General features: G+C 68.6%; 53 protein-coding genes and 1 other RNA gene (1 of these 54 running past the window's edge). 23 read left to right on the top strand and 31 right to left on the bottom strand.

Translation table 11 applies throughout. From position 1 onward, the window contains the following. Positions 1–844: the 5' portion of an aldo/keto reductase gene (locus tag ACIBG5_RS00270; protein WP_396389245.1), read on the bottom strand. The gene continues 158 nt to the left of window position 1, outside the view; 844 of the gene's 1,002 nt are visible here — the first part of the coding sequence; it begins with the start codon at positions 842–844; its stop codon lies beyond the left edge, outside the window. 162 nt (positions 845–1,006) lie between these two features. Between ACIBG5_RS00270 and ACIBG5_RS00265 the strand changes: the two genes are divergently transcribed. Continuing rightward, a complete protein-coding gene (locus ACIBG5_RS00265) occupies positions 1,007–2,068 on the top strand; it encodes an LLM class flavin-dependent oxidoreductase (RefSeq protein ID WP_396389244.1) in 1,062 nt (353 codons plus the stop codon). A gap of 185 nt (positions 2,069–2,253) precedes the next feature. Beyond that, a complete protein-coding gene (locus tag ACIBG5_RS00260; RefSeq protein ID WP_396389243.1) occupies positions 2,254–3,072 on the top strand; it encodes a peptidoglycan recognition family protein in 819 nt (272 codons plus the stop codon). A gap of 21 nt (positions 3,073–3,093) precedes the next feature. Here the strand turns inward: ACIBG5_RS00260 and ACIBG5_RS00255 are convergent, their stop codons facing one another. After that, positions 3,094–4,011 (bottom strand): hypothetical protein, encoded by a 918-nt coding sequence (locus ACIBG5_RS00255; protein WP_396389242.1) that lies wholly within the window; start codon positions 4,009–4,011, stop codon positions 3,094–3,096. 68 nt (positions 4,012–4,079) lie between these two features. On the opposite strand from ACIBG5_RS00255, the gene ACIBG5_RS00250 reads away from it, so the two are divergent. Then, on the top strand, positions 4,080–4,385 hold the full coding sequence (locus tag ACIBG5_RS00250) for a pyrophosphatase (RefSeq protein WP_360447771.1): 306 nt from the start codon (positions 4,080–4,082) through the stop codon (positions 4,383–4,385). A gap of 2 nt (positions 4,386–4,387) precedes the next feature. Here ACIBG5_RS00250 and ACIBG5_RS00245 read toward each other — a convergent pair whose 3' ends face one another. Genes ACIBG5_RS00245 through ACIBG5_RS00235 form a run of 3 tightly spaced genes read right to left on the bottom strand, consistent with a single transcriptional unit; the run spans position 4,388 to position 7,231 of the window. After that, complete coding sequence (locus ACIBG5_RS00245; RefSeq protein WP_396389241.1) at positions 4,388–5,944, bottom strand: DUF6297 family protein; 1,557 nt, start codon at positions 5,942–5,944, stop codon at positions 4,388–4,390. Further along, on the bottom strand, positions 5,941–6,582 hold the full coding sequence (locus tag ACIBG5_RS00240) for an ATP-binding cassette domain-containing protein (protein ID WP_396389240.1): 642 nt from the start codon (positions 6,580–6,582) through the stop codon (positions 5,941–5,943). Before ACIBG5_RS00240 ends, ACIBG5_RS00245 begins: the two co-directional genes overlap by 4 nt. Positions 6,583–6,589: 7 nt before the next feature. After that, positions 6,590–7,231 (bottom strand): O-methyltransferase, encoded by a 642-nt coding sequence (locus ACIBG5_RS00235; protein WP_396389239.1) that lies wholly within the window; start codon positions 7,229–7,231, stop codon positions 6,590–6,592. A gap of 94 nt (positions 7,232–7,325) precedes the next feature. Between ACIBG5_RS00235 and ACIBG5_RS00230 the strand changes: the two genes are divergently transcribed. Next, a complete protein-coding gene (locus ACIBG5_RS00230; RefSeq protein WP_396389238.1) occupies positions 7,326–8,306 on the top strand; it encodes a carbohydrate kinase family protein in 981 nt (326 codons plus the stop codon). Between the two features lie 168 nt (positions 8,307–8,474). Here ACIBG5_RS00230 and ACIBG5_RS00225 read toward each other — a convergent pair whose 3' ends face one another. Genes ACIBG5_RS00225 through ACIBG5_RS00215 form a run of 3 tightly spaced genes read right to left on the bottom strand, consistent with a single transcriptional unit; the run spans position 8,475 to position 13,767 of the window. After that, positions 8,475–9,761: an alpha/beta fold hydrolase gene (locus ACIBG5_RS00225; protein ID WP_396389237.1), complete on the bottom strand. Its 1,287-nt coding sequence runs from the start codon at positions 9,759–9,761 to the stop codon at positions 8,475–8,477. Then, positions 9,758–12,283 (bottom strand): polynucleotide kinase-phosphatase, encoded by a 2,526-nt coding sequence (locus ACIBG5_RS00220; RefSeq protein WP_396389236.1) that lies wholly within the window; start codon positions 12,281–12,283, stop codon positions 9,758–9,760. The genes ACIBG5_RS00225 and ACIBG5_RS00220 overlap by 4 nt, the downstream gene beginning before the upstream one ends. Beyond that, on the bottom strand, positions 12,283–13,767 hold the full coding sequence (locus tag ACIBG5_RS00215; protein ID WP_396389235.1) for a 3' terminal RNA ribose 2'-O-methyltransferase Hen1: 1,485 nt from the start codon (positions 13,765–13,767) through the stop codon (positions 12,283–12,285). Before ACIBG5_RS00215 ends, ACIBG5_RS00220 begins: the two co-directional genes overlap by 1 nt. A 285-nt stretch (positions 13,768–14,052) precedes the next feature. On the opposite strand from ACIBG5_RS00215, the gene ACIBG5_RS00210 reads away from it, so the two are divergent. Next, the gene (locus ACIBG5_RS00210) at positions 14,053–14,376 is read left to right on the top strand and encodes a hypothetical protein (protein WP_393383261.1); all 324 of its coding nucleotides are present in this window, start codon (positions 14,053–14,055) and stop codon (positions 14,374–14,376) included. Between the two features lie 7 nt (positions 14,377–14,383). On the opposite strand, the gene folE is transcribed toward ACIBG5_RS00210, so the two are convergent. Continuing rightward, positions 14,384–14,995 carry a GTP cyclohydrolase I FolE gene (gene folE / locus ACIBG5_RS00205; RefSeq protein WP_360447787.1) on the bottom strand — a complete coding sequence of 204 codons (612 nt, stop codon included), beginning with the start codon at positions 14,993–14,995 and terminating at the stop codon, positions 14,384–14,386. An 84-nt stretch (positions 14,996–15,079) separates the two neighbouring features. On the opposite strand from folE, the gene ACIBG5_RS00200 reads away from it, so the two are divergent. Continuing rightward, complete coding sequence (locus tag ACIBG5_RS00200) at positions 15,080–15,748, top strand: helix-turn-helix domain-containing protein (protein WP_360447892.1); 669 nt, start codon at positions 15,080–15,082, stop codon at positions 15,746–15,748. After that, complete coding sequence (gene ybaK / locus ACIBG5_RS00195) at positions 15,735–16,223, top strand: Cys-tRNA(Pro) deacylase (protein WP_396389234.1); 489 nt, start codon at positions 15,735–15,737, stop codon at positions 16,221–16,223. Before ACIBG5_RS00200 ends, ybaK begins: the two co-directional genes overlap by 14 nt. Here ybaK and ACIBG5_RS00190 read toward each other — a convergent pair. Further along, a complete protein-coding gene (locus ACIBG5_RS00190) occupies positions 16,213–18,288 on the bottom strand; it encodes a phosphocholine-specific phospholipase C (protein ID WP_396389233.1) in 2,076 nt (691 codons plus the stop codon). The two genes, ybaK and ACIBG5_RS00190, sit on opposite strands and share 11 nt — an antisense overlap. A 53-nt stretch (positions 18,289–18,341) precedes the next feature. Beyond that, on the bottom strand, positions 18,342–19,421 hold the full coding sequence (locus ACIBG5_RS00185; protein ID WP_396389232.1) for a 3-deoxy-7-phosphoheptulonate synthase: 1,080 nt from the start codon (positions 19,419–19,421) through the stop codon (positions 18,342–18,344). Between the two features lie 253 nt (positions 19,422–19,674). On the opposite strand from ACIBG5_RS00185, the gene ACIBG5_RS00180 reads away from it, so the two are divergent. The 4 genes from ACIBG5_RS00180 (at position 19,675) to ACIBG5_RS00165 (ending at position 21,677) form a co-directional block, all read left to right on the top strand. Next, positions 19,675–20,190: a GNAT family N-acetyltransferase gene (locus ACIBG5_RS00180; protein WP_396389231.1), complete on the top strand. Its 516-nt coding sequence runs from the start codon at positions 19,675–19,677 to the stop codon at positions 20,188–20,190. A gap of 64 nt (positions 20,191–20,254) precedes the next feature. Further along, entirely contained in the window at positions 20,255–20,614 is a 360-nt protein-coding gene (locus ACIBG5_RS00175; protein WP_396389230.1) for a hypothetical protein, read from the top strand. Between the two features lie 9 nt (positions 20,615–20,623). After that, positions 20,624–21,172, top strand: a complete 549-nt coding sequence (locus ACIBG5_RS00170) for a histidine phosphatase family protein (RefSeq protein ID WP_396389229.1) — start codon at positions 20,624–20,626, stop codon at positions 21,170–21,172. Between the two features lie 211 nt (positions 21,173–21,383). Then, positions 21,384–21,677, top strand: coding sequence for a WhiB family transcriptional regulator (locus ACIBG5_RS00165; RefSeq protein WP_131350551.1), 294 nt, complete (start codon positions 21,384–21,386; stop codon positions 21,675–21,677). Positions 21,678–21,736: 59 nt separating this feature from the next. On the opposite strand, the gene ACIBG5_RS00160 is transcribed toward ACIBG5_RS00165, so the two are convergent. The 5 genes from ACIBG5_RS00160 to ACIBG5_RS00140 are packed head-to-tail and all read right to left on the bottom strand — an operon-like array spanning position 21,737 to position 25,954. After that, the gene (locus ACIBG5_RS00160) at positions 21,737–22,219 is read right to left on the bottom strand and encodes a PLD nuclease N-terminal domain-containing protein (RefSeq protein ID WP_396389228.1); all 483 of its coding nucleotides are present in this window, start codon (positions 22,217–22,219) and stop codon (positions 21,737–21,739) included. Positions 22,220–22,236: 17 nt separating this feature from the next. Then, positions 22,237–23,115, bottom strand: coding sequence for an ABC transporter permease (locus ACIBG5_RS00155; protein ID WP_396389227.1), 879 nt, complete (start codon positions 23,113–23,115; stop codon positions 22,237–22,239). Then, positions 23,102–23,896, bottom strand: coding sequence for an ABC transporter ATP-binding protein (locus ACIBG5_RS00150; RefSeq protein ID WP_396389226.1), 795 nt, complete (start codon positions 23,894–23,896; stop codon positions 23,102–23,104). The genes ACIBG5_RS00155 and ACIBG5_RS00150 overlap by 14 nt, the downstream gene beginning before the upstream one ends. A 17-nt stretch (positions 23,897–23,913) precedes the next feature. After that, positions 23,914–24,981, bottom strand: a complete 1,068-nt coding sequence (locus tag ACIBG5_RS00145) for an ABC transporter substrate-binding protein (RefSeq protein ID WP_396389225.1) — start codon at positions 24,979–24,981, stop codon at positions 23,914–23,916. Between the two features lie 58 nt (positions 24,982–25,039). After that, the gene (locus ACIBG5_RS00140) at positions 25,040–25,954 is read right to left on the bottom strand and encodes a sulfite exporter TauE/SafE family protein (RefSeq protein ID WP_396389224.1); all 915 of its coding nucleotides are present in this window, start codon (positions 25,952–25,954) and stop codon (positions 25,040–25,042) included. Positions 25,955–26,269: 315 nt separating this feature from the next. Between ACIBG5_RS00140 and ACIBG5_RS00135 the strand changes: the two genes are divergently transcribed. Further along, complete coding sequence (locus tag ACIBG5_RS00135; RefSeq protein WP_396389223.1) at positions 26,270–28,903, top strand: family 78 glycoside hydrolase catalytic domain; 2,634 nt, start codon at positions 26,270–26,272, stop codon at positions 28,901–28,903. On the opposite strand, the gene trmB is transcribed toward ACIBG5_RS00135, so the two are convergent. From trmB to ACIBG5_RS00115, 4 genes are all read right to left on the bottom strand, one after another. Beyond that, entirely contained in the window at positions 28,884–29,594 is a 711-nt protein-coding gene (trmB, locus tag ACIBG5_RS00130) for a tRNA (guanosine(46)-N7)-methyltransferase TrmB (protein ID WP_396389222.1), read from the bottom strand. The genes ACIBG5_RS00135 and trmB overlap by 20 nt on opposite strands. A 24-nt stretch (positions 29,595–29,618) precedes the next feature. Further along, positions 29,619–30,062 (bottom strand): SRPBCC family protein, encoded by a 444-nt coding sequence (locus ACIBG5_RS00125; protein WP_396389221.1) that lies wholly within the window; start codon positions 30,060–30,062, stop codon positions 29,619–29,621. Continuing rightward, positions 30,059–30,373 (bottom strand): ArsR/SmtB family transcription factor, encoded by a 315-nt coding sequence (locus ACIBG5_RS00120; protein WP_396389220.1) that lies wholly within the window; start codon positions 30,371–30,373, stop codon positions 30,059–30,061. Before ACIBG5_RS00120 ends, ACIBG5_RS00125 begins: the two co-directional genes overlap by 4 nt. A 73-nt stretch (positions 30,374–30,446) precedes the next feature. Continuing rightward, positions 30,447–33,353, bottom strand: coding sequence for a bifunctional [glutamine synthetase] adenylyltransferase/[glutamine synthetase]-adenylyl-L-tyrosine phosphorylase (locus ACIBG5_RS00115; protein ID WP_396390749.1), 2,907 nt, complete (start codon positions 33,351–33,353; stop codon positions 30,447–30,449). A gap of 202 nt (positions 33,354–33,555) precedes the next feature. Between ACIBG5_RS00115 and ACIBG5_RS00110 the strand changes: the two genes are divergently transcribed. Beyond that, positions 33,556–34,065, top strand: coding sequence for a hypothetical protein (locus ACIBG5_RS00110; protein ID WP_396389219.1), 510 nt, complete (start codon positions 33,556–33,558; stop codon positions 34,063–34,065). Positions 34,066–34,096: 31 nt separating this feature from the next. On the opposite strand, the gene ACIBG5_RS00105 is transcribed toward ACIBG5_RS00110, so the two are convergent. Beyond that, a complete protein-coding gene (locus tag ACIBG5_RS00105; RefSeq protein WP_396389218.1) occupies positions 34,097–34,228 on the bottom strand; it encodes a hypothetical protein in 132 nt (43 codons plus the stop codon). A 19-nt stretch (positions 34,229–34,247) separates the two neighbouring features. After that, entirely contained in the window at positions 34,248–37,919 is a 3,672-nt protein-coding gene (locus ACIBG5_RS00100; RefSeq protein ID WP_396389217.1) for a PQQ-binding-like beta-propeller repeat protein, read from the bottom strand. A 76-nt stretch (positions 37,920–37,995) separates the two neighbouring features. Here ACIBG5_RS00100 and ACIBG5_RS00095 point away from each other — a divergent pair, with 76 nt between their 5' ends. Continuing rightward, positions 37,996–39,189 (top strand): RNA-guided endonuclease InsQ/TnpB family protein, encoded by a 1,194-nt coding sequence (locus ACIBG5_RS00095; protein WP_396389216.1) that lies wholly within the window; start codon positions 37,996–37,998, stop codon positions 39,187–39,189. A 38-nt stretch (positions 39,190–39,227) separates the two neighbouring features. Here the strand turns inward: ACIBG5_RS00095 and ACIBG5_RS00090 are convergent, their stop codons facing one another. After that, positions 39,228–40,307, bottom strand: a complete 1,080-nt coding sequence (locus tag ACIBG5_RS00090; RefSeq protein ID WP_396389215.1) for a HupE/UreJ family protein — start codon at positions 40,305–40,307, stop codon at positions 39,228–39,230. A 303-nt stretch (positions 40,308–40,610) separates the two neighbouring features. Beyond that, positions 40,611–41,951 (bottom strand): type I glutamate--ammonia ligase, encoded by a 1,341-nt coding sequence (gene glnA, locus ACIBG5_RS00085; protein WP_360447825.1) that lies wholly within the window; start codon positions 41,949–41,951, stop codon positions 40,611–40,613. A 113-nt stretch (positions 41,952–42,064) separates the two neighbouring features. On the opposite strand from glnA, the gene ACIBG5_RS00080 reads away from it, so the two are divergent. Beyond that, on the top strand, positions 42,065–42,484 hold the full coding sequence (locus ACIBG5_RS00080) for a hypothetical protein (RefSeq protein ID WP_396389214.1): 420 nt from the start codon (positions 42,065–42,067) through the stop codon (positions 42,482–42,484). Here ACIBG5_RS00080 and ACIBG5_RS00075 read toward each other — a convergent pair. Together ACIBG5_RS00075 and ACIBG5_RS00070 are read right to left on the bottom strand one after the other, a co-directional pair. Further along, positions 42,410–43,342, bottom strand: a complete 933-nt coding sequence (locus ACIBG5_RS00075; RefSeq protein ID WP_396389213.1) for a hypothetical protein — start codon at positions 43,340–43,342, stop codon at positions 42,410–42,412. The genes ACIBG5_RS00080 and ACIBG5_RS00075 overlap by 75 nt on opposite strands. Next, positions 43,339–43,821, bottom strand: a complete 483-nt coding sequence (locus tag ACIBG5_RS00070; protein WP_396389212.1) for a hypothetical protein — start codon at positions 43,819–43,821, stop codon at positions 43,339–43,341. Before ACIBG5_RS00070 ends, ACIBG5_RS00075 begins: the two co-directional genes overlap by 4 nt. Positions 43,822–43,902: 81 nt before the next feature. On the opposite strand from ACIBG5_RS00070, the gene ACIBG5_RS00065 reads away from it, so the two are divergent. Continuing rightward, the gene (locus tag ACIBG5_RS00065; protein WP_396389211.1) at positions 43,903–44,541 is read left to right on the top strand and encodes a peptidoglycan recognition family protein; all 639 of its coding nucleotides are present in this window, start codon (positions 43,903–43,905) and stop codon (positions 44,539–44,541) included. On the opposite strand, the gene ACIBG5_RS00060 is transcribed toward ACIBG5_RS00065, so the two are convergent. Then, positions 44,487–45,674: a DUF418 domain-containing protein gene (locus ACIBG5_RS00060; RefSeq protein WP_396389210.1), complete on the bottom strand. Its 1,188-nt coding sequence runs from the start codon at positions 45,672–45,674 to the stop codon at positions 44,487–44,489. The genes ACIBG5_RS00065 and ACIBG5_RS00060 overlap by 55 nt on opposite strands. Positions 45,675–45,761: 87 nt before the next feature. On the opposite strand from ACIBG5_RS00060, the gene ACIBG5_RS00055 reads away from it, so the two are divergent. The 4 genes from ACIBG5_RS00055 to panB all read left to right on the top strand — a co-directional run bounded on the left by ACIBG5_RS00055 (position 45,762) and on the right by panB (position 50,887). Further along, complete coding sequence (locus tag ACIBG5_RS00055; protein ID WP_396389209.1) at positions 45,762–46,406, top strand: GNAT family N-acetyltransferase; 645 nt, start codon at positions 45,762–45,764, stop codon at positions 46,404–46,406. Then, entirely contained in the window at positions 46,403–46,936 is a 534-nt protein-coding gene (locus ACIBG5_RS00050) for an AAA family ATPase (protein ID WP_396389208.1), read from the top strand. Before ACIBG5_RS00055 ends, ACIBG5_RS00050 begins: the two co-directional genes overlap by 4 nt. A gap of 16 nt (positions 46,937–46,952) precedes the next feature. Then, entirely contained in the window at positions 46,953–48,725 is a 1,773-nt protein-coding gene (locus tag ACIBG5_RS00045) for an NAD+ synthase (RefSeq protein WP_396389207.1), read from the top strand. Positions 48,726–48,877: 152 nt separating this feature from the next. Next, the gene (gene panB, locus ACIBG5_RS00040; RefSeq protein WP_396389206.1) at positions 48,878–50,887 is read left to right on the top strand and encodes a 3-methyl-2-oxobutanoate hydroxymethyltransferase; all 2,010 of its coding nucleotides are present in this window, start codon (positions 48,878–48,880) and stop codon (positions 50,885–50,887) included. A 179-nt stretch (positions 50,888–51,066) separates the two neighbouring features. On the opposite strand, the gene rnpB is transcribed toward panB, so the two are convergent. Together rnpB and ACIBG5_RS00030 are read right to left on the bottom strand one after the other, a co-directional pair. Next, an RNA gene (gene rnpB / locus ACIBG5_RS00035) (RNase P RNA component class A) lies at positions 51,067–51,467 on the bottom strand. A gap of 9 nt (positions 51,468–51,476) precedes the next feature. Next, positions 51,477–51,845, bottom strand: a complete 369-nt coding sequence (locus ACIBG5_RS00030; RefSeq protein ID WP_396389205.1) for a DUF952 domain-containing protein — start codon at positions 51,843–51,845, stop codon at positions 51,477–51,479. 106 nt (positions 51,846–51,951) lie between these two features. Here ACIBG5_RS00030 and ACIBG5_RS00025 point away from each other — a divergent pair, with 106 nt between their 5' ends. Further along, positions 51,952–53,439, top strand: a complete 1,488-nt coding sequence (locus ACIBG5_RS00025) for a S10 family peptidase (protein ID WP_396389204.1) — start codon at positions 51,952–51,954, stop codon at positions 53,437–53,439. An 8-nt stretch (positions 53,440–53,447) separates the two neighbouring features. Further along, positions 53,448–53,906, top strand: a complete 459-nt coding sequence (locus ACIBG5_RS00020) for a GNAT family N-acetyltransferase (protein ID WP_396389203.1) — start codon at positions 53,448–53,450, stop codon at positions 53,904–53,906. 129 nt (positions 53,907–54,035) lie between these two features. On the opposite strand, the gene map is transcribed toward ACIBG5_RS00020, so the two are convergent. Further along, on the bottom strand, positions 54,036–54,884 hold the full coding sequence (map, locus tag ACIBG5_RS00015; RefSeq protein WP_396389202.1) for a type I methionyl aminopeptidase: 849 nt from the start codon (positions 54,882–54,884) through the stop codon (positions 54,036–54,038). Positions 54,885–54,937: 53 nt separating this feature from the next. On the opposite strand from map, the gene ACIBG5_RS00010 reads away from it, so the two are divergent. Beyond that, on the top strand, positions 54,938–55,126 hold the full coding sequence (locus ACIBG5_RS00010; protein WP_360447853.1) for a hypothetical protein: 189 nt from the start codon (positions 54,938–54,940) through the stop codon (positions 55,124–55,126). Positions 55,127–55,265: 139 nt separating this feature from the next. On the opposite strand, the gene ACIBG5_RS00005 is transcribed toward ACIBG5_RS00010, so the two are convergent. After that, the gene (locus ACIBG5_RS00005; RefSeq protein ID WP_360447855.1) at positions 55,266–55,835 is read right to left on the bottom strand and encodes a histone H1-like repetitive region-containing protein; all 570 of its coding nucleotides are present in this window, start codon (positions 55,833–55,835) and stop codon (positions 55,266–55,268) included. Positions 55,836–56,225: the final 390 nt, after the last annotated feature.

Below are 56,225 nucleotides of genomic sequence, written 5' to 3'. Positions count from 1 at the left end.
CCAGGGTGCGGCCGTCCGACGTCAGGATGTCGCGGACGGCGTCGAGGCGGCGGAGGGACTCGGCCTGGTCGCCGGTGCGGAAGTCCCAACCGTGGCGTACGTCGTCCGCCGGGAGGGTGCTGTTCTCGTCGAACTTCCCGGTCAGCAGACCCATGCCGAGTGGACCGCGGACGATGCTCGCCAGGCCGTGCTGCTCGCACAGCTCCAGCACCTCGGCATTGCCGCCGAACACGTTGAAGTGCTGCTGGATCGCCTGGCAGTGCTCGCTCTTCGCGAAGACCGCGGCCCGCTCCGGGCTGTCCGTACTCCAGCCGATCGCCCGAACCTTGCCTGCAGCGACCAGTTCCTCGAAGACCGCGAGGACGTCGTCCGCCTTCGCCAGGTCGTAGCCACCCAGGTGGAACTGGTACAGGTCGAGGTGGTCCGTCCCGAGCCGCCGCAGTGACTCGTCACAGGCCCAGCGGATGTAGTCCGGGTCGCCGTTCTCCCCCGGTGCCTCGCGGGTCTCCTCGACGTACGTGTAGCCGGCCTTCGATGCGATCACGATGTCGTCGCGGACGTCGCCGAGCGCGGCCGCGATCAGCTTCTCGCTGTGGCCGCAGCCGTAGACGTCGGCGGTGTCGAAGAACGTGACTCCGAGATCGTACGCGCGCCGCAGCGCCCGCTTCGACTCGTCGTCGTCGATCACCCCCCAACCAACCGGACTCCCCTGCCGTGCGTGTGGCCCGCCGATCGCCCAGCACCCCATCCCGAGCGCACTGACCTCCGGTCCACCGTCGCCGAGCGAACGCTGTGCTGCCTTCGTCATCCGGTCCTCCGAACCGTTGGGGAACGTCTCCAGCATCCTGTTCACGATCCCGGCGCACAGTCCAACAGGGAATTCTGCTGGCCCCGACAACTCGCAGTACTGAGTCAGAGACCGGTGTGGGCCTCCCGGTCGGGGGGCTTGACCAGACCGCGAGACGGTCTGAAAGTCTACTAATACGATGGACATAAACTCCTTTGTATGACTTTCCTCTGGTATCTCCCGAATCAGGTCGATCCCGGGCATCGCGGGGACGACGCTGTCGCGGGTCACAACAGTCTGGAGCGGTTGACCGAGCTCGCCCGGCTCGCCGAGGATCACGGCTGGGGCGGCGCGTTGATCGGGACCGGGTGGGGCCGGCCGGACACGTTCACGGTGGCGACCGCACTGGCGGCGCGGACGACGACCTTCCAGCCGCTGGTGGCGATCCGGCCCGGGTACTGGCAGCCCGCGCACTTCGCCTCGGCGGCGGGGACGCTGGATCAGCTGACCGGCGGACGGCTGCTGGTCAACATCGTTTCCGGCCAGGACAATCTCGCCGCGTACGGCGACTCCGAGGGCGACCAGGCGCAGCGGTACGCCCGGACGCGCGAGTTCCTCCAGCTGGTACGACGATTGTGGACCGAGGAGGACGTGTCGTACGCCGGTGAGTACTTCTCGGTCACCGGATCCACGGTCGCCACGCGTCCCGTCGTACGGCAAGGGCGGCCGCATCCGCGGTTGTACTTCGGGGGCGCGTCCGACGCGGCACAGCGGGTGGCGGCGACGGATGCCGATGTGCAGCTGTTCTGGGGTGAGCCGCTGGATGGGATCGCGGAGCGGATCAGCAGACTGCGTTCGCTCGAGTCCGAGCTGGGGCGGGAGCATCCGCCGCTCGAGTTCGGGCTGCGGATCACCACGCTCGTCCGCGACACCACCGAGCAGGCGTGGACCGACGCCGAGGCGAAGGTCGCGACGATGGCGGAGGCCGCGGGCTTTCGCGATCGCCGGTGGTTCAAGGCGGTCGGGCAGCAACGGTTGCTCGAACTGGCGGAGCGTGGCGACGTACTCGACGACAATCTGTACACCGCGCCGGGCAAGTACGGCGGAGGCGGCGCGGGTACGACGTGGCTGGTCGGATCACCCGACGACGTCGCGAAGTCCCTGCGCAAGTACCAGGACCTCGGCGTCACCCATTTCATCCTCTCCGACACGCCGTACCGCGAGGAAACAGTCCGCGTGGGCGACCAACTACTGCCACTGCTCCAGGAGACCGCACCGTGATCGGTTGACCGCGGCGCTGCTGGCCTCCTGGTGTCGTACGGTCCTGCGTGGACCGGGTCACTGATTGGGTAAGGACCGACAGGACGTCCGTTCAGCCTTGACGACTGCGTGCCGAGTGTGATCGGTTGATTACCGAGTGCCAGCAGCGGGTATGCGGTGCTCGTGAGGCACGTGAGGAGCACTTGATGGTGACATATCTGCCGCGGTCCGCCTGGAGGGCGCGGCCGCCGAACGACGGGCCGGGGAACCTGACCGTCTCCCGAGTCCAGGGCACGGTGATCCATTGGCCCGGGACCGGATCGACCAGTGTCATCCACAGCCAGGCGGCGGTCGCGTCGGCCTTGCGTGGGTGGCAGAACTACCACATGGACGACCGGGGCTGGTCGGACATCGCGTACCAGGTCGCCGTCGACCAGGCCGGCCGGGCCTGGACGCTGCGCGGGCTGCGAACCCAGTCCGGCGCGAACGGCAACGCTGATCTCAACGAACGGTACGGCGCGATCCTGCTGGTGCTGGTCACCGGTGAGCAGCCGACCGCCGCGCTGAAGGCGACCACCCGTGCGGTGATCGCCGACTTCCGCACGATCTTTCCCCGCGGTACGGCGATCCGGCCGCACTCCGCGGTCCGGCCGGGCGGTACCGACTGTCCCGGCCCCGCAGCCCGGGCGGCGCTCGCCCGCGGCGAGTTCACCCCAGGTCACGTGGAGGACGATTTGCCGTACACACAAGCTCAGCTCAGGGCCATGATGCAGGCTGAGATCGAGGAGTACATGAGGCGGTTCTGGGCCGCGCCGACCGGCACCGGGACCGCTATCCGCAAACAGCTCAACCGGATCGAGGCCTCGGTCGCCCGCGCGGCGATCAGCGAGGACAACGGCCTTGACCAGCCGCTCGTCCCGGCTCCGGAACCGCAGCCCGACGGGGAGTTGCCGGCTGACGACGCCGAGGTGCCCGAGTCCGGCAAGGACCCAGAGCCTCTCCCGGCGTCCGACGCACAGAAGTAGTGACCGCTCGCCGTACGTTGCTCAAGGCAACGTACGGCGTCCGGCGGCGGTGAGCACCCGCAGCGCGTTGAGGGTGATCATCTCGTTCGGACCGCTGCGTCCCCAGTCGACGATCTCAGGCGTCCGCGTGCCACCGAGTGGGCCCCACCACGGCGTACCGGCGTTCCACCGGCCGTCCGGTCGTCGCTGCTGCTCCAGCTCGTCCAGTGCATCGGCGGCGCGTTCGTCCCGGGCGAGTCCGAGCCGCGACAACACGAGCAGGGCCTGCAGGATGTCGTAGTGCCAGTACGGCGGATAGGCCGGCCGCAACCACCGCTTGTTGATGACTGCGCCGGTCGACAGGCTCCGGAACACCCTGTGCTCGAGAAACAACTCCCCTGCCCGCAAGGCCGCGTCCCGGGCGATTGTCTCTCCGGTGGCCCGGTAGTACTCATGCAGACCCCACGCCGCGGCATGCGTCTCATGGAACGACGAGCGCCGGCCGGACGCCTTCCGGTCGCAGTTCCAGCCGCCGTCGGGCCACTGCCACTCGATCAGCCCCTCCGCGAGTTGCTGGACGCGCGGATCTGCCGCCAGACCCAGCCGGGCACACGCTCCGAGCGTGTTCCCCTCGATCGAGCCACACCGCCGTACCAGTCCGTCGACGACACTCACGCCGTACTTGAATGACCGCGTCACCTCAGCCAGGTCGTACTCCGCCGCCTCGACTGCCCGCGGCTCCCCGGCCGGCACCTCCAACTCCACCAGCGAAACGATCCGCCAGTGCGCCCCGGTCCACTTCTTGTACGCGCGCTTGTCCGCACAGGCATCAGTCAGCAACGTCTCCACGATCGCCCCACCGAGCACGTCCTCCCCGTGCTCCTCGCCCAGCAGATCCCGCCGAGCCATCCCCCGAACCGCCGGCTCCCCCGACCCCACCAACCACGCCACCACATCCATCCCCCCAGTCTGTGCCCCTCCACCGACAGGTGCGCAGGACTGTCGGTGGGCCCTGGTTGGGTACGGGCGTGGATCTTGCGGAGCTTTCGGGGCGGTTGGAGAAGTTGTCGGTTCGGTACGGCGAGGTGCTCGGGTTCGAGCGGGATCCGGACTGGTTCTTGCTGAAGCTGCAGGAGGAGGTCGGCGAGCTGACGCAGGCTTACCTGCAGCACACCGGGCGGGCGCGGGAGAAGGGACTGGGGGCGGAGGAGATCCGGGCCGGGTTTCATCAGGAGTTCGCTGACGTGTTCTGTCAGTTGATCCTGTTCGCGCGGCAGCACGACGTGGACCTGGAGCGCGAGATCGAGCGGAAGTGGCTCGTGCACGAGGTCTAGCGTCAGTCCTGCTTCGGGCGGATGGCGAACATGATCGCGAGGACGAAACCGGGGATGACCACGACCCAGGTGGAGCTCAGGTTCAGCAGGACCGGGGCCAGGCAGAGGATGAGGAGGTCGAAGCCTCGCATCGGCTGCGAGAACAGGCCGGGCGGGATCGCGCCCATCGGTGAGGCGACAAGCGGTCCGGAGTACGACGGCGGCCGCGCGGAGGCTTGGCGGACAGCGCCCGACAGCATCCCGGCGGCGACCGCGAAGGCAGCGGCTCCGCTTCCGATGGCTGGGAACGCCAGCGCCGCCCACACCGCCGCGAACAACGCCGGGACGACCGCCATGATCGCCCGCAGTTCGCGCAGATCCATCCCGAGCGCACGGACCAGGCCGGTGGAGCGGCAGACCGATCGCAGCCCGTCCATCAGCGGCCGTACGGCGACGAAGCCCGCGAACCCGGCAGCGATCGGCACCAGTACGTCGAACCCGGTCCCGGCGACGGCATACGGTACGACGAGCAGCGCGAAGCCGATCACGAGCCGTCGGGGCCAGCGCAGGATCCGCAGGAACTCCCGCTGCACCAAAGCCGCACCCCCGGACCCACGACCGCGCCGCGTCCGCACGCGACCCTTCATCCGCCAGTGCCGGCCCGAGACGACGTCAGCCAGCATGCTGATGTCCAAACTGCTCGCCGCCCCGGCCAGGCCGGCCAGCAGCTCACCACCGGCGATCACAGTGGTTCGAGTCAACTTGTCGAGCGTCTGAGCGGTGACGATCACCAGCGCAACCACCACGATCAGGCAGACCACCCCGACCACCAGGAAGTGCGTCTGGGCCGACGTCAGCAGGGCCGGCTCCGACGAGGACTGGCTGATGGCAGAGAGCCCAGACCCGGTGATCGACTGATCCGACGCCGGCTCACCGCGGACCGCCAGCCACACCGCCGGAATCGCGGCCGCGATCAGCAGCAGGTCGGCCACGCGGAGCGTCCACCTGCTCCGCCCCGCCGACTGCTGCACCCACACCGTCAGACAAGCGGCGCAGACCAGCAGGGACGCCGTCAGCACCGACGCTTCCCCGATCGACCGCAGTTGCGCACCGAGCAGCGCCCAGGCGATCACCGACGCCACAGCGCCACCAACCGCCACAACGACGATCACAAGCCAGTACGCCGGCCGCAGCAAAGCCGTCCGATTCACCGGAGTGGCCAGCAGCCAGAACCCGGCCGCCCGCGACGCCGACACCGGCCCGACACTCAGCAGCACTCGCAGCGTTGTTGCCACGAGCAACGGCACGAGCATCCACGGCAGGTAGTGCGCCAGGTCCAGGCAGGCCGCCGTCGTACAGCGGGACGCGTCCGCGTTCAGCTGCCGCAGGACGTTGCCGCCGGTCGCCGCGGCCATCGCGAGCGTGAACAGGACCAGGTAGACGTCCTCGAAGATCTGCCAGAACGAGCGGTCCGCCCGTCGCCGCCGGGTCGTGCGCATCCACTGGCGCAGCGCCCGCGACGTCGGGATGGCGCCGAAGTCCGACGGGTCGAAGACGACCGGACCGTCCGCAGAGCTCATGGCAGCGGGGTCAGGGTGACGATGGAGTCCGCGACCGACTCGACCAGGGCCGGGTCGTGGCTGGCGAACAGGATTGACGTACCGAACCGCTTCTCCTCGCTCAGACGGTGGGACAACCACTGGACGCCGTCGACGTCGAGACGGGCTTCCGGCTCGTCGAGGACGAGGAGTTTTCGCGGCCGGACCAGGGCCGTGGCCAGGGCGAGGCGGCGGCGCTGACCGGACGACAGCGAACCGGGCAGCTGGTCCGCGGCCGGCAGCAGGCCGATGTCGTCGAGCAGGGTGTCGACCAGGTCCTCCGGCTCCGGGTTGCCGTGGGCGCGGGCGAGCAGGTCGAGGTGCTCGGCCGCGGTCAGGTCCGGGAAGAAGTCGAGGTCGTCGAGCAGGGTGGCGACGTCGCGCCGTACCGCTTCGGCACGTTCGTCGATCGGCAGGCCGTCCAGCAGGATCTTGCCGGCCGCGGGCTCGGCCGAGCCGACGATGCACTTGAGCACCGTCGTCTTGCCGGCACCGTTCGGACCGACCAGCGCGATCGCCTTCCCCGGTGCGAGGTTGAACGTCAGGCCCTCGATCACCGGGCGATCGCCGTACTTGTGCTGCAGCCCCGACACGGCGAGGCGCGCCGCCACCTTGCTCACGCGCGGCTCACTTCTTGCGGACCAGGGTGAGCCCGTCGCCGATGCCGAGCATGACCACGTCGACCCGGGCGTCCTTGGCGATGTGCGCGTTGAACTCCTTGCGGTCGACCGGCTCCTCGTCGTGAACGCCGACCACGCGCCCACCGGCGAGGGTGTTGTCGAACAACATCAGCCCGTTCGGCCGGATCAGCGGCAGCACTGCCTCGAAGTACTGGATGTACCAGTCCTTGTCGGCGTCCACGAAGGCCAGGTCGAACTCGCCGTCCAGCTCGGTCACCGACTGGTGCGCGTCACCGATCCGCAGGTCGATCTTGTCCGCCACGCCGGCCCGCTCCCAGTACTTGCGGCCGATCGAGGTCCACTCGTCGTCCACGTCGAGGCAGATCAGCCGCCCGTCGGCCGGCAGCCCGCGCGAGATCGCCAGCGCCGAGAAGCCGGTGAAGGTGCCGATCTCGACCGCCCGGCGGGCGGAGATCAGCCGGGTCAGCGTGGTCAGCAGCGCGGCCTGGTCCGGGGTGGTGAGCATGACCGAGGCCCGTCCGAGCCCCTGGGTCTCGGCGACCAGTTCGGTGGCGATCTCGTCCAGTGGCATGCCGTGCGCGACCATGTAGTCGTGCAACTGGTCGGTCACCTGCACCTGATTTCCCATCGAATCCCGCCTTCCGTGTATTAGATCGATCGCCTGTAGTCTCTATGGGTTGCCTGAACCACGATCAACCACCCCACCCGAGGGAGCACCCCGTATGCGCATCGCCGTCGCCGGATCGATCGCGACCGACATCCTGATGACGTTCCCCGGACGGTTCAAGGACCAGTTCCTGGAAGAACAGATGCACAAGGTTTCGCTGTCCTTCCTGGTCGACGAGCTGGTGGTCCACCGCGGCGGCGTAGGGGCGAACATCTGCTACGGCATGGCCCAGCTCGGTCAGCCCTCGCTGCTGGTCGGTTCGGTCGGTGCCGACTTCGCCGAGTACGGCGCCGCGCTCACCGAGGCCGGTGTGGACGTGTCACACGTGCGGGTCTGTGAGAACGTACACACCGCCCGGTTCACGTGTACGACCGACCTGGACGCGAACCAGATCGCCTCGTTCTACACCGGTGCGATGGCCGAGGCTCGCGAGCTCGACCTGGCGGCGATCCACGCCGAGACCGGCGGGATCGACCTGGTGCTGGTCGGCGCCGACGACCCCGAGGGCATGCTCAAGCACACCGACCTGGCGAAGGCGCACGGGATCGCCGTGGCCGCGGACCCGTCCCAGCAGCTGGCCCGGATGGAGGGTGCGGAGATCCGGCGGCTCGTCGACGGGGCGACGTACCTGTTCAGCAACGAGTACGAGGCCGGCCTGATGGCGCAGAAGACCGGCTGGAGCCACGGGGAGATCCTGGAGCGGGTCGGCGTCCGCGTCACCACCCATGGCGGCGACGGTGTGGTGATCGAGAACGCCGGCGGCATCCTGGCCAAGGTCGCGGCCGTCCCGGCTCCGGGACTGGTCGACCCGACCGGCGGCGGTGATGCTTTCCGGGCCGGCTACCTCACCGGCCGCGCCGCGGACCTCGACCACGAGGCCGCCGCCCAGATCGGCTGCACCCTGGCCACCACGGTCCTCGAGACGGTCGGCACCCAGGAGTACACCCTGGACCGCGCCGCGTTCCTCGATCGCCTGGAGTCGGCGTACGGCTCGGACGCCGCCGCCACGGCGGACGGCGCGCTCAAGTCGGCCTGACTCCTCAGAGAATGTCCACCGTGAAGGTGGCCTGCTTGCTGTTGGCGACGCTGACCCGGATCCGGTAGCCGGCCAGCGTCGCCGACTTGTGCGATCCGAGCGTCTACCGCTTCGAGCCGTCGTAGAACCGCAGCGCGGACTGCAGGCGCTCCAGCCTGAAGCTGCCAGTCAGCCCGCGCGGACGCCGCCACCGACCGAGTGCACGAGCTCGGCCAGGCGGTTGAACACCCGCTCGGTGCTGAGGCCGTCGTGCTCGTACTCGTTCGTGACCCACGCCTGCACGTTGCCGACCCGCCGGGCCGTGTCCAGTTGCAGCCCGGAGTCGACGTACATGTCGTCGTAGTACACCGCGGCCGCCACCGGTACGTCGTTCGCCGCGAGCCGCTCGAGGTCGTACAGCTCAGACCACCGCGGCCGGGCCGCCAGGACCTCGACGGCTGCCCGGAAGGGACGCAGACCCCGGATCTCCTCGAACATCCAGGGGTACATCATCTCGCCGGTGAACAGCAGCGGCCGCGCGTCCTCGGCGAACTCCGGCCGCAGCGCCCGCTCGGCCTCGGCCGCCCACGCAGTCGCACCCTCGCCGGACCCGTAGATGCTCTCCTGCAGCGCGGCGAAGAGCGGCTCGGCCCTGTACGACGACTCCCCCATCACCTGGCTCAGGAACGTGTCCGACAACGCATCCCCGTCAAACGCCTCGTCGATCAGCCAATGCATCCGCTCGTACCCGGGCTTCATCCCGAAGGCGATCCCGAGCGACTGGAACCGCCGTACCGTCAGCCGGTCACCGTCCGGCAGCCGTACGTCGTCCGCCGCGAGCCGGTCCGCGATCGCGGCGACCCGGTCCACGTTGTGCGGATAGCGGCGGTAGAACTCGCGGTTCTTCGCCTCGACGCGCGGATAGGTACGCCGGTACACCTCGGCGGCATCCGGATCGATCGAGGCGAGACCGCCCGTCACGTAGCACGCGGTCAGCGCCTCGGGTGCCTTCGAGAGATAGGTCAGCGTCAGGAATCCGCCGTAGCTCTGCCCGAGTGTCGACCACTTGACCCCGCCGAACACGGTCGTCCGCAGATGCTCGGCGTCCGCGATGATCGAGTCCGCGCGGAAGCACGCCAGGTAGTCCGCACCGGCCTCGGCGCTCTCGAACGACTCCATCCACCGCGCGCTGATCGGCGTACTGCGACCAGTCCCGCGTTGGTCGAGCAGGATCACCCGGTAGGTCTTCAGCGCCGTCCCGATCCACCCGGACGGCTCGACCGGGCGCGGCGCCCGCCCGCCGGGACCGCCCTGCAGGTAGAGCAGGCAGGGTAGGTCCTCGTCCTTGCGCATCGGGTCGACGACCTCGCGGGCGAACACGTTGATGCGGTCCGGACCGTCCGGAGTGGACCAGTCCAGCGGCACCGAGACGATGTGTTCGCGGACGTGCATTCCAGGGATCGTGTAGCTGGTCATAGACGTGGGTCCACCGGTTCCGACTCGAGGGCTAGGACGGAGAACACGCATTCGTGGATGCGCCAGAGCGGCTCACCGCGGGCGGCTCGCTCCAGGGCTTCCAGGCCGAGGGCGTACTCGCGGAGAGCGAGTGAGCGCTTGTGACCGAGGTTGCGGTCGCGGAGACGCTCGAAATTCGCGGGCTCGGTGTAGTCGGGGCCGTAGATCAGCCGCAGGTACTCCTGCCCGCGCACCTTCAGCCCCGGCTGCGCGAGCCCCTTCGCGGTCCGGGTCAGGTTGGCGGCCGGCTTCACGACCATGCCTTCACCACCCGCGTCGGTGAGCTCCTGCCACCACGCGATCCCGGCATCCCATCCCGACGCATCGACGTACAGGCGCCGCGTCGGCGTGATCAGGTCCGGGCCCGCGGCAACCATCCGGTCCGCGATGCCCAGGTGCCAGGCGTGCGGTCGGTCCTGGTACGTCGCTGCTTCCGACACGAGGACCTGAAACGGCGCGACCCGGACTCCGTCGAGCCCGTCCGTCGGCCAGCAGTAGCGCCGGTACGCCGCGGTGAATCGCTCGACGTTCGCAGTACGACGCCCTGTTGCGGTGAGCAACCGGTCGACGTCAAGTCCCGCCGCAGCGGCGGATTCGAGCGCTGCGGTTGCCGCTGGCAATGAGTTGCGAGCGGCCGCACCGACAGCGGCGTACTGGTGACGGAGCAGGTCCTCGGCCTTGGCGCTCCACGGTAGAAGCTCGGCGTCGAGGAGCAGCCAGGACGTGTCGAGCTCGTCGAACACGCCCGCCGTCTCGACGACCGCTCTCAGCCTGAGCAGGAGCTCGTCGGTCAGTGGAGCTTCGAAGAAGGACCGTCCGGTGCGGGTGTGGACCGCGCCACGACCGGCGAGACCGAAACGCTTCTCGGCGACATCGTCATCCCGGGTCAGCAGAACCACGGCGCGGGAGCCCATGTGCTTCTCCTCGCACACCAACTCGGTGACACCTTGGCCCTTGAACGTCTCGAACGCCTGCAGCGGGTGCTCCAGCAGCCCGGGTTCGCTCGAGGTGGAGACCGGGCTCATCGTCGGCGGCAGGTACAGCAGGAAGCGCGGGTCGATCGCGAACCGGCTCATCACCTCCAGCGCGGCACCGGCCTGCTCGGCCCGGATGCTCAGCCGGCCGTGGGTCGACGTCTCGATCACCCGGCGGCCGGTGACGTCAGTGAGCTCGAGCACGTCAGGCTCGCGTGCGGGCGCGGTTGCCACATGCAATGGTTTCGCCGGAGCGTAGTACTCCTCGGCCGCCCGGATCGAGACCAACTCGCGCTCGGGGTAGCGCAGCGCGGTGAGCGCGCCGCCGAAGACGCAGCCGGTGTCGAGGCAGATCGTGTTGTTGATCCACTCCGGCTCCGGGGTCGGCGTGTGGCCGTAGACGACCATCGCGCGACCGCGGTACTCGTGGGCCCACGGGTAGCGGACCGGTAGGCCGAACTCGTCGGTCTCGCCGGTCGTCTCGCCGTACAGGCAGAAGGAACGGACCCGGCCGGATGCGCGGCCGTGCATGCGCTCGACCAGGCCGGCGTGCGAGACGACCAGCTTGCCTTCGTCGAAGACGTAGTGCGAGATCAGGCCGTCGATGAACTGCTCGACCGCGTCGCGGAACTCGGCCGGCTCCTCGGCCAGCTGCTCGAGCGTGGTCTCGAGACCGTGGCTGATCTTGACGTTCCGGCCTCTGAGTGCCTTGAGCAACTTGTCCTCGTGGTTGCCGGGAACGCAGTACGCGTGGCCGGCGGCAACCATTCCCATCACCAGCCGCAGTACGCCCGGCGTATCCGGGCCGCGGTCGACGAGGTCGCCGACGAAGATCGCGCGGCGCCCCGGGTGGACCGCGTCGATCGGGCGGCCGTTGGCGTCGCGGGTGAGGGTGTAGCCGAGTTCGGTCAGCAACTGCTCCAGCTCGGCACGGCAACCGTGGATGTCGCCGATGATGTCGAACGGGCCGGTCTGGTCGGTCAGGTCGTTGAAGAGCCGGGTGCGCTCGATGCTGACGGCATCGATCTCCTCGACGCTGTCGAGGACGTGAACAGTGCGGAAGCCTTCGCGCTTCAGGCTGCGCAGACCGCGCCTCAGCTGCGAACGCTGCCGGGCGACGACCTTCCCGCCGAACTGGCGATCCGGGCGTTGTGCGTTGCGCTCCACGCAGACACGCTCCGGCGGATCGAGGACGATGGCGATCGGCAGTACGTCGTGCTCCCGCGCCAGAGCAACCAGTTCCTTGCGCGCCTCGGGCTGCACGTTGGTCGCGTCGATCACCGTCAAGCGGCCGGCAGCGAGGCGCTTGGCCGCGATGAAGTTGAGCACCTCGAACGCGTCCTTGCTGGCCGCCTGGTCGTTCTCGTCGTCAGACACCAGCCCACGGCAGAAGTCACTCGAGATCACCTCGGTAGCCCTGAAATGCGTCCGGGCGAACGTCGACTTGCCGGAACCGCTGGCCCCCACCAGAACCACAAGGCACAGGTTGGGGATGTGAAGTGCGCCCATCAGCTCATGACCTCCCCGGCATCCCGCCGGTCGCGCGGCTGCGCTGCGCGACCGGCGGGAGTTGACGCGGCAGCAGAGGCCACGCCCTCGGGGGCGACGCGGGTGAAGAGCGCTAGTTGCGTCGGCGGGCCCACCTCCGGGTCCTCCGGACCTACCGGACGGAACTCCACGGCGTAGCCGTTGTCGTGGGCAACCGCGGTGGCCCAGGACTGGAATTCGGTGCGGGTCCATTCGAAGCGGTGGTCGGGGTGGCGGAAACGGCCGGCGGGCAAGGACGCGAAGCGGACGTTGTAGTCGCTGTTGGGGGTGGTGACGATGACCGCGGCGGGGCGGGCGGCCTGGAAGACGGACTTGGCCAGGGCGGGCAGGCGTGGTGGGTCGACGTGCTCGATCACCTCCATCAGGACCGCAGCGTCCAGGCCTGCCAGGCGGTGGTCGGCGTACGTCACCGACGACTGCAGGAAGCGCAGCCGCTCCCGCTGACGGTCGGGCAGGTCGTTGTAGTGCAGCCGCCGCTTGGCGCCGATCAGGGCCCGCGCGGACACGTCGGTCGCGATCAGCTCGCCGACCATCGGGTCCTTCAGCAGCTCACCGACCAGCGCGCCCTCACCACAGCCGAGGTCCGCGATCCGCCGCGCCCCGAGCTCCCGCAGTACGCCGGCAACCGTCTGGCGACGTTCGACCGCCAGGGAGACCAAGCCTTCCTCCGATGGCTCCTCCACGAGCTCCACGCCGTCGGCCTCGGCGAGGCGCTCGAGGGCGGTGTCGGCGAGGTACCGGCGGTGGGCCAGGTAGCGGTGGGAGATCAGGTCCTTCTCCGGGTGCGTGCCGAGCCAGCCCTCGCCGGCCCGGACCAGCTTGTCGACCTCGTCCGAGCCGACCCAGTAGTGCTTGGCGTCGTCCAGCACCGGGAGCAGGACATAGAGGTGATTGAGCGCGTCGGCCAGCCGGAGTACGCCGGTCAGCCGCAGATCGACGTACCGGGAGTCACCCCACGCGGGGATCTCCGGATCGAGCGGCACCGGCCGAGCGTCGACGATCCAGCCGAGCGGGCCGAACATGCGGGCGGCCAGCTCGGCGCCGCCGTTGCATGGCAGCGCGGGGACGTGGATCTCCAGCGGGATCGGCCGGGCGGCCAGGTCGGGGCGGGCGTCGCAGCGGCCGTTCATCGCGGTCCGGAAGAGCTTGCCGAGCGCGACGGCGAGCAGGCTGGAGGCGGCGTACGGCCGGTCGTTCACGTACTGCCCGAGGGTGAACCCCTCCTGCGCCTTCCCCCGCCCGGAGCGGACGAGCGCGATCGGGTCGATCTCGAGCAGGACGGCCGCCGTACAGCGCTCGTCGGTGGCGTCGGGGTAGAACACATGCGCTGTGCCGCCGGTCACCTCGATCCCCTGCGGTCGCGCCGGGTTCTTGTGCAACAGGAACCCGAAATCGCTCGCGGGTGCGTCAACTCCGGCAAGGTCGGTGGCTAGCGTCAGGAACACTTCCGTATTCGATCACGGGACGCGACCGGACCGGGACCGAAATACCGCGGGGCGGATCGAGGATCGAGACACGCGGGGAGATCTCTGGCGTGTCGGCCGGTTTGGTTCTAACTTGATTTGAGAAGATCTGTCGCTACAGACCGTACTTCCCCGCTGACAGTCCGTATTGTCCCCGGTTTGTGGCGAGCGCCCCTCCACGCCGACCACCGGGGAAAGGACCATGGCACCCTCAGGCCAATCCAGTTCGGGCTACGGCGGTTCCACGCATTCCGGCGAGGTCCGCCGGTGAAACCGCAGACCTTCGAACTCGTCCGTTACACCGATATCAGCGGAGTCTCCGGCACCGGCATCGTGGCCGAAGGCTGTGTCTTCACCGACGGCTCGGTCGCGCTCCGCTGGCACGGCCCGAACCCGTCCACGGCGATCTGGCCGGACCTCGACTCCATCCTCGCCGTCCACGGCCACTGCGGCGCCACCGTAGTGCGCTGGATCGACGTCTCCGAGATGGAACCGGTCCCCGGCACCGATCTGCTTCCAGGCGAGGTCGCCCACATCCTCGCCACCGGACGGAACACCCACCACCGCCCACCGGCGGTGGCCACGGCCTGACCGCCGGCTACGGCGTCAGACCCGTGAGTGCGAAGAACTCCTGGCGTGAGCTGGGGTTCTCGCGCAGCGTGCCGTGCAGGGACGACGTGACCGTCCGGGAGCCGGTGGCGCGAACACCGCGCAGCGACATGCACTGGTGCTCGGCCTCGATCACCACGCCGACGCCCTTCGGCGCCAGATGGTCCTGGAGCCAGTCGGCGACCTGCTTGGTCAGCCGTTCCTGGACCTGGAAGTCGCGGGCGAACAGCTCGACCACGCGGGCGAGTTTGGACAGCCCGAGAATCCGCTCCCCTGGCAGGTAGCCGACGTGCGCGACGCCGGTGAACGGCAGCAGGTGGTGCTCGCACAGGGACTGGACCGGAATGTCCTTGGCCAGCACGAGTTCGTCGTACCCCTCGTCGTTCGGGAACGTGGTCAGCTCGAACTCGCGTGGGGTGAGCATCTCGGCGTACGCGTCGGCCACTCGCCTGGGGGTGTCGGCGAGGTGAGCGCTGTGCGGGTCCCGGCCGAGCGCGGTCAGCAGATCCGCGACGGCCCGCTGGGCGGCGGGGAGATCGATCTCCGCACGGCCGGGGACGATATGGAGGGGGACGGATTCGAGATCGGCCGAAATCGCCATCTGCACACTCCCTGAGGGGTCAACGGACCTAAGTCACTATACATTTTCATCAACGGATCTTGTCGATAGAATCATCCCGTGGACATGTCCTGGGACGCGAGCGTGCAGGCCGTCGCCGTGCTCGAGGAGCCGACGCGACGCCGGCTGTACGAGTACGTCGTCGCCCAGCCGGCGCCGGTGAGTCGCGAGGAAGCGGCCGCCGCGCTCGGCATCCCGCGGACCACCGCCGCGTTCCACCTGGACCGGCTGACCGAGGAGGGCCTGCTCGCGACCGGCTTCGAGCGCCGGACCGGCCGCACCGGCCCCGGCGCCGGACGGCCTGCGAAGCTCTACCACCGGTCCGACCGGGAGATCGAGATCACCCTCCCCGAGCGCCAGTACGCCGTGGCCGGCCGGCTGCTCGCGGCCGCGGTCGAGGACGCCGAGACGACCGGCAGCTCACCCCGCGACGCGGTCAACCGCAAGGCCGAGGAGTACGGCGAGGCCCTCGGGAGGACCGGATCGGGCCTCTCGCTGACCGAGATCCTGGAGCGGCACGGCTTCGAGCCACGCACCGCCGAGGACGGCATCGCGCTCGGCAACTGCCCCTTCCGCCGCCTCGCCGCCGAACACCCCCGGCTGGTCTGCGGCATGAACCTGCACCTGGTGACCGGCCTCCTCAACACCGTCGACGAGCCCCTCGAGGCTCGCCTCGACCCGCAAGCAGGCCACTGCTGTGTGCGTCTCGTAAGCTCGGCTGGTGGCGAAGAGTAGGCAGAGCCAGGGAACGCCCGCGACGGTTGCGCTGACGAAGGCGAAGGTGGAGTTCAGCACGCACACCTACGACCACGATCCGGCAGCGAAGTCGTTCGGGCTGGAGGCGGCCGAGGCGCTGGGGCTGGCGGCCGAGCAGGTGTTCAAGACGCTGCTGGTCGAGGTCGACGGCAAGCTCACGGTCGGCGTCGTACCGGTCGACAAGCAACTCGACCTGAAGGCGATCGCGGCCGCGGCAGGCGGGAAGAAGGCGGTGATGGCCGACCCGGCCGCCGCCGAACGCACCACCGGGTACGTCGTCGGCGGCATCAGCCCGATCGGCCAGAAACGCGCTCTGCCCACGGTGGTCGACAGCACGGCCACCGAACACGCCAAGGTCTACGTGTCCGGTGGCCGCCGCGGTCTCGACATCGGCCTGTCCCCCGCCGACCTGATCACCGTGACCAGGGCGCGGACGGCAGCGATCAGCCGGTGATGCTGGGCTTGCCGATCTCCAGGTGACCGGTCAGACGACGCCGGTACGACATATCGTCCGGGCTGGTGACCTCGACGTCGTACCAGCCGTGGTCGGTCGGCCAGGACAGGGACCGGTTCTGCTTGCCCCGCAGTTCGATGGTGACGGTCTTGCTGCCGTAACCGCGAGCCTTCAGCTTGACGGTCAGCGACTTGCGCGAGGTGTTGACGAGCTCCAGTTCGAGCTCGTTGCCGTGCCGTTCGGTGCGCACGTCCAGCCCCGCGGCGGGTCCGTCGACGGAACCGGCCAGCTCGGCCCAGAACCGGTTCGGACCCTGGACCGCCAGCTCGAACGGGCCGTCCACCGCGATCGTCTCGACGTGCGAGCGCCGTACGTCGAGATGTGCCGGCAGCGGCAGCTCACCGCCGTACGGGTAGATGGCGAAGTGCGCAGCCTGGTCTCCGTCGTTGCCGAGGGCCAACATCAACTTGCCGTCAGCAACGAACCCGGAGACCGACGGCTGGTAAGGCAGAGCGCGCGCCGGACGACGGCCGTGCTCCTGTTGCGGCACTGCCTGGTCGGCCGGCGGCGTCGGCTTCCAGCGCGCGATCGGCGCCGGCACCGGACCGGGTGCGTCGACCGACGGCTGCCGGTACGCGCGATCGAAGTCGAACGCCGAGGTGAGGTCGCCGCACGCGGTGCGGCGCCAGGTGCTGATGTTCGGTTCCTTCACACCGGTCCAGCGTTCGAGGAACTGGATCACCGACGTGTGGTCGAACACCTGCGAGCTGACGTGTCCGCCGACGGTCCACGGCGACACCACGGTCATCGGCACCCGCGGCCCGAGTCCGATCGGCCGACCGGCGTACCAGTCGTCACCCTCACCCGAAGCGGGCCGCGGCGCGACCGGCGGCGGGACGTGGTCGAAGTAGCCGTCGTTCTCGTCGAAGTTGATCAGCAGCACGGTCTTGGACCACGTCTCCGGGTCCGACGCGATCGCGTCGAGCAGGTCGTAGACCAGGTTCGCGCTGCCCACCGGCGTGGACGAACCGGGGTGCTCGGAGTCGACCGCGGACGGTACCAGCCAGCTCACCTGCGGCAGCTTCCCGGCCTTGATGTCGGCGCGGACCCGCGGGATCAGCGACTCCGGCTCGGACCGGTACATCGCCTTGCGGAACAGCTTCTGGTCCTTGACCGGCAGTTGGTCGACCGCCGCGTCCAGCTGCTTCAGCGCATCGGTCCGCTCGGCCGGCGTCTTCGCGAAGAGCTTGTCGTAGAACTCCTCGGTGGTCCGGTAGCCGCCGGGCACTGACGCCAGGATCCGGTGACCCAACTCCTTGAAGGTCTTGAAGTACTCGACCGCGTTGTCGGTGAAGTTGTCCCACTCCTGGTAGATCTGCCACGACACCCCGGCCCGCTCCAGCCGTTCCGGGTACGCCGTCCAGTCGTAGCCCAGGTGGTTGTAGTCGTACGCCGCGTTCGTGACCGCGCGCTGCGTCGTACCGGGCTCGTAGCCGGTCGTGCCGGACCACAGGTAGTTGCGGTTCGGGTTGGTGGAGCCGTTGACGGAGCAGTGGTAGGCGTCGCAGATCGTGAAGGTCTCGGCGAGCTCGTACTGCAACGGAATGTCGCGGCGCTCGTAGTGGGTCATGGTGGCGGACGTCTTGGCCTGGACCCAGTCGTCGTGCCAGCCGTTGCTCCAGGCCTGGGTCGCGTCGCTGTAGCCGTGGGCCAGCGCACCGAGGTACTGGATGTCGTCGGGCTGCCGGCCGGCCGCGGCCGCCGCCTCGCGGACCGAGAACGGCAGCACCTCGCCACCGCCGGTCTGGGGCTGGTGGAACACGCTCTTGCCGTTGCGCAGCCGCAACGGCTGCCGGTCACCGAACCCGCGGACGCCGCGCAGGGTTCCGTAGTAGTGGTCGAACGAACGGTTCTCCTGCATGAGCACGATCACGTGCTCGATCGCTCGCAAGCCACCTCGCCGCACAGGTTGCGCCATCGCGGTGTGCAGCGAGGGTGGGAGCAGCGACAACGCTGCCCCACCCGCCGCCGAACCGAGCACCAGGCGCCGGGAGATCTCAGTCATGCCCCGGACAGTAAGCAAAGCCTGTGGCCGCCGCGCAGCCGCAAGATGAACAGCTATCCGCGCCGTGCGACCGCCGCGTCACGCAGCTCCTCGAGCACTGTTTCGGTGGTTTCCCAACCCATGCAGGCGTCGGTGATCGACTGCCCGTAGGTCAGCTCTCTCGTGGGGTCGAGTTCTTGGCGGCCCTCGGCCAGGAACGACTCCAGCATCACGCCGACGATCGCCCGGTTGCCCGCGGCGACCTGTGCACCGATCTCGCCGGCCACCACCGGCTGCCGGCGGTGGTCCTTGCGGCTGTTGCCGTGGCTCGCGTCGACGACGACCCGCTCCGCCAGACCCGCCTTTCGCAGCAGTTCCTGGGCTCCCGCGACCGACTCTTCATCGTAGTTGGGTCCGCCGTCGGAGCCGCGCAGGACCAGGTGGCAGTCCGGGTTGCCGCGGGTGTGCAGGATGGCCGGCGCTCCGTCGTGGTCGATCCCGGTGAACACGTGCGGTACGGCGGCCGCCTTGATCGCGTCGACCGCCGTACCGATCGAACCGTCGGGACGGTTCTTCATTCCGATCGGCATCGACAGGCCGGACGACAGCTGACGGTGGACCTGGCTCTCAACGGTCCGGGCGCCGATCGCGCCCCATCCGACGAGATCGGCGATGTACTGCGGCGTGATCGGGTCGAGGAACTCGCAGCCGACCGGAAGGCCGAGCTCGAGCACCTGCAGCAGCAACTGCCGGGCGGTCCGCAGGCCGCGGTTCACGTCACCGGAGCCGTCCAGGCCGGGGTCGTTGATCAGACCCTTCCAGCCGAGCGTAGAGCGCGGCTTCTCGAAGTACACGCGCATCACCACGAGAAGACCGTCGGACAGGCGCTCGGCGACCGGGCGGAGGCGTTCGGCGTACTCGAGGGCCGCCTTCGCGTCGTGCACCGAGCACGGGCCGACGACGACCAGCAGGCGGTCGTCGACGCCGTTCAGTACGTCGGCGACCGCCTGGCGGCCGTCGACAACGGTCCGAGCCAGGGAGTCACTCAGCGGCAGCTCGTCGTGCAGCGCGAGCGGAGTGATCAACGGGACGGTCTTCTCGATCCGTCGATCGACGACGGCCGCCTGACTGGCCTGGTGCGGGATGGTGTTCATGACTGGGGACCTTTCCGCCGGACACCGCGGAAGGTCGCAGGCAGCCGGCTGGGAACGAGAAAAGGCAAGGACGGATGTCCTTGCCTTCGGGCCGGCTCTGGTGTCTTCGGTGGGCGTCAGCGATCGGCTGAGTCGCCCGGCACCAAGGCCGGCCACTCAAAAAATCGCCAATAGCTGCGCGTCACGGGACCGAGAGTACCACCGGCGCGGAAAGTCCGTGGCATCCGCGCCTCGATCATGGTTGTCTCAGGGGGTGAGCATCCGTACCGCGCGCCAGGACGAGCTGGAGCTCCTGCGCGAGCTCGAGGTCGCCGCCGGCGTCCTCTTCCGCGACATCGGCATGACCGACATCGCCGAGCATCCAGCGCCGCCGCTCGAGCTGTTCGAGCAGAGTCGCCAGGCCGGCCGGCTCTGGGTCACGACCGACGCCGACGACCGTCCGACCGGCTTCGTCCTGGTCACGCTGGTCGACGACGCGGCGCACATCGAGCAGGTGAGTGTCCATCCCGACCAGCAGGGTCAGGGCCTCGGCCGCCTGCTGATCGAGCACGTCGACTCGTGGGCGGCTGAGCAGGGTCTGCCCGCACTCACCCTCAGCACCTTCCGCAGCGTGCCCTGGAACGGCCCCTACTACGCCCGCCTCGGCTTCGTGGAGTTGCGGCCGGACGAGTGGACTCCCGGTCTGACCGACCTCCTGGCCGCCGAGACGGCGTTCGGACTCGACCCGGCGCAACGCATCTTCATGCGCCGAGCTGTCACTCCTCAGTAACCGCAGGCGGTCCGGCCTCGTTGAGGGCTGCAAGACGGGTCGACACGATGAGGAGTGCAGCACGGTGGTGAGGCCGCGGACCTTCGAGTTGGTTCGTTACCGGGATCCCAGTGGCGTGTCGGGCACGGGAGTGGTCGCTGAGGGCTGCGAGTTCAGCGACGGGTCGGTGGCGCTGCGCTGGCGCGGTGACAATCCCGCGACAGCTGTCTGGCCGAATCTGCACTCGGTGCTCGCGGTGCACGGCCACCACGGCGCGACCGAGGTGCGCTGGATCGAGCCGCAGCCGGGGCCACGCCCGCATCCCGCCGCCGGCATCGACCACGTCTTCGACGAGCTGCACGACATCCGTCCGCCCGCCTCCGTCGCAGATCCGTCCACGAGCAGCCACGCCCGAGGATGGGCAGGCGCCCGCCATCTCCGGTAGAACATGGCCGTGACACAGATTTATCTGGTCCGGCACGGGGAGCCGGACTACGAGCCGATCGACTCCCGGGGCTGGCCAGGTATGGCAGCAGACTCCGCCCCGCTCACCCCGCTCGGGACGAAACAGGCCCAGGAGCTCGCGGACCTGCTCAGCGGGATCGGAGCGACGTACCTGGTCAGCTCCCCGTTCACCCGCGCGCTGCAGAGCGCCGCGATCATCGGCCACCGGCTGGCCCTCGGCGTCCGGGTCGACTACGACCTCCGCGACTGGCTGCCGGACCACACCGGTGCGTGGCGCGGCATCGCCGACGTACGGGCCGCACAGGCCGAGCTCGAGGCGTACGACGGCGAGTGGCCGGAAGGCATCCAACGGCCCTGGGAGCCGCTGTCCCGGGTCCGTGAGCGGGCCCGTGCGGCACTCACCCGGCATTCCGCGAGCACGGACGGCCCGGTGCTGGCCATCACGCACGCGATGGTCATCCGTGCCCTGACCGGCGAGACCGGCACCCCGCACGGAGCGCACGAGTACTACCGGTTCGACCCGGCCGGCGAGGTCTGACCTGTCGGTCACCGGATAAGTGGCGCAAGTCACACCCGGTGATGACGTGAACACACTCTCCGCGTGATCCGGCCCCGATCACGACACACGACGACACCTGCCGATAACGAATGGACCGAAGTTCGAGACAACAAGGGTTGAACTCGCCATGAGTTGAGCATAGTTTTCACCGAGCGCCCGTCCGCGCTTACGGTGAGTCAAGGAGGTTGCCATGTCGAGAGGGATGCCTCGCCTACCCCGCCCGCTCATGGATCTGTGGGACTGGCAGTCGCAGGCCGCGTGCCGCGACGTCAACCCAGAGCTGTTCTTCTCGCCCGAGTCGGAGCGTGGCGTGCGAAAACGTGCCCGCGAGATGGTGGCCAAGTCCCTCTGCGGGACCTGCCCGGTCCAGCCGGAGTGCCGGCAGCACGCACTCTCGGTCGGAGAGCCGTACGGCGTCTGGGGCGGCACCACGGAGTCGGAGCGCGACAACACCCTCCTGCCCGAGCACCGAAAGTCCGCGTGAGCCGCTGCTCGTCCACTCACCACCACACGAGCCCTGATCGGCGGGGCCTGCGCGCGAGCTCAGGCCTTGCCGTCGTCGGGCTCTGAGGTGGTCTCAGCCTCTGGCGTCGTCTCGGAGCCGGAGTCCTTCGCCTTGGGCTTCGTCTCCGGCTCCTCGGGCTGCTCAGGCTTCGGCTCGGGCTTCTGCACAGCGTCCTGCGGTCGATCGTCCGGACGGTCGTGAGGCTCGTCGTCGTGCGGCGGCTTGACCGTGGTCCGCGGGTCGCGGTAGCGATCCAGCGTCTTGAGGAAGTCCGGATCGTCATCGGGCGCGACCGGGCGTGCGGACGGCCGTGGCGGCCGGCCCGTGACTTCCCGACGACTGCCCTGGGTGCGCGACATGAGCAGCCAGACGATCGGCCCGACGAACGGGACGAACACGATCAGGACGATCCACACCAGCTTCGGCAGATGCGGCACTTCCTCGTCGGGCGTCTGGATGCAGGAGAACAGCGCGTACACGCTGAGCGCCAGGCTGATCAGGAACGGCAGGAATCGGACCACGCCCCCACAGTACGGCGTCAGCGCGCTGTGACGGTCAGACCCCGCGCGCGCAGTACCGAGTTCTCCAGCGGCCGGAACACCAGCAGTTCGATTCCGACGCCGACGACGAAGATCAGCAGGATGCCGGCGAACACCATCGAGATGTCCGACAGCGACATCCCGTTGTGCAGGAACTGGCCGAGTCCCTGACCGAGGTCCGGCGACGTCGCGATCAACTCGGCGGCCATCAGCGACCGCCAGGAGAACGCCCAGCCCTGCTTGAGTCCGCCGAGGAATCCGGGCAGTGCGGCCGGCAGCAGGATGTAGCGGATCCCACTCAGTCGTCCCGCTCCGAGCGCCTTCCCGACCCGCGGCAGGATCGGCGGCACCTGATCCAGACCGGACACCAACCCGTTCGCGATCGAGGGCACGGCGCCCAGCAGCACGACCCAGTAGATCGCGCGGTCGTTCAGCCCGAACCACAAGATCGCGGCCGGCACCCACGCCACCGACGGCAGGCTCTGCAATCCCGACACCAACGGCCCGATCCCTCGCCGTACGACCCTGATGTTGGCGATCGCCAGGCCGAGCGGTACGGCGATCAGCAGCGACAGCGCGAAGCCGATCACCGCGCGATGCACCGACACCCAGAACAGTTCGAGGATCTCCCCCGACGTCACCAACTGCCAGATCTGATCCCACACATCGATCGGAGCCGGCAACTTGAACTCGGGCCACAACGCCGCCGCCCACAACGCCTGCCACACAGCCACCAGCAAGGCGACAGCACCGATGGGTGGGAGCACCCCCGCCGCAATCCGCCGGGCCCGTGAGCCTTCCGACCGCTCGACCGGCGTGTCCAGCGCATCCAGGCCGGCCTCGACCGAGCCTTCTTGCTGAAGATCAAGCTGCGGCATGGCTACTGATCACCCTGCGAAGCTCGGTGTTGATCTCGTCAACTGCCTCAGCCTCGGGCAACTGGTCGACGTCCCACTGCCGCACGACCCGACCAGGCCGCGACGACAGCAGTACGACGCGTTGCCCCAGCCGCACGGCCTCGCGGACGTCGTGCGTGACGAACAGGATCGCCGTACCGGTCGCACGCCAGATCCGCAGCAGCTCTCCCTGCAGCACGTCCCGCGTGATCGCGTCCAAGGCAGAGAAGGGCTCGTCCATCAGCAGCAGCGACGGCTTGCCGGCACCGGAGCCGGTGTTGTCCGTCGTCGATGCCAACGCACGGGCCAGTGCGACCCGCTGCCGCATCCCGCCCGACAGTTCGTGCGGACGCTTGTCACCGAGCCCGGCCAGCCGGACGAGCTCCAGCAGCTCAGCAGCCTTCGCACGCCGCCGTGCCTTCGGTACGCCGGCCATCCGCAACGGCAGCTCGACATTCCCGGCAGCCGTCAGCCACGGCATCAGCGCAGCCTCCTGGAACACCACCGCGGGCCGCGACGAGCTCAGCTCGATCCGTCCACTCGTCGGCTGATCCAGACCGGCGACCAGGTTGAGCAGTGTGGTCTTGCCGCAGCCGGACGCGCCGAGCAGGCAGACGAACTCACCCGCGGCCATCTCCAGATCGACACCCTCGAGCGCCACGACCGCCGACCGGCCGCTCCCGAACGCCTTGCCCACTTGGTGAAACCGCACCGGACTCACGCTGTCCACTACGGCTCGATCGGCCTCGACGATCGCGGTCATGGCTGCCTCCCTGGTGACTACTTCGTGTCCAGACCGGCGGCGTCGACAGCCGGCTTGCCTGCCTTGCTCAGTACATCGTTCAACGGACCGAGGTCCGCGAATCCGGCCACCGCCGGTGCTTGTTTCGCGATGCCCGCGGTGACCTGGTCCTTGGCCAGTTGCGGGAACGTCGACGCGATCGGGTCCGCGGTGATCTGGATGTTCTGGAACGCGCGGTCGATGACGGCCGGCTTCAACGCCTTGCCGGTGGCTTCCTTGAGCTGCTTGTTCACCGCGGTCTCCGCGGCCGCCTTGTCCTTGTCCGCGAAGTCGATCGCCGAGACCAGGCCGGTCAGCAGCGCCTTCACGGTCTCGGGGTGCTCCTGCAGGAACTTGGTCCGCACGATCAGCACAGTGGTCGGGAACTTCCCGTCCGGCCACAGCGACGCCTCGTCAAGCAGCACCTTCGCGCCGGCGTCCAGCACCAGCCGCGACGACCAGGGCTCGGGCAGCCAGGCCGCGTCCACCTCGCCCTGCTTGAACGCGTCCAGCGTCTGCGCGTTCTCCAGGTTGGTGACCTTGACCTTCCCGGTGAGCTTGTTCTCGGCGAGCCACTTCTTCAGCGACACGTCCTGGGTGTTGCCGAGCTGTGGGGTGACGACGGTCTTGCCGACCAGGTCGGCCGGCTTGGTGATCGTCGGCTTCACCACGAGCTGCGCACCGCCGGACGTAGTACCGGCGATCAGCCGGACGGCCTCGCCGTTGGACTTCGCGTAGGCGTTGATCGCGGGACCGGAGCCGATGAACGACGCGTCCAGCGAGCCGCCGAGCAGCGCGCCGACGGCCTCCGGGCCGGCGTTGAACTTGGTCGGCACCAGCTTCGTGCTGCCGAGTTCCTTGGTGAACAGGCCTTGGTCGAGACCAACCAGGGCGGCGGCATGGGTGACGTTCGGGAAGTAGCCGAGCCGCAGCTCGGTGGCTGGGCCCTTGTCGGTCGACGCGACCGGAGCCTCGTCGCGGTCGGCTCGCGAGCAGCCAGTGACGGCGGCCGACAGAGCCAGGACGGCGGCAAGCAGGCGGACAGGACGGATGCGGTGGATACTCACAAGCGGACCTTCGGTGGTGCAGGCGGCCGGACGGCCGCGGGCGGAAGGAAAGAGCAGGTCAGGAGGCGGTCTCGACGAGCTCGCGCTCGTCGTCCAGGACACGTTCGGCCTCGGCCACGGCGCGGCGGCCGGCGAACAGCACGCCGTACGCGACGACCGCGGCCCAGCCGAGGACCAGGACGCCGTACGCGAGATAGCGCGGGCCGGCGGCGACGTCGAGGCCATTCATCAGCGTGCGGGCGTTGGTCAGGATCAGCACCAGGCCGACACCGACACCGAGCCAGCGAGTCGCCAGTCGGGACACCAGCCAGGCGGCCAGCGGTGCCGCGAGGACGCCGCCGATGAGCAGCGCGGCGACGATGCCGTACGGCAGGTTCTTCCCGCCGAGTCCGAACAGGAATCCGATGCTGGCGGCGACCGAGACGAGGAACTCCGCGGCGTTCACCGAGCCGACCGAGCGTCGCGGCGCGAGCTTGCCGCTGCTGAGCAGCGCCGAGTTCGCCACCGGGCCCCAACCGCCACCGCCGGTGGCGTCGATGAAGCCGGCGACCAGACCCAGCGGCCCGAGGAACCGGCCCGCCGGCCTGCCCTCGATCACGGCCCGCACCTTGCCGGTGCCGAACCGGGCCAGGATGTAGACGCCGAGCAGAAGCAGCAGGGCCGCAACCCACACCGATGCCGACTCAGTCGACAAGCTGGACAGGAACGTCGCACCGGCGAACGCGCCGACGGCTCCCGGCACACCGATCAGCGCGACCACGCGCCAGTCGACGTTGCCGAAGCGCCAGTGCGAGATACCGGAGGCGAGTGTGGTGCCCACCTCGGCGAGATGGACTGAAGCGGACGCGACGGCCGGGGTGATCCCGGTGATCAGCAGGGCTGTGCTGGCGGTGACGCCGTAGGCCATGCCGAGGGTGCCGTCGACGAGTTGGGCGACGGAGCCCAGCAACGCGATCAGGATGAGACGACGCACGGAACTGCTCCTACGGGTCGGGAGGAGACGGTGACGGAGGGCGGAGTCCTACGCCGAAGGTCGACAACCCGAAGAGTTCACGCGCAGCAGGTCGACGTGCCGGCGCCGCGTGAGCGCGTCGCCGGGAGCGTTTCGAGTGACCTGCATGAGTCCATGAAAGCGGACAAAGTCGAGTGACATGCTCAGGTTTCGGGATGTGAGACGACAAATCGCTGAGCGGACGGACTCATCGGCCGGTTGTGGTCAGAATGTTGAAAGCCTGGCGGCGGGCTGCCTACGGTCCTCGGGGTGCCGATGAGCCTGAGGAGCCGCCTGATGCCTGATCTGCCGGACGGTTGGACGCCTGGGGGTCCACTGAACGCCGGAACGCTGAAGACCGAGTACGCCGTCCGCCCACTGGGCACCGACGTGTCGCGGCCTCGGTTGAGCTGGATCGCCACCGCCCCCGGGTACGGCGCGACCCAGACGGCGTACCGGATCCTGGTCGCGAGCACGCCGGAGCTGCTGACGCCGGAAAGTGCGGATGTCTGGGACTCCGGCACGGTGAGCTCGGCGCGGACCTTCGGCATCGAGTACGACGGCCCGCCGCTGACCGCACGCACGCGCTACCACTGGACCGTCCAGCTGTGGGACGGACTGGACCGCCAAGGCGAGTGGGCTACACCGGAATGGTTCGAGACCGGGCTGCTGGACGAGGGCTTCGGACCCGCCCGGTGGATCGGCGGCCAGGTGGAGAGCGCTCCACTCCTGCGCAAGGCCTTCGCCGTCGACGGCACCGTGCGACGCGCGCGCCTGTACGCGAGCGGTCTCGGGTACGCCGACCTGCGACTCAACGGGCAGGCGGTGAGCGACGCGGTCCTCGACCCCGGCTTCACCGACTACGACCACACCGTGCTCTACGTGACCCACGACGTCACCGAACTCCTCCGCGCCGGCGACAACGTGGTCGGTGCCGAGCTCGGCCGTGGCTTCTTCGGACTCACGTCACCGAACGCCTGGCGCTGGCACGAGGCCCCATGGACCGCCGAGCCGAGGCTGATCGCGCGCCTCGTCGTCGAGTACGACGACGGCCACACGACCGAGGTGGTCTCGGACGAGTCCTGGCGCATCACCGGCGGCCCGACCCTCTCGGACTCCCTCTACACCGGCGAGACGTACGACGCCCGCCGCGCGCTCCCCGGCTGGGACGCGACCGGCTTCGACGACTCCGCCTGGTCCGCAGCCTCGGTGGTCGACGCGCCGAAGGGACAGCTGCAGGGACAGGCGCACGAGCCGATCCGGGTGGTCGAGACCGTCGCGCCCGTCGAGCTCACCGAGGTTCGGCCCGGGGTCTGGATCGCGGACTTCGGCCAGACCACAGCCGGCTGGACCAAGCTCACCGTCACCGCGCCGGCCGGGACAGTCGTTGGCCTGACGCACGGTGAGACGCTTGCTGACGGCAACGTGGTCGCGGTGAACCGGCACGTCGAGGGCGACCGGATCCAGCGCGACGAGTACATCACCGCCGGCAACGGTGTCGAGGAGTGGGAAGCACGCTTCTCCTACAAGGGCTTCCGCTACGTCGAGATCGACGGGCTGACCGAGCGTCCCGACGTACTGATGCGCGTCGCGCACTCCGACGTCGGCACGGTGACCAGGTTCACGTCGGCACAGGCGCCGTACGAGCAGTTCGACCAGGCGATGCGGCGGACGATCCTGAACAACCTGCATGGCATCCCGACCGACACGCCGTTCATGGAGAAGAACGGGTGGACCGGGGACGCGCAGGTCGGCGGTCCGACGATGCTGGCGACGCTGGACATGGCTCGCTTCTTCACCAAGTGGCTGGGCGACATCCGCGACAGCCAGGCCGAGTCCGGGCAGCTGCCGGTGATCGTCCCGTCCAGCGGCTGGGGCTTCACCGACCTCTCCCCCGCAACCGAGTGGCCGACTGTCTACCCGTTCCTGCTGCGCGAGATGCACCGCTCGTACGGCGACGAGCGGCTGCTCCGCGAGCACTGGGACTCGCTGACTCGCTACCTGGCTTGGGAGCTCGACCGGGTCGATGACGGGCTGTCCGTCAGCGTGCTCGGTGACTGGCTGCCACCCGGCTACGGCCGCGGTCCGGCGCCCGAGGACCGCCGGCTCACGGGTACGGCGTACCTCTATCGCGCCGTTCTCGCGGCCGCTGAGGTCGGTGATCTGATCGGCAAGCCGAACGACTACCGGAAGGCGGCGGCCGAGCTGGCCGACGGGCTGAACCGGGCGTTCCTTGATCGCGAGGCCGGGCACTACCGGTCGGCCGACGACCCGGACTACCGGCAGACGTCGAACGCGGTGCCGCTGGCCTTCGGGATCGTGCCGGACGAGCTTGTCCCCCGGGTCGCCGCGAACCTTGCGGCAGACGTGGAGGCGCGTGGCTTCCATCTCAACACCGGCTGCCTCGGCGTCGGCGAACTGCTGCCGGTGCTGACCGCCCACGGGTACGGCGAGGCCGCGACGAAGGTCGCGTTGCAGCGCTCGTATCCGAGCTGGGGGTACTGGTTCGACCTCGGCGCGGACACGATGTGGGAGAAGTGGGAGGAGGACTCGCGGTCGCGGAACCACTACTTCCAGGGCACCGTCGTGCAGTGGATCTACGAGAACGTCGCTGGACTCCGCAACGTCGACGCGGGCTGGGAGCGGATCGTGGTCCGGCCGGACGCACGCGACGAGACGAGTTCGGCCGGCATCCACACCGACACGATCCGGGGGCGGGTCTCCGTGGTGTGGCGGCAGGTCAGCCGGGTGCTGTCCCTCGAGGTGCAGGTGCCGGTCGGTACGACGGCCGAAGTCCACGTACCGTCGGCGGCGTCGTCGGAGGTCACCGTCGTGCCGGGTCAGTTCGCGAGCGAACCGTCGTACCAGGACGGCTACACCGTCTACACGGTGCCGGCCGGACACTGGAGCTTCACAAGCCGGTCGGCGTGACCTTCGTGTAGAGGAGATCGCGCACCGCCCGGCCCTCGGCCTGGGCGCGGGACTCGAACTTGGTGACCGGACGCCACTCCGGGCGCGGGGCCCAGCCGTCGTACGCGTTACGCAGCTGCGGCTCGGCCTCGCACACCTCGAGCATCCGGTCCGCGTAGTCCGCCCAGTCGGTTGCCAGATGCAACGTTCCGCCGGGCTGCAGCCGGGACGCCACCAGCGCGACGAACGGCGGCGTCACCAGCCGGCGCTTGTGGTGCCGCTTCTTCGGCCACGGGTCCGGGAAGTAGATCCGTACGCCGGACAAGGCGCCCAGCGCCACGTGGTCGCGGAGAAAGTCGAGCGCGTCGCCGTCCAGCAGCCGGACGTTGTCAAGGTCGTACTTCTCCACCCACAGCATCAACTGCCCGAGACCGGGCGGGTACACCTCCGCGGCCAGGTGGTTGACCTCCGGCGCGGCGACCGCGAGCTGGGCGGTCGCGTCGCCCATCCCGGATCCGATCTCGAGAACGGTCGGCGCCTCCCGGCCGAACCACTCGTCGAGATCGACATCACCCGGCGGCAGCTCCTCCAGCTTCCGGCCCAGCCCGGACCAGCGCGTCTCCCAGACCCGCTTCTGCCCGACTGTCATCCGGACAGTGCGCCGGACGTGGCTGAACACGCCCGCCTGTCTGACCTGATCCGTCCTTTCCACCACGCCGAGTCTAGGAAACCCGCCTCAGAACTCGATCGCGAGGGTGCGGGAGGTCTCCAGGTAGGTCTTGAGGTTGGCCAGGATCGGGGCCCATCCGGTGCGCCAGCCCTCGACCGTCTCGGCGGCGATCTCGTCGTGCACGACCTGCAGCTTGACCACAGTCGACCCGGCCGGCTCGATCGTGAACGTCACGCGGCCCGGCACCTCGTCGCGCCGGGACTCCAGGAACTCGTTCTTGAAGGTGTAGGCGAGCGTCTTCGGCTCGTCGTACACCAGCACCTCGCCGGAATCGGTCAGGCTGTCGTCGGCACTGTCGTAGAACCGCACCGGCGAGCCGACGGTCCAGTCCGACTCGATCCGCCGGCCGAACCAGTACAGCTGGGTGAACGCTCCCGAAGTGAGCGCCTCCCACAGCTTCTCCGGGGTCGTCTCGATGTAGGTGACGTGAATCATCGCGGGCTTGCTCATCTGTCCTCCTCGAGCGCCGCTTTCAATGCGCTGAGGGCGCGCAGTTTGTCGCGCTCGTAGTTGCTCAGCCATCGTTCGGCGATCTCGTTGATCGGTACCGGATTGAGGTAGTGGAACTTGTGCCGGCCGCGCTTGACGGTGACGACCAGGTTCGCGTCCTCGAGCAGGCGCAGATGCTTGGTCACGCCCTGCCGGGTCAGCTCTGGCAGCAGCTCGCACAGCTCCAGCAGAGTCTGCCCGTTCCGCTCCCGCAACGCGTCCAGCAACCGGCGGCGTCCCTCGTCCGCCAACGCCTTGAACACCAGCTCCACCCCTCGACAATAGGCAACTAAAAGGTTGCCTGTCAACGACGAGTGATCCAGGGCGGGCAGGACTGCCTGCTGCTCAGTCGTCCCAGAACAGGCGCGCGACGGTGTTGTGGGCGCGGCGGGTGATGCGGAGGTAGTCGTCGGAGAAGCGGCTGGACTCGCCGGGCGGGTAGCCGCAGATCTGGGCGACCGAGGAGAGGTCACGGGGATCGCGGGGCAAGGAATCGCCAGGCCGGCCGCGGACCAGCATGATCGCGTTCCGGATCCGGGTCGCCAGCTCCCACGCGTCGCGCAGGGTGGCCGCCTCGGCCGCTTCCACCAGGCCTGCGTCCACCGCGACGCGCAGTGCGCCGAGGGTGCGCGTCGTACGAAGCTCAGGCAGGCGATGCGCCTCGCGAAGCTGCAGCAGCTGCACAGTCCACTCGATGTCGGCCAGGCCGCCGCGGCCGAGCTTGGTGTGTGTGCTCGGGTCGGCACCACGCGGAAGGCGTTCCGCGTCCACGCGAGCCTTGATCCGGCGGATCTCCATCACGTCGCGTTCGCTGACCCCGTCGGCCGGGTAGCGCAGTGGGTCGATCAGCTCGCGGAACGACGCGCACAGCTCGGGATCACCGCACAACGGGTCGGCTCGCAGCAGCGCCTGCGCCTCCCACACCGCCGACCAGCGCGCGTAGTACGAGGCGTACGACGCCAGTGTCCGGACCAACGGCCCTTGGCGGCCCTCGGGACGCAGGTCGGCGTCGATCGCGACGGCGGGATCCGCGCCCGGCAGGGCGAGCAGCCGGCGCAGCTCGGTCGCGGCCTGGGTCGCGAAGTCGGTCGCCGCCCGCTCGTCCGCACCCGGTAGCGGATCGTGGACGAACATGACGTCGGCGTCGCTGCCGTACCCGAGCTCATGGCCCCCGAAGCGACCCATCGCCACGATCGACATCCGCGTCGGCTCAGGTTCGCCCTTTGCCACCGCGCGCTTGGCCACCTCGAGCGCAGCGGTCAGTGTGCCCACCGAGATCGCGGTCAGGCCTTCCCCGACAGCCTCGACCTCGAGCAGACCGGACAGGTCGGCCGCGGCGGTCCGGAAGAGCTCGCGGCGCCGGACCGCACGAATCGCGGCCACCGCCGCCTCGGGTTGCTCCTGGCGGCCGGCAGCTGCGGACATCTCGACCAGCAGTGCCTCTTGAGAGCGCGGGACCAGTTCGCGCTCGTCGGCGAGCATGGCGGTCGCCTCCGGAGCACGCTGCAGCAGGTCCACGGCGTACCGGCCGCTGGCCAGCAGGTGCGCAAGGCGCTCGGCCGAGGCTCCCTCGTCGCGGAGCTGACGCAGGTACCACGGGGTCGACCCGAGGTGGTCCGAGATCGTCCGGAACGCGAGCAAGCCGGCGTCCGGGTCGGGCGATTCCGCGAACCAGCCGAGCATGGCCGGCAGCAGCGCCTTCTGGATCGACGAACGCCGCGACACTCCCTCGGACAGCGCCTCGATGTGCCGCAGCGCCGAAGCGGGATCGGCGTACCCGAGGGCGGTCAGGCGTTGCTTGGCGGCCTCCGGGGTCAGGCGGACCTCGCCGCCGGGGATGCGGGCGACGGCCGCGAGCAGCGGGCGGTAGAACAGCTTCTCGTGCAGCCGCCGGACCTCGAGCGCGTGCTTCTTCCACGCCGCGGTCAGGTCGGTCACCGGGTTCTTGGTGAAGCCGAGCGAACGGCCGAGGCGGCGGAGGTCGGCCTCGTCGTCGGGGACCTGGTGGGTACGGCGCAATCGGTACAGCTGGATGCGGTGCTCCATCGAGCGGAGGAAGCGGTAGGCGTCCGCGAGCACGGCGCCGTCGGTGCGACCGACGTACCCGTTGGCAGTCAACGACTCGAGCGCGACCAGCGTCGTGCCGCTGCGGACCGCTTCGTCGCTGCGGCCGTGCACGAGTTGCAGGAGCTGTACGGCGAACTCGACGTCGCGCAGACCGCCGGGACCGAGCTTCAGTTGGCGGTCGACGTCGGCCGCCGGGATGTGGTCGATGACGCGCCGGCGCATGGCCTGGACGTCGTCGACGAAGCCTTCACGGTCGGCCGCGGACCAGACCAGCTCGGCGGTCTTCTCGGCGTACTGCTCGCCGAGCTTGGCGTCGCCGGCGACCGGGCGCGCCTTGAGCAGGGCCTGGAACTCCCAGGTCTTCGCCCAGCGTTGGTAGTACGCGAGGTGGCTGTCGAGGGTCCGGACCAGCGGGCCGGACTTGCCTTCGGGGCGGAGGGCGGCGTCGACCGGCCAGAGGGTGCCCTCGCCGGTGTGCTCCGAGCAGATTCGCATCGCGGCGGCGGCCAGGTGGGTCGCGGTCTTGAGGGCCGGGACCTCGGGGTCTCCGTCGTGCGGTTCGGCGACGAACAGGACGTCGACGTCGCTGACGTAGTTGAGTTCGCGGCCACCACACTTGCCCATGGCAATGATCGCGAGGCGGCAGTCGGCGGCGCCGGGGTGGGCGGCGAAGTACGCGTTGCGGGCGATGTGGAGCGCGGTCTCCAGGGCTCCCCCGGCGAGGTCGGCCAGCACGGCGGCGACCTCGTCGACCAGCAGGCCTTCGGCGAGGTCGCGTGCGGCGAGGCGGAGCAGGAGGCGGCGGTACTCGATCCGCAGCGCGTCGACCGGGTTGGGTGCGTCGACGGCCGTGGCGAGTCGGGCGCGGACGTCGTCAGGTGTCGGGCGTACGGCGGCCAGCGCGGGGTCGGCCAGGTCGTACCAGTGCCGTGGGTGCACCTCGAGGTGCCGCCCGAAGGCCTCACTCGCGCCGAGCACGAAGACGAGCCGACGGCGGAAGTCGTCGTCCATCTCCAGCGTGCGTGCGAACGCGGCGACGTCGTACCCGTACCGATGCAGCGCCTCCGCGATCCCGCAGAGTCCCTGCAGTGCGAGGTCCGGATCCGCCGACTCCGACAGCGTGTTGATCAATTGCGTGGTGGCGAGCGGGCTGTGCGAGGCCAACGCGTCCAGTTGCTCCAGCATCACCCCGGCCCGCTGCGGATCCCCGAAGCCCAGCCGAACCAGCCGGCCTTCCCAGGAACCCCTCCGAGCCTCAGCCACCCCAGCAGGCTACCCGTGCCCCTGGGAGGGCGAACTGGGCACCTCGGATGGATACCAAGTGTGTTGCAGTGGATACACGGTGTCGTGTAGCGGATTCGGGCTGTAGTCGGCATGATGGCTGTTCATGGTCATGATGACGGGGTCGCTCGCCGTGCGGGGCACTGTGGTCTGGTTGACGCCTCAGCAGGGTGGGCGGGTGTCCGGGCCGCCCGAGCCGGACTACGACTACGACTACACAGCCACCGCGTACCTGCCGCCGCGCAGCGCGGAGGACGGGCAGGCGGGGATCGCACTCCGGCGGTTCGCACCGGGCGCCTGGCGGACGCCGGCGGAGGGGATCCTCGTCCCGTCCAAGGGCAACCGCGCCCAGCAGGTGATCCCGGGATGCATCGTGGTGATCACCGAAGGGATCCGCCCGGTCGGTCTACTCACGGTGGAAGAGGTCCATGTACTCGCACCGGACGGCACCCAGGTGATCTCGTCCACCGAGCCTGCACCGCTCCCGGACCTCACCATGACCGCGCCGGCCTCCCCGACCGATCCGCCGTACCGGCACTCCACCGCCGCGGCCCGCTGGACGACCACCTCGGAGCACGCCTCCGATCAGGCACCGCTCCACGCCGCCGAGCTCTGAATACACTCTGTCGCAATCCGCATACCCAGTGTTACCGCCGGTTCTTCTTCGTCCACGGCACCGACGGCCTGCCGAAGTACTCCACCGTCATCGGCGCCGTGACCGACGGGCTGCCGGTGCTGGACCGGATCGCGGCCTCGCCCCAGCAGCCCGTGCGGATCATCGACGTCCTGATCGGTTGATCAGAACGCGAACTGGTTCAGTACGGCGAACTTGTCCGTCGCACCCTCGTTCGATACCGCCACCACCCGCCGGGTGATCGTGTGCGATCCCCCGGCCGGCAGGTCGAGCTTGAACTTGCTCATCGTCCAGATCGCCTGCGAGTACCCGGTGAAGGCCCCGCTGTCCGCGCCGTACACCAGTCCGTAGGTCTGGTTGTCAGGGCCGGTCCCGGACTGCCCGATCCAGCGCTTCGCGTCCGGCGTCTGCGCGAACGGTCCACCACTGGTGACCGGCGCGCTGCCCGACACCGCGGAGCGCGATCCCGCGCCGTCGTGGTCGAGGGCGTCACCGGCCCACACCGTCAGCGGCGCACCCGTCGCGTTGGTGAAGGTCGTCGCGGCAGTGACGAACTGCTCGTCGGCCGTCGCGGTGTACGTCGTGACCACCTTCAGGTTCGGGTTCTCCGAGGAGGTCCCGGTGGCCTGGACGACCGCCTTCTCGCCGGTGTTCTCGACGATGCGTACGTCGGTCGACCGCACCTGCAACTGCTGCCACGCGCTGCCACCGGTGGGTTCGGTGGTGCTGACGTACGGCAGGTTGATCCAGTCCAGCTGGTCCGGCTGGCCGGTGATCGCCATGTCGACGACCTTGCCCGGGGTGGACGGGCTCATCTGCGAGTCCTGGAACACCTTCGCGATCGCCATCGCCAGGTGCTTGTTCTCGATCACGATGTCACCGACGCCACCCTCGACCAGACCGCTCGGGAGCCGCTTGCCGATACTCGCGTCGACGTTGACCGGCGACACCTCCAGATTTGCCTGATAGGTGCCGCTGTCGCCGGCCTCGACCTCCTTGGCCGCGGTCGCGAAGCCCAGCTGCGCGACCTGGATGGTGTACGTGCCGGCACCCTGCGAGAGCCCGACCTGGTAGTTGCCCTCAGCATCGGTCGTGGTCCGGCCGACTGCCGTACCGTCCTGGACGACCAGCACGGTGCTGTTCGCGGCAGGACCGCCGGTGACCTTGTTGGTCACCTTGCCGGACACGACCGGCCACGGCTCGTCCGTCGTACCACCCGGGGTGAAGGCGTACAGGTTGCCGTCGAACGCGCCGGCGACCACGGTGTTGCCGCTGACCGCCGGACCTGCCGACACCCAGGTGCCGATGTCCTGCGACCACATCGGCTGGCCCGTCCGCGCGTCCAGCGCGTAGAACCCACCACTGTTGGCGCCGACGAACAGCGTGTTCCCCGACAGCGCCGGCGAGGTGAACGAGCCACCCCGGTACTGCGATCCAGGCAGCAACTGATCCCAGATCACGTCACCCGTGGTCGCGTTCAGAGCAGTGATCGCACCACTCGGGAAGGACATGTAGACCGTGTTGCCCTTGATCGCCGCCGCGGACGGGGTCGCGCCGCTGCTCACCAGCGACGGGTGCGAACTGCGGTAGCTCCACAGCACCGCGCCGGTCGCACCGTCGCGCGCCACGATCCCGTTGTTCGAGCCAATGAACACCTTGCCGTCGGCCGCGGACGGGATGCCGTCCTGCCAACCGCCGAGGCTTTCCGTGCCCTGCCATAGCTTCGCACCGGTCTTCAGGTCGTACGCGATCACGCGATCCGCGGTCTCGTTGCCGACGTACACCCGTCCGTCGGACACGGCCGGCGTGCCGTCACTCATCGTGGCGCCGCTCATCGGTGCGGCCCAGACCCGCTGACCCGTCGTGGCGTCGAGGGCCAAGAGCAGGCCGGTGGCCGCCTCGCCGAAGCGAGTCTGGTACGGGAACAACACCTTGCCGTCGGCAACCGTCACACCGTAGTACCCGTAGGTGCGCTGGTTGTTGCCTTCCGGCGCCGGCCCGGGGTCGTTCTTCCACTTCAGTGCGCCGGTCCTGGCGTCCAGCGCGAACAGCGTGCCGCGCAGGGTCGGGACATAGACGAGGCCGTCGGAGACGGCGACGCTGCCGTGCACCGAGGACGGCACGGTGTAGCTCCACAGCTTCTTGCCGGTGGCAAGCGAAACCGCGTGGACCGCGGCATTGCCGTCGCCGTTCTCGTCCCGCGTCCCGGCGTACACGACGCCGTCGACGATCGCGGGCGAACCGGTCAGGAAGGTGCCCTTGGTCCGGTAGGACCAGGCCAGCCGCTGACCGGCAGCGATCGCGTCGGTGGCGACCCCGTTGTGCGAGGCGTCACCGTGGTGCTGCGACCAGTTGGCTCCGGCGACCGGCTTGATCGCCTTCTCGTTCGTGAAGGTGAAGTCCGAGGTCCGGGTCCACGTCGCCCCGGTCTTGTCGGCTGCTTCCACAGTGAGCTGGTGCTTGCCGGCGTTGATGCCGTTCGGGAGGGCGGAGTACCAGGTGAACTCACCGGTCGAGCTGAGCGGCCGCCACGAGCCCTTGTCCAGCTTGAAGCGGACCCGGACCGGCTGGTCGGTGGTGTCGTAGGCATTGACCTGGATCCCGGGGAACCCGTTCAGTGGGACCGCGGTACCGGGCGCCGGCGACACGATCGTGAGGTCCTTCTCCGCGCCGTAGATCCGGAACGGGTTGTCGAAGGCCTTGTTGTCCATGTGCACGAACCGGAACCCGCGCGGCGAGTTGTCGATCGTGTACGAGCTGGACACCGTCTGGATGTGCTTCGCGGTGCCGGCGAAGTCGCTCTTCGGCTCCACGTCGTTGGAGTGCTCGTGGCCGACCAGGATCAGCTCGGCGCCGTACTGCTCCAGCACCTTGCCGTACTCGTCGTACACCGACGGCGAACCGAACGGCACGTTCATCGGCTGGTGGGTGAGCACGACCAGATGCTTGCCCTCCTTCATGTTCCGGGCGAGGTCGGCCTTGACCCACTCGAGCTGCTCGGCGAACGGCGCGGCCCCGTTGTTCTCCAGGACCAGGAAGTGCCGGTCGCTGTAGTCGAACGAGTACCACTCCGGACCGACGTGCTTGCGGTAGTTGTTGATCCGGGCCGCGTACGTCGCTCCCGCGGCGTACTCGTGGTTGCCGACCGCCGGCCACACCGGGACCTTCGAGTTCGCCGTGCTCTTCTTGTAGAACTCGAACTCGGAGTCGGTGGCGCTGTTGGTCAGGTCGCCGCTGACCTGGATGAACGCGAGCTTCTGTTGCGTGGAGTTGATCTCGGTGATCTGCTCGGGCAGCTGCGCGTTGACGTGCGGGTCGGCCACGTTGGCGAAGGTGAACCCGCCGGCCGCGGAGGCCTGGTCCTTGCGGAGGCCGAAGTTGACCTCCTGACCGGCGCCGTCGGCCAGCTGGCCGAGGCTGCGGAAGAACTTCGGGGTCATGTTGTCGTCGGTGCCGACCGAGTACCCGGCCGGCTGGGTGACGAAGACCAGGTCGACGTCACGGCGCTCGACGTCGGTCGTGAACGTGTAGTGACCCTGGGCATCGGTCACGACGCTCTGCTGACCGTCCGACACGCTGACGCCGGCGATGCCGGCCTCACCCGCGTCGATCCGGTTGTCGGCGTCACGGTCCTCGAAGACCGTGCCGGTGATGGTGGCGCTGGGACCGTCGACTGCGTCGGCGACGATCCCGGTCAGCGGTACACCGATCACCATCACGGCCAGCCCTGCGGTGACGCCGTACAGGAGTTTGTGCCACTTCGTTGTTGGTCTGTGATCGCGAGACGAGCGGGTCAGGCGGATCATGCGATACGTCGCGGGCAGTCGCTGTCTCATCGGACAGGATTGAACCGCGACTCCTCCTTTCACAGTGGTCGCCGAACTGTCGGCGGTGGCTGATTGGATACGAGGCATGTCCCGCTTTCGCTTGGTCCCCACCCCAGTGCAGGCAGCTGGGCTGCTCGCACAGTGTGGCCATGCGCGGTACGTGTGGAACCTCGCCTTGGAGCAGTGGTCGATGTGGACGTCTGACAAGGGCTCCAGCCCAGGGTTCGTCGAGCAAGCTCGGCAGTTGACCGAGGCGCGGGCCGCGTTCGGCTGGTTGCGTGATGGGTCGCAGACCGTCCAGCAGCAAGCGCTGCGGGACTTCGACCAAGCACGCCAGAACTTCTTCGCCGGCAGCCACGGCCGCCCGAGGTGGCGGAAGGCCGGAGAACACGAAGGATTTCGTATCGTCGGTGCGCAGGCCGGCCGAGTCGAGCGCGTGAACCGGAAGTGGGGACGGGCCCTGGTGCCTAAGGTCGGCTGGGTGCGGTTTCGGGCAAGCCGCGCAGTACCGCGGGCGAAGTCGTATCGCATAACCCGCGATCGGGCCGGACGGTGGCATATCGGATTCGCCGCCGTACCTGATCCGATCCCGCCACCAGGCACCGGTGACGTCGTCGGAGTTGATCGTGGCGTGGCCGTGTCTGCCGCCTTGTCCACCGGAGAGCTGCTCAATTGCCCAGCTATGTCCGAGTTCGAGCGTCGGCGACTGGTCCACCTTCAACGGCGACTCAGCAGAGCCCAGCGCGGCTCGAACCGCAGGAAGCGGGTGGTGGCCATGATCGCAAAGGTGCATGCCCGCGCTGTGGACCGCCGTAAGGACTGGATCGAGAAGACCTCCACTGATCTGGCGCGTCGATTCGACGTGATCCGAGTCGAGGACCTCAAGATCACGCAGATGACGCGGCGCCCGAAACCGAAACCGAACCGAGTCAAGCCAGGTACGTTCCTGCCGAACCGACGACGCGCCAAGGCCGCGCTGAGTAGCGGCATCCTCAGCAGCGGCTGGGGACTGCTGGTCCAGCGGCTCGAGCACAAAGCTGTGGGCCGCGTCGAGCGAATCTGCCCTGCCTACACGAGTCAGACCTGTTCGCGCTGCGGGCACCGCGAGCCTCGGAATCGCGAGAGTCAAGCGTTCCGATGCCGCTCCTGCGGCCACCGCGACCACGCTGACATCAACGCCGCCATCAACATCGCCGCCGGACGGGCGGTCAGTGCACGCCGAGACACACCCGTTGGTGAGTCGGTGAAGCGTGAACCTCAACTCACTACCTCCGCGTAGATGGGCTGGAATCCTCGTCGTTCAGGGCGGGGAGGACGTCAAGCGATGAGGAACCTTTCTACGAACCAGAAGAGGCCGAAGGCGGCGACGACCCCTGTCGCCGAACGGACCACCGGAACCGAGAGCCGGGTCCGGCGGATCAACAGGACCAGCGGGAACACGGCGAGCAGCAGCAACGCCTGACCCGCCTCGATGCCGACGTTGAAGCTCAGCAGCGAGACGAGCAGTTCCGGACTGACCTGATCGGTGATCCGCAACGACCCGGCGAAACCGAGCCCGTGCAGAAGACCGAAACCGAAGACCACCGGGAGCCGGTGGCGGGTGGAGCCGAGCAGGTTCTCGACCGCGACGAACGCGATCGAGAGCGCGATCAGCGGCTCGACGATGACCGGCGGCACGGACAGGCCGCCGAGCAGGGTGGAGATCAGCGTGACGCTGTGCGCCACGGTGAACATCGAGATCACCTGGACGAGACTGCGCAGGTTCACGGCGCCGAGGATCAGGGCGACGACGAACAGGACGTGGTCGAGCCCGGTCAGGATGTGCTCGACGCCCATCTTGCCGAACTGCAGACTCGACGTGGCCAGCGTGTTGTCGCCGACGGTGAAGTCGTGGTGGGAGCGGTCGAACACGGTCCGGCCGGCGCCGCTGTCGAAGGTGTACTCGACCAGGTTGGTGTGGTCGTCGGCGACCGCCTCGGACATGGCGAAGACGCTGAACTGCAGGCTGAACGCGCCGGAAGAGCCGGGGCACTCGAACACGAGCCCGAGGTCGGCGTACGCCTTGGTGGCGCGCTGGCCGACCGATGTCGTCTCCAGCGACTGCTCACACGCGGCACCGTCGACGGCGACGACCACCCGGTCGTGCAGGTACGCCGCGATGCGGTCCTTGGCCGTGTCCAGGGCTTGCGCGCGCTGACCGTCGTCCGTGGTCGGTGCGCCGAGGTCGACAGCTCGCCCGAGTACGTCGTACTCGAGGCTCAGCAGATACGTGACCCGGCTGCCGTCCTGGTGCACGGTCGAGTACCCGGTCGAAGCGATCACATGAGCCGAGGCCGCCGAGGCTCCCGTGAGGAACAACAGGACGAGCAGTCCGATACCCACCAGCAGTCGCCGCATGAGACCCGATCCCACGCGACCCCGGCGACTACTAGGTGACCACTCAGGAAACTATTTACCGCCACCACGCGGCAAATCGCCACTCAACCGCACTACCCCACCACGTCCACCCGCCGGCCAACCGCATGCGTACCAGCCGCCAGGGGCCCGCCCGTGATCGGCTGGCGGCTTGTTTTCCCGATAGCGCGTTGCAGTGCGCCACTCATCAAGAAACCCGCCAGCGGATGGCCTGCTAGCCGGATTCACCAGCCCGCCGAGTGGCTGTGCACCCGCGAGGCAGCACGCTGGCGAAGATCCGTGGTTCTAGAGGACAGGTAGGAGCTTGTTGAGTTCGAAGGGGGTTACCTGACGGCGGTAGTCGAGCCATTCGGCGCGCTTGTTGCGGAGGAAGAAGTCGAAGACGTGCTCGCCGAGGGTTTCGGCGACCAGTTCGCTGTCTTCCATCGCGCTGATCGCCTCCGCCAGGCTGCTCGGCAGCGGCTTGATGCCGAGCGCCTTGCGCTCACGCGGCGTGAGCGCCCAGATGTCGTCCTCGACCTCGCGCGGCAGCTCGTACCCGTCCTCGATGCCCTTCAGCCCAGCGGCCAGCATCAGCGCGAACGCGAGGTACGGGTTCGCCGCCGAGTCCAGCGACCGGAACTCGACCCGCGAGGACTGCCCCTTGTGCGGCTTGTACATCGGCACCCGGACCAGCGCGGACCGGTTGTTGTGCCCCCAGGAGACGAACGACGGCGCCTCGTCACCGACCGCAAGCCGCTTGTACGAGTTCACCCACTGGTTCGTCACCGCGGTGATCTCGGCCGCGTGGTGCAGCAGCCCGGCGATGAACGCGCGCCCGGTCTTGGACAGCTGGTACTGCGCGCCGCCCTCGAAGAACGCGTTCCGGTCACCCTCGAACAGCGACATGTGGGTGTGCATCCCGGACCCGGGCTGGTCGCTCAGCGGCTTCGGCATGAACGAGGCGTAGATCCCCTGGGTGAGCGCGACCTCCTTCACCACGACGCGGAACGTCATGATGTTGTCGGCGGTCGACAGCGCGTCGGCATACCGCAGGTCGATCTCCTGCTGGCCCGGCCCGCCCTCGTGGTGGCTGAACTCGACCGAGATGCCCATCGACTCCAGCATCGTGATCGCCTCGCGGCGGAAGTCGTTCCCGATCCCCTGCGGGGTGTGGTCGAAGTACCCGGACGAGTCGACCGGCTCCGGATGCGTCCCGGGCGCGCCGGTGAGCGACTTGAACAGGTAGAACTCGATCTCGGGATGGGTGTAGAAGGTGAACCCCAGATCGGCCGCCTTGGACAGCGTCCGCTTGAGCACGTGCCGTGGGTCGGCGAACGACGCGGACCCGTCCGGCATGTTGATGTCGCAGAACATCCGCGCGGTGCCCATCGTCTCGCCGCGCCACGGCAGGATCTGGAACGTCGACGGATCCGGCTTGGCCAGCATGTCCGCCTCGGTCACCCGCGCGAACCCCTCGATCGCGGACCCGTCGAACCCGATTCCCTCGGCGAACGCGCCCTCCAGCTCGGCCGGCGCCACCGCCACCGACTTCAGGAACCCGAGCACGTCGGTGAACCAGAGCCGCACGAAGCGTACGTCGCGCTCCTCCAGCGCGCGCAGCACGAACTCCTGCTGCTTGTCCATCGGTCCACCTCTCACGGCGTCGGTCGGTTCTCACACAGTGTGCCCCGGCTCTGTTAAGCAGACGTTACGTGCTGCTGGGGACATCGGCAGCGCCAGGGCCTACCGTGTCTGTCGTGCAAACGATCTTCGGCGCCGGGTACCACGTGGCGCTGATCGTGGCAGCGGCCCTCTGCGCCAGCGACCTGCTGCTCAGCACAGCGCGATTCGTCCAGACGATCCGGCGGAAGCGCACCGCCGAGCAGGACGTCCTCGGACGGCGCTGGCTGCCCGTCCCGGAGCTCGGATTCGGCATGTTCGCGTTCTGCTGCCCGGGGCTGGTCACGCTCGGGCTGACCCACCACAACGCCGACGACCTGCCGACCAAGGAGATCCTGCTCGCCGCCCTGGTCTTCGGGTACGCCGGAGCGGTGCTGTCCCGGGTCGTGCGGACTCCCGGACCGGGCGGCCGCCGGTTCCGGCTACGCGCCGGCCTGCTCCTTGGCCTCCCGGCCATCTTCGGCCTGGTCTTCGGCCTCTCCGGCGTCGCTGTCTGAGGCCCGCCGCCGCTGGAACCACGGCACGATCCGCTCCATCGGCGCGAACGCCAGCCAGCAGACCACGGTCGGCAGGAAGTGGATCAGCAGGATCGCGGTGTTCGCCGCGTGGAACCCGAGGAAGAACAGGGCCCCGAGCAACTGCCACCGCCCCTTGAGCCACAGGATGACCGGGGACAGGAACTCCGCGGTGATCCCGACCCACTGCATCACGTGCAGCATCCACGGATGGTGCAGCAACCACTCCCCGACCGGATGCGGCCGCCGGACGATCGCCCACGTCAGTACGGCGCTCCCCGGCCAGGTCAGCGCCCATCCGGCACTGCGCAGTTTCGCTATCGCGGAAAGGAAGTACGTCGCGATCACGCAGATCTGCACACACCGGATCACCCAACCGGCCGACTCCGATCGCGTCTGATCGTTGTACGACGCGCGTCCGCCGCGACCGGCCTTCACGGTCGGAAGGACCCACAACGCGATCACGAGCGCAAGGTGATCGTGGTCGACCTTCCCGTCACTCATGCCGATCAGCACCCACCAGGTGAACGCCGGCGCCACGATCCAGCCGGCGATCCGCGGGAAGTAGTTCGACGCGCCGACCAGGCAGGCCGCGATCAGGACGACGTACAAGGCGGTCGTGTTGAAGACCGTGGGCTTGGGGAGATCGAACATGCGGGCCAGGAGCAACGGCTGGTAGAGCCCGGGATGCTCGCCCTTCAGCCGGGTGTCGCGGACGAAGGCGTGCATGTCCACGATGACGAACAGATAGAGGACGGTCCGCAACCACGCCACCCGGGCGAGCGCGATGGCCGGGGTGAACCAGTTCGCGGCGCGGACGGCGGCGGTGCGGGCGCTCACTTGCGCACCTCCCAGGTGGCCAGGACCTCCGGTGCCGGCGGTCCTACGACCCGGCCCTCGACCAGTTGGGTGGTGTCACGGATCAACTCGAGCTTCACGTACTTCGGCTTGTCCGGGTGCTTCTTCGCCCACCCGTCCGCGACCTGCTGCAGCAGCGACGGGTCCTTGACGATGTCCCCGGTCCGGGCCTCGATCTCGGCCCGCGCGACGCCGGCGCCCTCGATGTTCAGCGGTACGTCGACCGTCGTTCCGGCATCGGTCTGCGCGCTGATCCGGGTGTAGGTGATGGAGGCGTCGTCGGGCACTGACATCGCGTACTGCGACATCGGGCCGAACGGCCACGCGTCGTCGGTGGCGCGCACCGACCCGTTGATCAGCAGGCCGATCCCGACCAGGGCGACGGCCACCCGTACGCCCTTGCCGACCTTCCCCAGCCGGGCGTCCCCCGCCCGCTCCTGCCCATCTGTCACGACCGTCATTAGACCAGACCGGTTTCGGCAGCTCGGCGGTAGGGAATTTTCTATACCATGACCGCCCCAGAAAATTTCCAACCTGCCCGGATGTCCCGGCGCACTGTCCTGCGCGGCGCTGCCGCCTCAGGGGTGCTGATCGGCGGCATCGCCGTCTCGACCACGGCAGCGCACGCCGCCCCCGCGCCGCGCTGTTACACGCGCACCGAATGGTCGGCCCGCCCGCCCAAGTCCGCCACCCAGGTGATCGGCGCACCCGACCACATCGTCATCCACCACACCGCCAGCCCGAACGTCACCGACTACTCGCTGGCGGCGGCGTACGCCGTGTCGCACTGGATCCAGGACCTGCACATGGACACCAACGGCTGGATCGACTCCGGCCAGCAGCTCACGATCAGCCGCGGCGGCTATCTGATGGAGGGCCGCAGCAAGTCGCTGTCCTCGATCAGGAACGGGCAGAATGTCCTCGGCGCCCAGACCGCCAACCAGAACAGCCACACGATCGGCATCGAGCACGAAGGCATCTACGTCAGCCAGAACGTGCCGACCGCCCTGTTCGACATGTCCGTGCTGACCTGCGCCTGGCTGTGTACGACGTACGGCCTCGATCCGCATGCCGCGATCGTCGGGCACCGGGACTACAACTCGACCCAGTGCCCGGGTGACGTTTTCTACGCGAGGCTGCCCGAGCTCCGCGACCGGGTGGCCGCGGTCCTCCTCGGCTGATAGGTCACCCTCCGGATCAGGATCTCGAACGGACCGCGGTAGCTCGCGCGCCGCATCCTGTCGGCGATCCATGCGGTCGCCAGCCAGGTCGCGACCGCGAGGAGTGCCGTCGTGGTGGTGGAGAACGTGCGGGACAGATCGAGCAGGTACGGCGTGAAGACCACGGCCCACACGACCGACTGGGACAGATAGCAGGTCAGCGACCGTTGGCCGGCAGCAGCGATCGCCAGGGTGATCCGGTCCTGGCGATCGCGCAGCTTGAGCGCGATCAGAACGCTGAGAGCGGCGTACCCGAAGCCGCCGAGGACACCGGATGCGTCATGCAGCGGACCGAGCCGGGTGAGCGCTTCGCCGCTCGGCTGGTCGATCACGCCGCCGACGACCAGCGACACCGGTAGTGCGCCCACGACTGCCACGGTGAGGCCGACGACTGCCGTCGTACGCAGCAGGGTCAGGTGCTCGGCCGGCCGTTCGAGGATGCGCCGGCGGCCGGCCCACAGACCGACCAGGAACGGCGTGACGAACCCGATCCAGCCGAGCAAGGCGATGAACGGCTGCACGACGATCCGGTCACCGAACTGTCCCAGGAAGTCCGGAGGAAGCATCGAGGGATCGCTGGCGTCGGACGCAGTGGCCAGCGAGTCGTCGCTCGGCAATGCGGTGAGGACAAAGACCAGCGCTGCGACGATCAACAGCCAGCGGTCCTTCCAGCGCAGGGCCCAGACACCAAGGAAGAGGAGTACGCCGTACGCCGCGAGGATGTCACCGATGTACAGCAGCATCGCGTGCACGAAGCCGAGCACGATGAGGACGAGACTCCGGCGCCACAGCAACGTCCGGATCGGCCACCATTCCTTGCCGGATTCCCGTTGCCGCCGGACGATCTGCGCGACGCCGTACCCGAACAGGACCCCGAACATCGGGAACGCGCGGCCGTCGACGAAGGTCGACAGCACCATCCCCACCACGCGGTCGGCACTCGAGCCGTCCATCGGGAAGCCGCCGAACACGCGCGTCCCGTAGACGAAGTAGTGGGAGTTCGCCAGCGCGATGAACAGCAGCATGAAACCCCGCGCAAGATCGGGTCCCAGCGCCCGCTCCCCCAGCCCGGTCGGCCCACCTTGGTTCGCCATACCCCTGAGTGAACCGAGCCGTAGCCGCCTCGCCATCCACCCAAAGTTCCCGGCCTGGTGAACCTTGGTCGCTGTTTGATGAGCCGCATGGACGACGACGTACTCCGTCGATGGCAGCGCGGCTGGTCCGTGGCGCGGGAGTGGACCGACTACACCGAGGTCGACGGAGTCATCGTCGTCCGCGTCGGCGAGCCGGACCGCCGGGTCGAATACCTCGCCACTGAACAGCACGCGACCACAGCCGCCCGGATGGCCCACACCGACGCCAACCCTGCGGGCAGCTCCTGGCTCAAGATCGCCACGACGTCCCGCCAGCGCGTGGCCGCCGTACTCCATCCGCTCGAGCTCATCCGGACCGAGCGATTGTTGACAATCTCCTTGTCGGATCAGCAATCGAGTCAGGTGCCCGCACAGTACGAGCTCGACGTCAGTGCGACGCCCGGCCTGATCGACGTCGAGCTGCGCACCGACGGAAAGACCGCCGCGAGCGGACGGATGGCAGTCCTCGGAGCCGACGCAGTTGCCGACGTGATCTACACCGCGCCGCCGCACCGTCGCCGTGGTCTGGCCCGCGCCGTGATGTCCGCCCTGGCCGACGTCGCTATCGATCAAGGCGCGACCACGGGTCTTCTCTCTGCCTCCCCCGACGGACTCCCGCTCTACCAATCCCTCGATTGGTCGCCGGTCGCCGACTTGGTTGTCGCGCGAACGCGGTTACCGTCGGTGGGATGAAGCAGGTCATCGTGTTCACCGGTCTGCCCGGGACTGGCAAGTCGACGCTGGCCGAAGCACTTGCTGTCGAAGCAGCTACTCCGGTCTTCGCCGGCGACTGGTTGCTCGGGGCGCTCAAACCACACGGCGTACTCGGCGGACTGAGCCGGCCGGCCTTCCTGGCGATGTACTACGACCTGCTGGAGACGTTGGTTCGCCGGCAGCTGATGCTCGAGCAGTCGGCGATTGTCGACTGTCTGGTTGACGACACAGTGGCGGACCGATGGGAGAAACTGGCGACGGAGTACGACGCACGGCTGCGGTTGATCGAGTGCGTTTGTACGGACGAAGGCGAGCACCGGCTCCGGTTGGAGGGCCGGCGGCGTGGGATTCCCGGATGGCACGAGGTCGGGTGGGATCACGTGGAACGGATGCGGGTCGAGTACCCGCGGCTGACCCGCGAGCACCTCACAGTGGACGCGATGAATCCGGTCCAGCGGAACCTCCGGCTGGTCCGGAAGTACAGCGGACTCTCGCAAGAGCCGGGGTAACCAGTAATGTGCTCTCGTGCCTCAGCTTCGGGTAGCGCTCGCTCAACTCAATGTGACCGTCGGTGACGTCGACGGCAACGCGGAGAAGCTCGTTGCCTGGACGCGGAACGCGGCCGAGCGTGGTGCGCATGTCGTGGCGTTCCCGGAGCTCGCGCTGACCGGCTACCCGGTCGAGGACCTGGCCCTGCGAGCGTCGTTCGTAGACGCGTCGCAGGCCCGGATCCAGGACCTGGCGAAGCGGCTGGCCGACGAAGGGCTCGGCGACATCGTGGTGGTCTGTGGCTACCTCGACCGCGCGACCGGTACGGCGATGGGCATCGACCGGCTCGGCCGGCCGAAGGGCTCCCCGACCAACTCCGCGGCCGTGATCCACCAGGGCCGCGTGATCACGAGCGCGGTCAAGCACCACCTCCCGAACTACGGCGTCTTCGACGAGTTCCGGCACTTCGTCCCCGGCAACACGCTGCAGGTGGTCCGGATCCACGGCGTCGACGTCGCTGTGGTGATCTGTGAGGACCTCTGGCAGGACGGCGGCCCGGTCGCCGCCGCCAAGGCCGCTGGTGCGGGGCTCCTGCTCGTCATCAACAGCTCGCCGTACGAGGCCAACAAGGACGACGTTCGCGGCGCACTGGTCCGTCGCCGCGCCCGCGAGGCCGGCTGCCCGCTGGCGTACGTGAATCTCGTCGGCGGCCAGGACGAGCTGGTCTTCGACGGCGACTCGCTGATCGCCGATGCCGAGGGCAAGGTGTTCGCCCGCGCCCCGCAGTTCGAGCAGGGCAGCATGGTGGTCGACCTCGAGCTGGCGGCCCCGACGGGCACGCCGGCCGGCACCCACGAGGGCATCGAGATCGTCCACACGGTCATCCACGACGAGGCCCTGGCGGCGTACGACCCGATCGCGGCCGCGGTCGCGCCGCGGCTGTCCGACGAGGCCGAGATGTACGGCGCGATCGTGACCGGACTGCGCGACTATGTGCAGAAGAACGGGTTCAAATCCGTCCTGCTCGGTCTGTCCGGCGGCATCGACTCGTCGCTGGTGGCCGCGATCGCCTGTGATGCGGTCGGCGCCGAGCATGTGTTCGGCATCTCCAACCCGAGCGTGTACTCCAGCGACCACTCCAAGGACGACGCGGCCGAGCTCGCTGCCCGGACCGGTCTGAACTACCGGGTGGTGCCGATCCAGCCGATGGTGCAGCCGTTCATCGACACGCTCGGCCTGACCGGCCTGGCGGAGGAGAACCTGCAGGCCCGGGTCCGCGCGGTGATCTGGATGGGCCTGTCGAATGCCGACGGCCACCTGGTTCTTGCCTGTGGCAACAAATCGGAGCTGTCCGTCGGCTACTCGACCATCTACGGCGACGCGGTCGGCGGCTACGCCCCGCTCAAGGACGTACCGAAGACCCTCGTCTGGCGGCTGGCGAAGTGGCGCAATGCGGACGCGAAGGCGCGCGGCCAGCAGCCGCCGATCCCGGAGAACGCGATCGCCAAGCCACCGTCGGCCGAGCTGCGGCCGGGGCAGCAGGACACCGACTCGCTGCCGCCGTACGACCTGCTCGACGACATGCTGGACGACTACGTCGAGCTGGACCGCGGCAGCGCCGAGCTGGTCGCGGCAGGATTCGAGACCGAGCTGGTCAGCAAGGTGATCCAGCTCGTCGATCGCGCGGAGTACAAGCGCCGGCAGTACCCACCGGGCCCGAAGATCACCCACAAGGCCTTCGGCCGGGACCGCCGGTTGCCGATCACCAATGCATGGCGTGAGGACGCACGGAAGGCAGCCGAGCACTGAGCGATTCCTGGCGGTACCGCCCATCCAATGACACCCCGTGGGGCGCTCCTGAAGAGCCCACGGGTCGGTCCGGCTCGCCCGGCGACGGTGTGAGCGATCACTCAGGCACAGCCGGTGGCGCTCACCCTCCGCAACGGTGGGACGATGAAGGCATGGTTGACAACTTCCTGTCGGCCGGTACCCAGGGCGAGGACGAGGAGTTGCCGTCGCCGTACGGGACCGGACCGAAGAACCGGACAACCGAGGAGCACCGCCGCTCGGACTACGACAACGACTCGTGGCGGGACCGGGCCAACGGCCTCGGTCTCGACCCGTCGCCGTCGCTGCCGAACGCCCCCAGGTCCTACGAGCGCGGCCCGGTGCCCCAGCAGCCCTACGTACCCAAGCCGCCGTACCTGCCCGCGGTGCCGCCGCCCCCGGCGCAGCAACCCCAGCAGCAGCGGTACGGCGACCAGCCGCAGAGCCGCCAGTACGGCGATCAGCCGCAGCGGCCTGAGCACTACGGGGAGCGCGAGCAGTCCCGCGCCGACGAGCCGTCGTACGGACAGCCGGCGTACCCGGAGCAGAACCCGTTCCGTCCGCAGCAGCCTGCGCAGCCTCAGCAGACTCCTCCGCCGCAGCAGGGCCGCCCGAGCCCGTTCGGCCCGGGGAGCAACGGCGTGCCGCCGAACCGGCAGGCGCAGCCACCGGCGGCCGGTCAGCAGCCGCAACCGCAGCGGCCGCCTGCACCCCCGCAGGCCGGCAACGGGCTGACGCAGCGGCCTCAAGGGCCGCACAGCTCGAACGGGACCAGCAACGCGAACTGGAGCGGCCAGGCGCCTGCGCAAGGCCCTACTCCATCGAACGGTCCGGCTCAGAGCAACGGACTCAGCAATGGGTTGAGCAACGGGATCAGCTCACACCAGCCGTCTGGTCAGACTCCGACGACGCCGCCGCCCCCGGCTCCGCCCGCGCAGCCTCAAGGCCAGCAGCAACAACAACAGAACCGGCCGAGTACGCCTGCCACTCCCCCGGCCAACCACACGGTGGACACCCCGACCATCACGGCGTACATGCCGGAGTCGATCGAGGGTTACCAGCAGGACTCGGGCAGCAAGCAGGACAACAGGTATCTGTCGGATCCGAGTGCGGAGTACGAGAGCAACGCACCGATGAACGAGCCGAAGCCGTCGGTCGGCGCGCGGCGGCGTGCGGACGTCCAGCAGGACGCCCCCAGCCAGGTGGCGAACGAGCACACGGCTTCGCACCGCGCTGCCCGCAGGGCGCAGGCCATGGCGAGCGCCGGTTCGTCCGCGCTCGGCGCCCCGGTGGCGCCGGCGGACAATAAGCCGTCCGACGGCGGTGGCCCCGGTGAGGCCGGCAAGCGGCCGCGGCGGTACCGCATCCACCACCTGCGGGACATGAAGAACCGCGGCGAGAAGTGGGCGATGCTGACGGCGTACGACCAGTACACCGCCGAGATCTTCGACCGGGCCGGCATTCCGGTGCTGCTGGTCGGCGACTCCGCCGCGAACAACGTCTTCGGCTACGACACCACGCTGCGCGTGACCGTCGACGAACTGATCCCGCTGGCGCGCGCCGTCGCGGGTGCGGTCGACCGGGCGCTGGTTGTCGCCGATCTGCCGTTCGGTTCGTACCAGGCGTCGCCCGAGCAGGCGTTCCACACCGCCGTCCGGTTCATGAAGGAAGCGGGCGTGCACGCGGTCAAGCTGGAGGGCGGCCGGACCGTCGTACCGATGGTGGAGAAGCTGACCCAGTCCGGCATCCCGGTGATGGCGCACATCGGCTTCACACCGCAGAGCGAGCACAGCATTGGCGGCTACCGCGTGCAGGGTCGTGGCGACCAGGCCGCCGGCCTGATCGACGACGCGGTCGCACTGGCCGAGGCCGGCGCGTTCTCCGTCGTACTGGAGATGGTCCCGGGCGACGTCGCCGCGGAAATCACCAAGCGCGTCACGATCCCCACCATCGGCATCGGAGCCGGCCGCGACACCGACGCCCAGGTGCTGGTCTGGCAGGACATGGCGGGGTTACGGTCCGGCACCATGCCGCGCTTCGTCAAGCAGTACGCCGACCTCCGCGGAATCCTCACCGCAGCAGCCACCACCTACGCCGCCGACGTGGCCGCAGGCACCTTCCCCGCCGACGAACACACCTTCTGAGGAACACCCGCAAAGAGCTGCCGCCGCGCGGCGGCAGCTCTGTTGAGAGCATCCAGCGCGGGCTGCTCCAGGCGAGTCCCGGGGTCTGCAACACCTCGTGGGGGCCTGAGACAGGTCATGCTGTGCTGTCGGCCACCAGTTGCTGTTCCGGGCCACGGCGGCATCCTTCGGCTGGTGAGGGAACGGGCCGGTCATGTAAGCCGGATTCTGTCGAGTGCGATCATCCATCTACGGTGACCGTTGCCGGGCACCTCCAGCGGCCTACCCGCGAGCTCGGGCGGGCAGCCCTCGAACGCTCGCGCGGGTGGTGGTTGCCCACCGCCCTTCTTGGCCTTGCTCCACGTGGGGTTTACCGAGCCTCCGCAGTCACCTGCGGAGCTGGTGGTCTCTTACACCACCGTTTCACCCTCACCCGCACTCCGATGAACCACGGGGTTCATCGAAGCCGCTGGCGGTCTGTTCTCTGTGGCACTGTCCCGCGGGTTGCCCCGGGTGGGTGTTACCCACCACGCTGCCCTGTGGAGTCCGGACTTTCCTCGGCGCCCGCTGTCGCGGACGACGCGATCGCCCGACCGACCCGTTCCTCAATTCAGGATACGGCCTCGGCGGACACTTCCGGCCAGCGCCCGTCGGAGCCTCGCTCGTACGGGCGGACGTCGACGACGGCGTCCAGGTTCAGCGGGCCGTAGATGTGCGGGAAGCTGATGCCGATCCCGTCCAGGTCCTCGTCGCACAGCGCGGACACCAGCCGCCCGGTGTCGATCACCAGCAGGCACACCGGCTCGGCCACGTCGTCGTAGACGAAATTCGCGACCATGGCGACCTGCTCCGGCCGCGACGCGTGGATGAACGTCGCCCCGTCATCGAGGGACTTGCCCCGCGTCGACCACCGATAGCTGCCGGCCTCCTGCGCAGCCTCCCAGTGCTCCACGAACGCGATATGCAGAATCGTCGCCATGCCCACAGGCTAGTGCTGCCCGCGCTCCGGATCGCGGATCACCGCAGCACGGTTTGGTCGACAGACAGCCCTCGGTACGGCCGGTGCGTCGATTAGGGTGCTCGGCATGGCCAAGGATGAGACCACCGAGTCCACGACCGACGCGACGGACGAGAAGAAGCCGGCGACGCCGACCGACGACCTTGTCACCTCGCAGCACACCCTGACCATCGAGGGGCGCGAACTGCAGTACACCGCCACCACGGGACGGATCGTGCTGAAGCAGGAGGTGCTGACCGACGGCAAGTTCGACGGGCATCAGGCGAAGGCCGAGGTCTTCCTGACCGCGTACACCTTGGACGGCGCCGATGCGGCCGAGCGGCCGGTGACGTTCGCGTTCAACGGTGGGCCGGGTTCGTCGAGCATCTGGTTGCATCTGGGACTGCTGGGTCCGCGCCGCGTGGTCTCCGGCGACGCGGGTGAGCTCGCGCCCCCCCCGTACGGGCTGGTGGACAACGCGGAGACCCTGCTGCAGCACAGCGATCTTGTCTTCATCGACCCGGTGTCGACGGGCTACTCGCGCGCGGTCGAGGGCGAGAAGCCGGGCGACTACCACGGCTTCACCCGCGACCTGGAGTCGGTCGGCGAGGTGATCCGGTTGTGGACGTCGCGCAACGGACGCTGGATGTCGCCGAAGTTCCTGGCCGGCGAGTCCTACGGTACGACGCGCGCCGCCGGACTCGCATCGCATCTGCAAGAGCGCTACGGCATGTACCTGAACGGCGTGATGCTGATCTCCGCCGTGCTCGAGTTCGGCACACTCGACTTCACGCCGGGCAACGATCTGCCGTACACGCTCTACCTGCCGACGTACGCCGCCATCGCGCACTACCACGGCCTGATGCCGGACCGGACGCTCGAGGAGGTGCTCGCCGACGCGGAACGGTTCGCGGCCGGGCGCTACCCGAATGCGCTTGCCCAGGGCAACCGGATCCCGGAGGACTTCCGGGCCGAGGTGGTCGGCCGGATCGCGGCCCTGACCGGGCTGACCGAGGACTACATCGACCGGGTCAATCTGCGGATCGAGCACATGCGGTTCTTCGGCGAGGTGCTGCGGTCCCGTCGGCAGACCGTCGGCCGGCTGGACGGCCGCTTCACCGGCTGGGAGGCGGACTACGCCGGTGAGACGCCGGCCAAGGACCCGTCGTTCAGCGCGATCATCGGGCCGTACACGGCGGCGCTGAACCACTACGTGCGGGTGGAGCTCGGCTACCAGAACGACCTGCCGTACGAGATCCTCAGCATGGACGCGGCGAAGAACTGGTCGTACAAGGAGTTCGAGGGTCAGCAGATCACCGTCGCGGAGAAGCTCGCCGAGGCGATGCGGGTGAACCCACATCTCAAGGTGCACGTCGCCTGCGGTCACTACGACGGCGCGACGCCGTACTTCGCCACCGAACACACCCTTGGTCGCCTGCAACTCCCCGCCGAACTGCTCGGCAACATCGAGACGAAGTACTACCCGGCCGGTCACATGATGTACGTCCACGACCCGTCGCGCGTCCAGCAGTCCGAAGACATCGCGACGTTCATCCGGGGCGCCTCCAACCGATGACGCCACCGATGCTGACCCTCGTCCGTCCGGCCGGTCCGGTCGAGGCGCCGCGGGTCGAGGGTGTTGTGCTGCGTCCGCCCGTGGCGGCGGACACAGCGGCGTTGGGCCGGTTGTACTTCGAGGCCTATCCGCCCGGCGCGGCGTCGGCGTCCGAACAGGAGGCGATCGAGGACATCGCGCTGACCTTCGAGGACGCCTACGGGGTGCTCGATCCGCGGCTGAGCCGGCTGGCTCTCGTCGGTGACCGTATGGTCGGCGCGATCCTGGTCGTCCAGCGTGCACCATGGCCGGACACCCCGGACTGCGCGTTCGTCATCGAGTTGTTCACCGCGCCGACGCATCGGCGGCTAGGCATCGCCCGACTGCTGTTGAGCGGCTGCTCCGCGGACACAGTGGCGCTCCGCGTCGACGACGACAACACTGCTGCCCTCACGCTCTACCGCAGGTTCGGCTTTCACGACGGGTAGATCCGGAAGCCCTTGAACGTGCGATGCGGGAGCGACGCGTAGAAGTCCGAAGCCTCATCAGTGACGAGGTCGATGCCTCGCACAGTGCGAGCACGCCTGGAAGATGGGCGTGCTCGTACTGTGTGACGGTCACGGGAGGGTCAGGACTTCGGCGCCGGTGTCGGTGACTACCAGGGTGTGTTCGAACTGGGCGGTGCGGGACTTGTCCTTGGTGGTGGCGGTCCAGCCGTCGTCCCAGAGGTCGTAGTCGTAGGTGCCGAGGGTGAGCATCGGCTCGATGGTGAACGTCATGCCGGGCTCGATCACGTCGTCGAAACGCTCGTCGTCGTAGTGCGGGATGATCAGGCCGGAGTGGAATGCCGTGGCGATCCCGTGGCCGGTGAAGTCGCGGACCACGCCGTACCCGAAGCGCTTGGCGTACGACTCGATCACCCGCCCGATGATGCTGACCTTCCGGCCCGGCCTGACTGCCCTGATGCCGCGGTTCAGCGCCTCCTGCGTGCGCTCGACCAGCAGCCGGCTCTCCTCGTCGACGTCGCCGACCAGGAACGTCCCGTTGGTGTCGCCGTGCACACCGTCGAGGAACGCCGTGATGTCGACGTTGACGATGTCGCCGTCCTCGAGCGGACGGTCGTCCGGGATGCCGTGGCAGATCACCTCGTTCACCGACGTACACAGCGACTTGGGATAACCGCGGTAGCCGAGCGTCGACGGGTACGCACCGCGCTCGATCAGATACTCGTGGCCGATAGCGTCCAACTCGTCCGTGGTCACACCAGGCTTCGCCGCCGCACCGACCGCCTGCAAGGCCTGCGCGGCCAGTTTGCTCGCGACGCGCATCCTGTCCACCAACTCCGGCGCGGTCACGTACGAACCGTCGTACGGCGTCGGAGACGGCTTGCCGACGTATTCGGGGCGCGGGATGGATGCGGGTACTTCGCGGCGCGGCGAGATGATGCCGGGAGTGATAGTCGACATGGTGAGATCATTCTAGTGAGCTGCGACAAGACTCCCAGGAGGTGGTCATCCAGATGAGCGACGATCACAGCAACGAGTGGTACTACAACGTCAAGACCGGCAAGGTCGAGCCGTACCAAGGGGAGAAGGCCGGCGACCGGCTCGGGCCGTACAACTCCCCCGAGGAAGCTGCTCGGGCACTGGAGAAGGTCCAGGAACGCAACGAGGCCTGGGACAACGACCCCAAATGGGACGACGACTGACCGCAACTGACACCGCGCACCTGACGACGCACTACTGACACGGCGCTGCGCAATGAACACGCACCAAGGGGCACCACCGATCTCGGTGGTGCCCCTCGGTCTTGGTTTCGTCGACGTCGCGCGAGTGCGGACGCCGGGCTCAGCGGGTGACCCGCCGCGCGGTGGTCTTGCGGGCCGGAGCCTTGCGGGCCGGGGCCTTCTTCGCCGCGACCTTGCGGGCGGGCGCCTTCTTGGCGGCGGTCCGCTTCGCCGGGGCCTTCTTGGCAGCGACCTTCTTGGCCGGAGCCTTCTTCGCCGCGGTCTTGCGAGCCGGAGCCTTCTTCGCGACGGTCTTCTTCGCCGTCGTCTTGCGGGCCACGGTCTTCTTCGCGGCCGTCTTGCGGGCCGTGGTCTTCTTCGCCGGCGCCTTCTTCGCGACGGTCTTCTTCGCGGTCGTCTTCCTCGCGGCGACCTTCTTGGCCGGAGCCTTCTTCGCCGTCGTCTTCCGCGCTGCGGTCGTCTTCTTCGCAGCAGTGGTCTTCTTCGCGGCCGTCTTCTTGGCTGGCGCCTTCTTTGCCGCACTCACCTTCTTCGTCACTGTCTTCTTCGCTGCGCTGACCTTGCGCGCGGACGTCGTCCTTGCGGCGCTGGCCTTCTTCGCGACAGTCTTCTTGGCGGGAGAAGCCTTTTTGGCTGTCGCCTTCCCTGCGGCTGCCTTCTTGGCTGGCACTCTGCCTCCTTGGTGCGGCTGAGGAAAACCACGGTGGATTCCTCGTCGTCACGATGATGACAACACTTGGTGCGTACGTAAAGCACCCGAAACGTCCGCAGGTTAAGGCGTCCTGGTCGCAAAGCGGCGCACAAATGCCGAAAATCCTTGTGCAGAAGGGATTCCGCCGCGCTATGAGGATGCCCGAGGGACCGGATAATTTCTTGGCGACACGCGCACAAAGTTCGTGTCGAAGCACGCAATCGGCGAGTGTTGTCGTCGGCAACGGCCTTCGCGAAGTGAGGTGACAGACGTGCTAGTGCCGCGCGTCTGAGGTCTTCTGACGGTTGGCTTTCTTGAGGATCTGGTCGGCGGTCTTGGTCCAGGCGAACGGGTGTGATCGGTCGTTCC

This window comes from Kribbella sp. NPDC050241, assembly GCF_044459685.1.
Classification (GTDB): domain Bacteria; phylum Actinomycetota; class Actinomycetes; order Propionibacteriales; family Kribbellaceae; genus Kribbella.
This window is presented reverse-complemented; position numbering and strand designations above follow the sequence as displayed.

Excerpts from the sequence above, each read along its gene's own strand:
- panB (WP_396389206.1), top strand. The coding sequence starts at position 48,878 with ATGGTTGACAACTTCCTGTCGGCCGGTACCCAGGGCGAGGACGAGGAG.
- ACIBG5_RS00220 (WP_396389236.1), bottom strand. The coding sequence starts at position 12,283 with ATGGGCGCACTTCACATCCCCAACCTGTGCCTTGTGGTTCTGGTGGGG.
- ACIBG5_RS00155 (WP_396389227.1), bottom strand. The coding sequence starts at position 23,115 with ATGCCGCAGCTTGATCTTCAGCAAGAAGGCTCGGTCGAGGCCGGCCTG.
- ACIBG5_RS00200 (WP_360447892.1), top strand. The coding sequence starts at position 15,080 with ATGTCCTGGGACGCGAGCGTGCAGGCCGTCGCCGTGCTCGAGGAGCCG.
- ACIBG5_RS00055 (WP_396389209.1), top strand. The coding sequence starts at position 45,762 with ATGGACGACGACGTACTCCGTCGATGGCAGCGCGGCTGGTCCGTGGCG.
- ACIBG5_RS00065 (WP_396389211.1), top strand. The coding sequence starts at position 43,903 with ATGTCCCGGCGCACTGTCCTGCGCGGCGCTGCCGCCTCAGGGGTGCTG.
- ACIBG5_RS00020 (WP_396389203.1), top strand. The coding sequence starts at position 53,448 with ATGCTGACCCTCGTCCGTCCGGCCGGTCCGGTCGAGGCGCCGCGGGTC.
- ACIBG5_RS00115 (WP_396390749.1), bottom strand. The coding sequence starts at position 33,353 with ATGCTGGAGCAACTGGACGCGTTGGCCTCGCACAGCCCGCTCGCCACC.
- map (WP_396389202.1), bottom strand. The coding sequence starts at position 54,884 with ATGTCGACTATCACTCCCGGCATCATCTCGCCGCGCCGCGAAGTACCC.
- ACIBG5_RS00225 (WP_396389237.1), bottom strand. The coding sequence starts at position 9,761 with ATGACCAGCTACACGATCCCTGGAATGCACGTCCGCGAACACATCGTC.
- ACIBG5_RS00110 (WP_396389219.1), top strand. The coding sequence starts at position 33,556 with ATGGTCATGATGACGGGGTCGCTCGCCGTGCGGGGCACTGTGGTCTGG.
- ACIBG5_RS00165 (WP_131350551.1), top strand. The coding sequence starts at position 21,384 with ATGTCGAGAGGGATGCCTCGCCTACCCCGCCCGCTCATGGATCTGTGG.
- ACIBG5_RS00070 (WP_396389212.1), bottom strand. The coding sequence starts at position 43,821 with ATGACGGTCGTGACAGATGGGCAGGAGCGGGCGGGGGACGCCCGGCTG.
- ACIBG5_RS00150 (WP_396389226.1), bottom strand. The coding sequence starts at position 23,896 with ATGACCGCGATCGTCGAGGCCGATCGAGCCGTAGTGGACAGCGTGAGT.
- ACIBG5_RS00190 (WP_396389233.1), bottom strand. The coding sequence starts at position 18,288 with ATGACTGAGATCTCCCGGCGCCTGGTGCTCGGTTCGGCGGCGGGTGGG.
- ACIBG5_RS00030 (WP_396389205.1), bottom strand. The coding sequence starts at position 51,845 with ATGGCGACGATTCTGCATATCGCGTTCGTGGAGCACTGGGAGGCTGCG.
- ACIBG5_RS00185 (WP_396389232.1), bottom strand. The coding sequence starts at position 19,421 with ATGAACACCATCCCGCACCAGGCCAGTCAGGCGGCCGTCGTCGATCGA.
- ACIBG5_RS00090 (WP_396389215.1), bottom strand. The coding sequence starts at position 40,307 with ATGCGGCGACTGCTGGTGGGTATCGGACTGCTCGTCCTGTTGTTCCTC.
- ACIBG5_RS00060 (WP_396389210.1), bottom strand. The coding sequence starts at position 45,674 with ATGGCGAACCAAGGTGGGCCGACCGGGCTGGGGGAGCGGGCGCTGGGA.
- ACIBG5_RS00050 (WP_396389208.1), top strand. The coding sequence starts at position 46,403 with ATGAAGCAGGTCATCGTGTTCACCGGTCTGCCCGGGACTGGCAAGTCG.
- ACIBG5_RS00230 (WP_396389238.1), top strand. The coding sequence starts at position 7,326 with ATGCGCATCGCCGTCGCCGGATCGATCGCGACCGACATCCTGATGACG.
- glnA (WP_360447825.1), bottom strand. The coding sequence starts at position 41,951 with ATGGACAAGCAGCAGGAGTTCGTGCTGCGCGCGCTGGAGGAGCGCGAC.
- ACIBG5_RS00025 (WP_396389204.1), top strand. The coding sequence starts at position 51,952 with ATGGCCAAGGATGAGACCACCGAGTCCACGACCGACGCGACGGACGAG.
- ACIBG5_RS00095 (WP_396389216.1), top strand. The coding sequence starts at position 37,996 with ATGTCCCGCTTTCGCTTGGTCCCCACCCCAGTGCAGGCAGCTGGGCTG.
- ACIBG5_RS00135 (WP_396389223.1), top strand. The coding sequence starts at position 26,270 with ATGCCTGATCTGCCGGACGGTTGGACGCCTGGGGGTCCACTGAACGCC.
- ACIBG5_RS00100 (WP_396389217.1), bottom strand. The coding sequence starts at position 37,919 with ATGAGACAGCGACTGCCCGCGACGTATCGCATGATCCGCCTGACCCGC.
- ACIBG5_RS00265 (WP_396389244.1), top strand. The coding sequence starts at position 1,007 with ATGACTTTCCTCTGGTATCTCCCGAATCAGGTCGATCCCGGGCATCGC.
- ACIBG5_RS00245 (WP_396389241.1), bottom strand. The coding sequence starts at position 5,944 with ATGAGCTCTGCGGACGGTCCGGTCGTCTTCGACCCGTCGGACTTCGGC.
- ACIBG5_RS00010 (WP_360447853.1), top strand. The coding sequence starts at position 54,938 with ATGAGCGACGATCACAGCAACGAGTGGTACTACAACGTCAAGACCGGC.
- ACIBG5_RS00125 (WP_396389221.1), bottom strand. The coding sequence starts at position 30,062 with ATGAGCAAGCCCGCGATGATTCACGTCACCTACATCGAGACGACCCCG.
- ACIBG5_RS00105 (WP_396389218.1), bottom strand. The coding sequence starts at position 34,228 with ATGATCCGCACGGGCTGCTGGGGCGAGGCCGCGATCCGGTCCAGCACC.
- ACIBG5_RS00260 (WP_396389243.1), top strand. The coding sequence starts at position 2,254 with ATGGTGACATATCTGCCGCGGTCCGCCTGGAGGGCGCGGCCGCCGAAC.
- folE (WP_360447787.1), bottom strand. The coding sequence starts at position 14,995 with ATGGCGATTTCGGCCGATCTCGAATCCGTCCCCCTCCATATCGTCCCC.
- ACIBG5_RS00235 (WP_396389239.1), bottom strand. The coding sequence starts at position 7,231 with ATGGGAAATCAGGTGCAGGTGACCGACCAGTTGCACGACTACATGGTC.
- ACIBG5_RS00255 (WP_396389242.1), bottom strand. The coding sequence starts at position 4,011 with ATGGATGTGGTGGCGTGGTTGGTGGGGTCGGGGGAGCCGGCGGTTCGG.